Source organism: Vibrio sp. MED222, from assembly GCF_000153005.1.
GTDB lineage: Bacteria > Pseudomonadota > Gammaproteobacteria > Enterobacterales > Vibrionaceae > Vibrio > Vibrio tasmaniensis_A.
Genome location: NZ_CH902607.1, coordinates 323,477 through 381,147, shown reverse-complemented (window position 1 = coordinate 381,147; position 57,671 = coordinate 323,477). Strand labels below are relative to the sequence as shown.

The 57,671-nt window shown below is 42.8% G+C and carries 43 protein-coding genes (1 of these 43 cut by a window edge); 33 read left to right on the top strand and 10 right to left on the bottom strand.

Annotation, left to right across the window (positions count from 1 at the left end; all coding sequences use genetic code 11):
* Nucleotides 1-135 precede the first annotated feature (135 nt).
* The 4 genes from prpB to MED222_RS13200 form a co-directional block, all read right to left on the bottom strand.
* Complete coding sequence (prpB, locus tag MED222_RS13185; RefSeq protein ID WP_009846616.1) at nucleotides 136-1,032, bottom strand: methylisocitrate lyase; 897 nt, start codon at nucleotides 1,030-1,032, stop codon at nucleotides 136-138.
* Between the two features lie 96 nt (nucleotides 1,033-1,128).
* Nucleotides 1,129-1,848, bottom strand: coding sequence for a GntR family transcriptional regulator (locus MED222_RS13190; protein ID WP_032555235.1), 720 nt, complete (start codon nucleotides 1,846-1,848; stop codon nucleotides 1,129-1,131).
* A 427-nt stretch (nucleotides 1,849-2,275) separates the two neighbouring features.
* Nucleotides 2,276-5,449: an HD domain-containing phosphohydrolase gene (locus MED222_RS13195; protein ID WP_009846614.1), complete on the bottom strand. Its 3,174-nt coding sequence runs from the start codon at nucleotides 5,447-5,449 to the stop codon at nucleotides 2,276-2,278.
* Nucleotides 5,450-5,916: 467 nt separating this feature from the next.
* Entirely contained in the window at nucleotides 5,917-7,212 is a 1,296-nt protein-coding gene (locus MED222_RS13200) for a hypothetical protein (RefSeq protein WP_009846613.1), read from the bottom strand.
* Nucleotides 7,213-7,711: 499 nt separating this feature from the next.
* Here MED222_RS13200 and MED222_RS13205 point away from each other — a divergent pair, with 499 nt between their 5' ends.
* The 28 genes from MED222_RS13205 (at nucleotide 7,712) to MED222_RS13345 (ending at nucleotide 44,598) form a co-directional block, all read left to right on the top strand.
* Complete coding sequence (locus MED222_RS13205; RefSeq protein ID WP_009846612.1) at nucleotides 7,712-9,694, top strand: type VI secretion system Vgr family protein; 1,983 nt, start codon at nucleotides 7,712-7,714, stop codon at nucleotides 9,692-9,694.
* A 59-nt stretch (nucleotides 9,695-9,753) separates the two neighbouring features.
* Nucleotides 9,754-10,314 carry a DUF6931 family protein gene (locus tag MED222_RS13210; RefSeq protein ID WP_009846611.1) on the top strand — a complete coding sequence of 187 codons (561 nt, stop codon included), beginning with the start codon at nucleotides 9,754-9,756 and terminating at the stop codon, nucleotides 10,312-10,314.
* Between the two features lie 24 nt (nucleotides 10,315-10,338).
* A complete protein-coding gene (locus MED222_RS13215; protein ID WP_009846610.1) occupies nucleotides 10,339-10,638 on the top strand; it encodes a PAAR domain-containing protein in 300 nt (99 codons plus the stop codon).
* 218 nt (nucleotides 10,639-10,856) lie between these two features.
* Nucleotides 10,857-12,317, top strand: a complete 1,461-nt coding sequence (locus MED222_RS13220; RefSeq protein WP_009846609.1) for an ImpA family type VI secretion system protein — start codon at nucleotides 10,857-10,859, stop codon at nucleotides 12,315-12,317.
* Nucleotides 12,318-12,351: 34 nt separating this feature from the next.
* Nucleotides 12,352-12,873, top strand: coding sequence for a type VI secretion system tube protein Hcp (locus tag MED222_RS13225; protein WP_009846608.1), 522 nt, complete (start codon nucleotides 12,352-12,354; stop codon nucleotides 12,871-12,873).
* 19 nt (nucleotides 12,874-12,892) lie between these two features.
* Nucleotides 12,893-13,396 carry a type VI secretion system contractile sheath small subunit gene (tssB, locus tag MED222_RS13230; protein WP_009846607.1) on the top strand — a complete coding sequence of 168 codons (504 nt, stop codon included), beginning with the start codon at nucleotides 12,893-12,895 and terminating at the stop codon, nucleotides 13,394-13,396.
* A complete protein-coding gene (gene tssC, locus MED222_RS13235) occupies nucleotides 13,396-14,874 on the top strand; it encodes a type VI secretion system contractile sheath large subunit (RefSeq protein ID WP_009846606.1) in 1,479 nt (492 codons plus the stop codon). The genes tssB and tssC overlap by 1 nt, the downstream gene beginning before the upstream one ends.
* A 37-nt stretch (nucleotides 14,875-14,911) precedes the next feature.
* Entirely contained in the window at nucleotides 14,912-16,309 is a 1,398-nt protein-coding gene (locus MED222_RS13240) for a type VI secretion system contractile sheath large subunit (RefSeq protein ID WP_009846605.1), read from the top strand.
* A complete protein-coding gene (tssE, locus tag MED222_RS13245; RefSeq protein ID WP_009846604.1) occupies nucleotides 16,306-16,728 on the top strand; it encodes a type VI secretion system baseplate subunit TssE in 423 nt (140 codons plus the stop codon). Before MED222_RS13240 ends, tssE begins: the two co-directional genes overlap by 4 nt.
* Nucleotides 16,721-18,472, top strand: coding sequence for a type VI secretion system baseplate subunit TssF (tssF, locus tag MED222_RS13250; protein WP_009846603.1), 1,752 nt, complete (start codon nucleotides 16,721-16,723; stop codon nucleotides 18,470-18,472). The genes tssE and tssF overlap by 8 nt, the downstream gene beginning before the upstream one ends.
* Nucleotides 18,473-18,518: 46 nt before the next feature.
* A complete protein-coding gene (locus MED222_RS13255) occupies nucleotides 18,519-19,451 on the top strand; it encodes a type VI secretion system baseplate subunit TssG (RefSeq protein ID WP_009846602.1) in 933 nt (310 codons plus the stop codon).
* 46 nt (nucleotides 19,452-19,497) lie between these two features.
* Entirely contained in the window at nucleotides 19,498-22,110 is a 2,613-nt protein-coding gene (gene tssH, locus MED222_RS13260) for a type VI secretion system ATPase TssH (protein ID WP_009846601.1), read from the top strand.
* A 10-nt stretch (nucleotides 22,111-22,120) separates the two neighbouring features.
* A complete protein-coding gene (locus tag MED222_RS13265; RefSeq protein ID WP_032555196.1) occupies nucleotides 22,121-24,745 on the top strand; it encodes an MFS transporter in 2,625 nt (874 codons plus the stop codon).
* Nucleotides 24,742-25,740 (top strand): ABC transporter substrate-binding protein, encoded by a 999-nt coding sequence (locus MED222_RS13270; RefSeq protein ID WP_009846599.1) that lies wholly within the window; start codon nucleotides 24,742-24,744, stop codon nucleotides 25,738-25,740. Before MED222_RS13265 ends, MED222_RS13270 begins: the two co-directional genes overlap by 4 nt.
* Nucleotides 25,727-26,455, top strand: coding sequence for a transporter substrate-binding domain-containing protein (locus tag MED222_RS13275; RefSeq protein ID WP_009846598.1), 729 nt, complete (start codon nucleotides 25,727-25,729; stop codon nucleotides 26,453-26,455). Before MED222_RS13270 ends, MED222_RS13275 begins: the two co-directional genes overlap by 14 nt.
* 3 nt (nucleotides 26,456-26,458) lie before the next feature.
* Nucleotides 26,459-27,409, top strand: a complete 951-nt coding sequence (locus tag MED222_RS13280; protein ID WP_012603803.1) for an FHA domain-containing protein — start codon at nucleotides 26,459-26,461, stop codon at nucleotides 27,407-27,409.
* An 8-nt stretch (nucleotides 27,410-27,417) separates the two neighbouring features.
* A complete protein-coding gene (gene tssJ, locus MED222_RS13285) occupies nucleotides 27,418-27,885 on the top strand; it encodes a type VI secretion system lipoprotein TssJ (protein WP_009846596.1) in 468 nt (155 codons plus the stop codon).
* Between the two features lie 50 nt (nucleotides 27,886-27,935).
* Nucleotides 27,936-29,267 (top strand): type VI secretion system baseplate subunit TssK, encoded by a 1,332-nt coding sequence (tssK, locus tag MED222_RS13290; RefSeq protein WP_009846595.1) that lies wholly within the window; start codon nucleotides 27,936-27,938, stop codon nucleotides 29,265-29,267.
* The gene (gene icmH, locus MED222_RS13295; protein WP_009846594.1) at nucleotides 29,267-30,469 is read left to right on the top strand and encodes a type IVB secretion system protein IcmH/DotU; all 1,203 of its coding nucleotides are present in this window, start codon (nucleotides 29,267-29,269) and stop codon (nucleotides 30,467-30,469) included. The genes tssK and icmH overlap by 1 nt, the downstream gene beginning before the upstream one ends.
* A gap of 2 nt (nucleotides 30,470-30,471) precedes the next feature.
* On the top strand, nucleotides 30,472-33,864 hold the full coding sequence (gene tssM / locus MED222_RS13300) for a type VI secretion system membrane subunit TssM (RefSeq protein ID WP_009846593.1): 3,393 nt from the start codon (nucleotides 30,472-30,474) through the stop codon (nucleotides 33,862-33,864).
* A 114-nt stretch (nucleotides 33,865-33,978) separates the two neighbouring features.
* A complete protein-coding gene (locus MED222_RS13305; protein WP_009846592.1) occupies nucleotides 33,979-34,665 on the top strand; it encodes a protein kinase domain-containing protein in 687 nt (228 codons plus the stop codon).
* Nucleotides 34,666-34,884: 219 nt separating this feature from the next.
* Complete coding sequence (locus tag MED222_RS13310; RefSeq protein WP_009846591.1) at nucleotides 34,885-35,928, top strand: response regulator; 1,044 nt, start codon at nucleotides 34,885-34,887, stop codon at nucleotides 35,926-35,928.
* Nucleotides 35,929-35,960: 32 nt separating this feature from the next.
* Complete coding sequence (locus tag MED222_RS13315; RefSeq protein ID WP_009846590.1) at nucleotides 35,961-39,632, top strand: response regulator; 3,672 nt, start codon at nucleotides 35,961-35,963, stop codon at nucleotides 39,630-39,632.
* Nucleotides 39,633-39,925: 293 nt separating this feature from the next.
* On the top strand, nucleotides 39,926-40,897 hold the full coding sequence (locus MED222_RS13325; protein WP_009846588.1) for a tripartite tricarboxylate transporter substrate binding protein: 972 nt from the start codon (nucleotides 39,926-39,928) through the stop codon (nucleotides 40,895-40,897).
* Nucleotides 40,898-41,142: 245 nt separating this feature from the next.
* A complete protein-coding gene (locus MED222_RS13330; RefSeq protein ID WP_009846587.1) occupies nucleotides 41,143-41,643 on the top strand; it encodes a tripartite tricarboxylate transporter TctB family protein in 501 nt (166 codons plus the stop codon).
* 10 nt (nucleotides 41,644-41,653) lie between these two features.
* On the top strand, nucleotides 41,654-43,174 hold the full coding sequence (locus MED222_RS13335) for a tripartite tricarboxylate transporter permease (RefSeq protein ID WP_009846586.1): 1,521 nt from the start codon (nucleotides 41,654-41,656) through the stop codon (nucleotides 43,172-43,174).
* Nucleotides 43,175-43,369: 195 nt separating this feature from the next.
* A complete protein-coding gene (locus MED222_RS13340) occupies nucleotides 43,370-44,128 on the top strand; it encodes a sulfite exporter TauE/SafE family protein (protein WP_009846585.1) in 759 nt (252 codons plus the stop codon).
* Nucleotides 44,129-44,406: 278 nt separating this feature from the next.
* A complete protein-coding gene (locus MED222_RS13345) occupies nucleotides 44,407-44,598 on the top strand; it encodes a hypothetical protein (protein ID WP_009846584.1) in 192 nt (63 codons plus the stop codon).
* A gap of 118 nt (nucleotides 44,599-44,716) precedes the next feature.
* On the opposite strand, the gene MED222_RS13350 is transcribed toward MED222_RS13345, so the two are convergent.
* Complete coding sequence (locus MED222_RS13350) at nucleotides 44,717-45,130, bottom strand: VF530 family DNA-binding protein (RefSeq protein WP_009846583.1); 414 nt, start codon at nucleotides 45,128-45,130, stop codon at nucleotides 44,717-44,719.
* A 423-nt stretch (nucleotides 45,131-45,553) separates the two neighbouring features.
* On the opposite strand from MED222_RS13350, the gene MED222_RS13355 reads away from it, so the two are divergent.
* Complete coding sequence (locus MED222_RS13355; RefSeq protein WP_032555195.1) at nucleotides 45,554-46,714, top strand: HD-GYP domain-containing protein; 1,161 nt, start codon at nucleotides 45,554-45,556, stop codon at nucleotides 46,712-46,714.
* Between the two features lie 129 nt (nucleotides 46,715-46,843).
* Here the strand turns inward: MED222_RS13355 and gnd are convergent, their stop codons facing one another.
* The 5 genes from gnd to MED222_RS13380 form a co-directional block, all read right to left on the bottom strand.
* Complete coding sequence (gnd, locus tag MED222_RS13360; protein WP_004733587.1) at nucleotides 46,844-48,292, bottom strand: decarboxylating NADP(+)-dependent phosphogluconate dehydrogenase; 1,449 nt, start codon at nucleotides 48,290-48,292, stop codon at nucleotides 46,844-46,846.
* A 28-nt stretch (nucleotides 48,293-48,320) separates the two neighbouring features.
* A complete protein-coding gene (gene pgl, locus MED222_RS13365) occupies nucleotides 48,321-49,037 on the bottom strand; it encodes a 6-phosphogluconolactonase (protein WP_009846581.1) in 717 nt (238 codons plus the stop codon).
* Complete coding sequence (gene zwf / locus MED222_RS13370; protein WP_009846580.1) at nucleotides 49,034-50,536, bottom strand: glucose-6-phosphate dehydrogenase; 1,503 nt, start codon at nucleotides 50,534-50,536, stop codon at nucleotides 49,034-49,036. Before zwf ends, pgl begins: the two co-directional genes overlap by 4 nt.
* 437 nt (nucleotides 50,537-50,973) lie before the next feature.
* The gene (locus tag MED222_RS13375; protein WP_009846579.1) at nucleotides 50,974-51,669 is read right to left on the bottom strand and encodes a response regulator; all 696 of its coding nucleotides are present in this window, start codon (nucleotides 51,667-51,669) and stop codon (nucleotides 50,974-50,976) included.
* Between the two features lie 69 nt (nucleotides 51,670-51,738).
* The gene (locus MED222_RS13380) at nucleotides 51,739-53,394 is read right to left on the bottom strand and encodes a sensor histidine kinase (protein ID WP_009846578.1); all 1,656 of its coding nucleotides are present in this window, start codon (nucleotides 53,392-53,394) and stop codon (nucleotides 51,739-51,741) included.
* Nucleotides 53,395-54,010: 616 nt separating this feature from the next.
* On the opposite strand from MED222_RS13380, the gene MED222_RS13385 reads away from it, so the two are divergent.
* From MED222_RS13385 to MED222_RS13400, 4 genes are all read left to right on the top strand, one after another.
* On the top strand, nucleotides 54,011-54,238 hold the full coding sequence (locus tag MED222_RS13385; RefSeq protein WP_009846577.1) for a hypothetical protein: 228 nt from the start codon (nucleotides 54,011-54,013) through the stop codon (nucleotides 54,236-54,238).
* A 213-nt stretch (nucleotides 54,239-54,451) separates the two neighbouring features.
* Nucleotides 54,452-55,906 carry a TolC family protein gene (locus tag MED222_RS13390; RefSeq protein ID WP_032555194.1) on the top strand — a complete coding sequence of 485 codons (1,455 nt, stop codon included), beginning with the start codon at nucleotides 54,452-54,454 and terminating at the stop codon, nucleotides 55,904-55,906.
* A gap of 3 nt (nucleotides 55,907-55,909) precedes the next feature.
* Nucleotides 55,910-56,884 (top strand): HlyD family secretion protein, encoded by a 975-nt coding sequence (locus MED222_RS13395; protein ID WP_009846575.1) that lies wholly within the window; start codon nucleotides 55,910-55,912, stop codon nucleotides 56,882-56,884.
* A 7-nt stretch (nucleotides 56,885-56,891) separates the two neighbouring features.
* Nucleotides 56,892-57,671 carry the 5' portion of an ABC transporter permease gene (locus MED222_RS13400; protein ID WP_032555193.1) on the top strand. The gene runs 537 nt beyond the window's last position, so the window shows 780 of its 1,317 coding nt (coding positions 1-780); its start codon is at nucleotides 56,892-56,894; its stop codon lies off the right edge, out of view.

Here is a 57,671-nt window from a genome sequence, read left to right as displayed (position 1 = left end):
TTCTGTGTTAGCCGCCTGCACTCTTTGGTGCTGCCTGTTTATATGTCCGATGATCTTTATCATCGGTACTGGATATGGCGACTAACCATTTCACGTTATTGGATTAAGTTGATTTTTGATTATTTGAAACTGGTTTTACCCTTCGCTTGAAAACAACTGGTCAAGCTTGTTCTCGTAGTCGTGGTAATTAAGGTGCTCGTACAGCTCTTTACGGGTTTGCATTGAATCCAACAGGGCTTCTTGATTGCCTTCAACTAACAAATGCTTGTAAACATTCTCCGCCGCTTTGTTCATCGCACGGAACGCACTCAATGGGTAAAGCACCATATCGACACTTGATTGGGCCAACTCATTACAGTTGTAGAGTGGCGTTTGGCCAAACTCAGTGATGTTCGCAAGAATAGGCACGTGCTTACCCGTTGCCGATTTCAGCGCCGCCGAGAACTTCACGTATTGATCGAGTTGATTCATCGCCTCAGGGAAAATCATGTCTGCGCCCGCTTCAACACACGCAATTGCTCGTTCAATCGCGCTATCAATACCTTCAACCGCCAATGCATCGGTACGAGCCATAATCACAAAGCTTTCGTCGGTTCTGGCATCGGTTGCCGCTTTCACTCTATCGACCATCTCTTGCTGACTAACAATTGCTTTATTTGGTCGATGACCACAGCGTTTCTGAGCCACTTGGTCTTCCATGTGAATCGCAGCTGCGCCCGCCTTCTCCATCGCGCGAATCGTACGCGCAATATTGAACGCGCCGCCAAAACCTGTGTCGATATCCACCAGCAAAGGCAAATCACACGCATTGGTAATACGTTCAACATCGACCAATACATCGTTCAATGTCGTAATACCTAAATCAGGCAAGCCATAAGACGCATTGGCGATGCCTCCACCAGACAAATAAATGGCCTGATGACCCAAGTTCTTTGCCATCATCGCGCAATACGGATTCACCGTACCGACGATCTGCAATGGGTCGTTGTCTTGCACAGCTTGTCGGAACTTAGCTCCTGCTGATAACTTCATAATGACGCTCCCTGTTAATTGTTTATTTCTAATCTTTATGACTACTGATGTTTAGCTCTCGCCAGCGAAGAACCGCTGGCAAATACCAGTCGCCAGTTACTCAAGATCTTTGGATTGAATTTGTTGTTCTATAAGCAATCGGCTTCCCGAGATGTGTCGTCGCATTAGCATTTCTGCTAGCTCTTCATCGCGATTACCAATCGCTTGTAGGATGTATTTGTGTTCATCGAGCGCCTCTTTTGGTCGAGACTGAGCCCTAGGCGATTGATAGCGGTACATGCGTAATAGGTGATAAAGCTCGTCACACAACAACGAAATGAGTTTGCTGTTACGACTCGCTTTGATAATGCGGTAATGGAAATCAAAATCGCCATGTTGATGAAAATAAGAAGAGCCTTCGACTTCATCGATATGTTTAGAATGTGTCGACAATAAGCCTTCAAGCCCGATCAACTCTTCTTGTGTGATGTGTCTCGCCGCTAATCGAGCAGCCATGCCTTCTAATGCTTCACGCACCGCGTAAAGCTCAAGTAGTTTGTCTGCTGAGAATGTAATAACTCGCGCACCAACATGTGGAATACGTTCTATCAGGCCAAGTCCTTCAACACGCATTATCGCTTCACGTAATGGACCTCGACTTACCTCAAAGCGTTTAGCCAGTTCAGGTTCCGAGATCTTACTGCCCGGAGGTAATTCACCGTTAACAATTGCCTCAACGAGGTACTCAGTCAGATTTTCTGACTTGGTGTTTTCTTTATCGCTCACACGAGTTTTCGTGTTTGCATTTAAGGTGAGATCTTTTATCGCAGTATTCATATTCACGCTGCTCACTTCTGATTGTTGAGCCTTAATTGTCAACAATTCCATAACATGAACATAAAATACACGATCAAATTGTCGACAATCAAGTAGATTGTCGACAATTTAGACTAAGGTAGTATTTTCATTAATCGGCATAGAAATAGTAAAACGAAGCAACAAAAGACAACTAATACCTGTAATTCATAAGCTTAAATCATAAATAAGTATACAAAACCCTTGCCTACCACAAAGTTGGTCGAAAGCAATGTGTCGACAACTGACAGTCAACTTTTAAAACGCAGACCCATCCATCAATGATCTCAACCAAGATATAGGTATCAACACCCTTCCTCTCCGTTTAACTCCAAACCACAGATATAAAAAAGGCGCACTCATGTGCGCCTTTCATTCATAGAACTCGTTCTAACAAGCCAACCTTTGGTCAAGCAATCTGGCGAGTCACTTCGAGGTATTTATTGATATCAACAAAATCAATCTGTTCCGGTTTTAGATACTCTTCTGCATATTGGATATGCGTACCGCTGGTTAAAAACAGTCTAAACAGCTCGATATCTAGATGCTCGTCCAGCGCCATTTTGTACATAATGTCGACAGCAACACTGATTGGCTTCGCTTTCTTATAAGGTCTATCGGCAGCGGTTAACGCCTCAAAAATATCAGAGATCACCAGAATACGTTCTGGGATTGAAAGGTCGTCTGCTGTGAGCTTCCTTGGATAGCCAGTGCCTTTGAGTGTTTCATGGTGAGTCGACGCATAACGAGGCACACGGCTTAGCTCTTTCGGGAATGGCAGGTTTTCAAGCATCTTGATGGTACCAAGCATGTGCTCATTTATCTTAAACCTATCTTCAGCAGTTAAGGTGCCACGCGCAATACTCAGGTTATAGACTTCGCCCAGATTGTATAAGTGCTCAGGCACATCCATTTTTATTTGATATTTCGGGTCGAACTCTAACGGCCTATCTCTTTTCACTATATGTTCAGGCTTATCACATAACAGCGGCTCTACCGCTGGTAAGCTTGAGCTCGATTCTCGATTCAACGCCTCTATCGGTGACAAACCAAGTTGATCATCAAAGTTACGTGTCCAAGTAGTCTCAGCTATCAAGCGAATACGTGCGACTTTATCATCACTCATGAATTCACCACCAACGTTTGATGTCGCGATAAACTCAAAGTCCTCTTGTAACTGCTGTTTGGTTGACGCAAGTTCATCAGCTACCAGCTCAGCCGGTAGAGACCCTTCGAGTTGTTTTGTCAAAGCTGTAATTTCTGCATCACGCCAAAGCACTTCAAATCGAGTTCTCACCTCGTGAATTCGGTTGTAGTTAGCTTCTAGCTTCGTACCTTTATCGACGATGTGTTCAGGTGTCGTGATCTTGCCACAATCATGAAGCCAAGCCGCAATTCTAAACTCACGACGCTCATCATCATTTTCAAACTTAAAATCTTTGAAGTGCTCAGACTGTGATTTTTCAGCCACATCAGCCAGCATCAAACCCAGTTCTGGTACACGGTTACAATGCCCAGCCGTATAAGCGGACTTATCATCGATCGCCTGAGCAATCAGCTTAATAAAAGATTCAACAAAGGCCTCTTGATTCTGCTCATGCTGCTTTATCTCTGTTGCCATCTCTTTGACTGCAACAGATAACTCCCAAACTTCCTTTATTCGAGTGTCAAGTAAGGCTACGTTGTCATAATCACGCTGCTTAATCTTGCTAGTTTCAGCCTTTAATTGGCGTATCGGCCGAACAATTGGCGCACCAAATATCCAAGCTACAGGCAAAGTTAAGCTCATCAAAAGCACTGTCACACCAATAGACGTCACAAGTCGCTTGTTGACCGCGCTGTAGATTTCCTCCTCAGGTATCGCAACGGCAAAATATTCAGAGTAGTGCTCGCCCGTTTCAACCTTTTTCAGATAAAGACGCTTAGGTTCTCCATTGAGCAAAATCTTAGCCATTTCACCTTCGGTCGTAGCCGTTGCAGTTCGTTCATAAAGCTCAGCATAAGGAATGGTTGTACCGGAGTTAAGGGCATGATGATGAAACCATTTTTGAGATAAAAAAGCTTTCTGTTCATCTGTGAGTGTGCGAATCGCTTGATTTAGGATAGGTAAGAACTGCTGATGTTTGTTTTGCAACACAATGTGGAACTGGTTTGGGTAATTAGCTTTGAGGTCCAACAGCACTTCATTAACTTTCAATCTTGCATGGAAAAATTTATCCAAAGAAAATTCAAGCACTGGCTTAGCGTCGAGTACTGCAAAGCTCTCACCACGATCAACAGCGTCAAATGCCAATTCCATACTAGGAAATTCAACAAGCTCAATATTTGGAAAATCTTTTCTTAGTTGAGGAATAACCGACCATCCAGATAAAATCGCAACCTTTTTTCCGCTGAGATCTCCGTAGTTTGAGACGATTTGCGCGTTTTCTCGCGTAACAACAGAGAAAGGTAGCTCGTAAATCGCATCCGTATATAAGCCTTTTACTCCGTTGCTTTCGTAATTCTGAATAGAGTGCAAACCATCGATGCTTCCCTCATGAAACTTTCCCGTTAGCTCTGCCCACGAAAAGCCATTAACGAACTCGAACTTAACACCACTCATCTCGCTAATCATTTTCAGAAGATCAATCGCATAACCGTGTGGCTGTCCAGATACAGCGAAATCCATTGGTCCCCAATCGCTTTGATTAGAGAATAACAAAGGAGGCATGCTCTCAATTACGGCTTTTTGTTGAGCAGACCAATCGATTTCACTTATTTGAGGAAGTGCATTTTCCGTTTCAGCATCTCGATTTGACGCAATAATGTTACCTGACTTTGAGTATAAGAAAGATTCTGCCTGACTATCCTCCTCTAAACCTAATGCGCTTGCAGACAACTTACTCGCTAAAGAAGATAATACGATATCGATGCCTATCACGTGTTGTGTATCGCTAGCAGCTTTTGATTCAAAAGCTAGAGAATAGGTTTGGCCAGTTATCTGGAGATGCTGAAAAAGGTAAGGCTGCGTTTTTTCAACCGTCTCTGTATTAGCGGATTCATACCAAGGCCGTGTCGTCGGAAAATAATTACTCGGTTCTGTCTTTGACTCCCTGAGATTAAACTCAAGGTCGTAATACTTAGTCGTGCGGATACGACCTGCTTCCCTGTCGCTTATCTCGATCACCACCCAACGGTCTGAGCGATCGGCACCAATTTTTTCTCTAACAAAAGGAGAAGATTCCAGATTGATAATTTGGAAGAAGCGTTCGTTAGAAGAACCTATGTAAATACTATAAAAAAGAGGGTTATCTTTTATCGCTTCTGAGAGAATCCCACGCGACTCTTCGCGAGAAATTTGATAGCTAATAGAGCGATGTACGGAAGACAGTAATCGAGCGGTATTTATCGCGTCTGAGTCGACGTTACCGATATAGTCGCTCAAGTCCTGAGATACCATGGTCAACTTGGACAAGGTATGCTCTGTCGCCATTTTTTTACTGAAGTAATATTGAAGTGAAACCGCCACGATCGCCGTTAGCACCGTCGCAAGTAGAAACATCCCTCCAACGGTAAACCGCAACGAGATTTTTGTGTTTGCCATTATTCTATCCTTGAATAATCACTAGCTAAAAACGTAACACGCTAACAATACTTATATTATTACAACGCCCTACCGCCCCTAGCAACACATTATTCTATATATTATTCAAGTTCTCTTAACATTCTGTCCTGAATCTCAATAATCATGTCTTTAAATGATAATTAACTATATACGTCAGTAAACTAATACCATAATTAATTTAATGGTATTAGTTTTCATAAAATGGAAACACCTACGCCAATGACATCAAGGCAATAAGACCCGTCTTGAACTTTTCTAAGTCATTACGAATCCAGATTGAGTAGGCTGGCTATGTGTTTGATGATTGGATTGCTAGTATGAAAATGAGAGTTACCCCTTATTGTCTTTGATTACGGGATTAGCTCCTTTAATCAAAGTGGGTAACTCTCTACCCTTCACTATTACGACTTAAGCTTAGACAGCTACACAGAATTTAGGACAGCCTCTTACGCCCAGCGGTCAGAACGTATTAGGAGATCTAAACGTGCCGTTACGTGATGGGCTTTTCCTGCATGAATTTTGCTCAATTTACTTTTATGTAAAGCATGAGCGACTTTACTCGCATCCAAATCACTACCGGGAAGAAAGTTCATTTGGCTTCTCGCTGCTTTTAACACCTCAAGAACACCTGGAGTTTTACTCTCTAGAGATATCGGACATTCCTTAATAAACTCTCTTGACTCTTCTTTTAATAGTTCAAAAGACGAAAGAATGTTTTTTTGATGTGCCACTTTATCACTGTCAAGTGTTGTGCCTAATATCTTGGACTTTATCTTGCGTATTCCTCGGCTCAAGCTGATTCGTTTGTGTGCATTTGGCGGGGTAACATCAAGAATTTTCAAAAAATTATAAGGTGAACCATATCTAGGGATGCAAACTATATAGGCAGCTAAGATCGGGATTTTACGTATGTGTTCCGCGAAGAACTGTTCTAGCCTTTCATCACTCATTGATTGAACGTTAATTAAGTAAGTCGTACATTTTTTCTTGAATTCATTATATTCTTTTTCCATTTTCCATTTTTTGATTAGCGAGACAAAAAATTTGAAAATGGAAACAATAGCGTTAGCGATAGTTGTTACTGCTGCACCAACACCAGCACTCAGAGAATTCACTAATATCGTCCCGCCACTTTGCAGAGTTGCAATCGAACTTGATACTGCCGCACCTTTTATTTGCTCTCTGATAGATATAATTACGTAAGAACCAACTTTGTTGGTCGCGAGCATAGTCATACCGTCAGATTTTAGGTAGTGCATTGTTTTTGTAATGGTCTTGTATGCTGACTCTAATGCGGCTTTAATATTACCAGCATGCTGTAAAACTTCGCCTAGTGTTTTTGATACAACATCGGGTAATAGAGCAAATAGTTTTTGCTTTAAATCGTTTCCAAAGTCTGTAATCGACGATAAAAATTCAGTCAACTTTTGCTTTAAAGTAGACACGATTTTCATAAACCAGTTTTGATCGCTATTCATAGCAGCGCTGCTAGCAACTGATTTAACAGCGCCTGACGCTATTTTGTAGCCGGCACTTGAATTGATTGATGACAATCCGTGAGTTCCAGCGTAATTAAGAGCCTTACCAAGTCCGATACTCTTATCGACTACCCCTTTAACTTCCTTTAGTTGACCTGCAGTTTTGCCAACAACAACAAGTTTAGAAAAGAGAGAACCACCTTCAAGCTCCGCTTTAGAGAATACTCTCAACATATCAGCGTACATTGGATTTTGATTTTGCATGTATAAAACTCTTATTATTTAGCTGTATTAGTTCAGAAACGAAAGTGTTCTGCTTTTGCAAGAAAGGACAACACATTGAGCATTATTTTTTCAAAGTTAAATTAGGCTTAGACACCTAGAGTATTGAGCTTTATCGCCCGATTATAATTAAACTCTATGTACTCTATATAGTTTGCCATATCTGTTCTTTTGTCACAATCGGCTAATATAGCTCTGCCGCAAATATAATTAGATTCATAGAGACTGATGAAGCTCTTAAGGCAAGTTGTGGTGAGAATGAATCGGTAATTTTTGGTACTCAAGCCTGCACCTTCAAGTTGATTCGGTATACAGGCAACTTCTAAATTAAGAAGCAGCCTTCCAAAGAAAGCTAGAATACACCTTAATATATTATAGAATTTATGCTATAAATTTAGACTCATAATTCCAAATCAAGTCAGTTCATTAATATTGATACCACACAATATCAGAACATCTTCGAGCATTATCAGGCGAGCCTATGACGGATAATTTCTCCCCTTCTGCCAGTGCGATTGTGGCAAAAGATTCTAAAAGCAATGAGCATGCAGTCAGCGATTTTGCTATTTCTGAGTACCTGTCGAAGCCTTTTAAAATCGAACTAACACTCATCTCAAAAAACTTTTCAATTGATGACCAGCTTGGTCAAAAGCTTTCGATTACACGCTTTATTAACGACACTAACAACCAAGCAGCCACGCGTGTATTCAACGGCATTGTTACGCAAGTTCAGTTATTGGGCATGGACAGTAACCTGCAGTATTCTAGTTATCGCATCACTCTAAGGCCGTGGTTTTGGTTATTGATACACACTCATTCTTTCCGTGTTTATCAAAACCAATCGACTAAAGATATCGTTTCAGATGTGTTAACCCAAGCAGGTTTCAGTGGCTCATTTAAGGCTGGTACCATGCCCTCATCCAAACGAGAGTATTGCGTTCAATATGATGAAAGCGACTTTGATTTCGTAACTCGCCTGCTTGCTGAAGAAGGGGTTCATTACTTTTTCCAACACAGCGACTCAGATCACGTGATGATGCTACAGGACGCTCAGAGCCCTTATAAAAAGTCAGATATCGGTAAACTGGACATGATTGAAGTCCCTTCAGGCAACAATCCATTACTCGATAAATGGATGCCACAAGGTCAATTTCATGGTGCCAGCATCGAACTGACTAGTTATGATTACTCACAAACTAAGCTCGTGAGCAGTAAACAGAAAAAATCCAGTCATAAGATAGCTAACAACACCAAGTTAACGAAACAGTTTTACCCTAACCTTGGTATCACTGGTGGGATGGAAGACCTTGCCAGTAACCTAGTCAAAAGACGCATTGAACAGCTCGAGCAAAATTATCAAACCGTAAAAGCCGAAGCGCAACACGATTCATTTGAATTGGGTAAGTGGTTTTCACTATCATCCCATTTAGACAAAGATCAACTCGGTGACTATTTAGTCACAGAACTTCACACGAGTTATAGCACCGAAAACCATTGTCAAACACGTCTCACTCTTCTTGACACGTCGACTCCTAATTATCCTTCACCGACGGATAAGGCAAAAATACACGGACTACAAAGCGCCATCGTAGCCGGTAATACCGCAGGTGAGATTAATCAAGATGAACAAGGTCGAGTTCGCATTCAATTTCATTGGGATACACAAACATCCGGAGACAAAACGAGTTGCTACGTGCGCGTTGCTCAGATGATGGCTGGCAATGGTTATGGTGCTCAGTTTATTCCAAGAGTAGGACAGGAAGTACTGGTCAGTTTTATTGATGGTGACCCAGACCAACCGATTATCACAGGAAGCGTTTATAACAGTAAAAACCCACCACCTTACAAAGAAGCTAACTCAACGAAAACAGGCATTAGCACTAAGTTAAGCGGATTGGCTAACGAGCTCTATTTTGACGATAAGAAAGACAATGAGCTCTTGTACATGCATGCAACCAAAGACTTCACGAAAGAAATAGAGAACAACCTGACAGAGACCATCAAAGGTGAACTGATCCAGAAAACCACCAAACAAGTTAACGTCTCAACAGAAGATAATTACACCCTCAACTCAGACAAAGCTATCGCTGCCAAAGGTAAATCTATATCCCTAGAAGCGGATGACAAGATTGAGCTAAAGGTTGGGTCCAGCAAAATCACTATGTCTTCATCTTCTATTAGTATTGAAGCAAGTAACATTGATATCAAAGCGAGTAGCGCACTCAACCTTGAAGGCATGAACGTAACAAGTAAGGCGACATCCGCGAACAAGATATCAGGTGTAACAACGGCTCTCGAAGCGACAAGCTCCAACAGTATTAAAGGACTCAGTGTCGCGATTAAAGCGGATACCACACTCACAGCTGAGGGTTCTTTAAGTGCCGAGTTTAAATCAGGCCTAAAAGGTACTTTTAATGGCGGCGTACTTGGTGAATTAAAGGGTGCTATTGTAAAGGTGAATTAGTGAATTCAATAGCTAGCATTTAAACCACACTAAAGCACAAATTCAGGTAAGACAGAAACATGTATAAAAAAATTCCATATCAAACTGGCAGACAGTTGCTCGACAGATTCTCAAGCTCCGACGAAGCACAAGCACTGATTAATGACGAATTCAACATTGATGATTCTATTCAAGCTTTATTGGAAAGCGAGCTATATTTCGACTTAGTTCAGCTCCTTGCTCACGGATTGCCTGTTCGAGAGGCCATTTGGTGGGGCGCACATACGCTCGATGCGAGAAGTGATGTGTGGTCTACAATGCAAAAACAATGCATTTCAACAGCCAAAGATTGGGTCAAGTCACCTTCAGAAGAACAGAGAAGAAAGAGTGAACTCTTTGCGAATAAGCTCCAACTAAATTGTGGGCCATCTTGGCTAACTCAAGCCGTATTTTGGAACGGATCCGGCAGTATTGTTGCACCTGACTTACCCAACGTCCTCCCCGACCCTTTCTTATATTCCAAAGCGGTAGCGGGTGCAATCAACCATTCCGCAGCCTTACCCAATTGGGATAAAACCAACGAGTACTATAAGAAATCCATTGGTATTGCTCTCGAGCTTGCCAAAGGCAGCCAATCATAAAGTTACAGATGACAGGAGTGGCCGATGACGTTAGCCGCAAGATTAACTGACATGCATGTTTGCCCGATGCAGACACCCGCACTTCCACCAATCCCCCATGTCGGAGGCCCAATCGTTGGACCTGGTGTACCGACGGTTCTCATTGGCAATATGCCTGCAGCAACGCTTGGGGATATGTGTGTTTGTGTTGGTCCCCCAGATAGCATCATCAAAGGCAGTGCTACTGTACTTATCATGAATAAGCCTGCTGCGCGTATGGGAGATACAACTGCCCATGGGGGTACTATTGTCTTGGGTATGCCTACCGTAATGATTGGAGGATAAAATCCTTGCATTTCATAAGGTTTCGAAAAGTCGGCTTATTGGGTAATTTTCTTGGATAAAGTTCAAATTTTTGAGTAAATATCTATTTTACATAGGACTTTTTAAGAAAAAGCGATAGAATATATAAATGTTAAATATTTTATATGAAACATAAGTAATAACTATTAGAAATAACACTTTATGTGATCGAGATATCAAATAACTTTAACAGGACGTGTATGACAGAAATTGCTCATTTACTGACTCCAATCTCGGATAATGAACCCTCCGGCTCTTACCTGAAATTGGATAGAACCGCATACCGCAGTTTAAGAAACGTTTACAATAGCGCTCAATCTTCATTTCGTCAGTTAGTTGAAACACCTGATGCATCTTCTGACCCAGCAATTGTGGATGCAAATACTGAAAACTGGGCTGAGTTAAGAAAAATTTCTGAAGAGACACTCACCTCCCAGTCTAAAGATTTAGAAATATTAGGTTGGTACATTACTAGCCAGCTTTTTACTTCACAGCCATTTCATAACCTTGCTACAGCTATCCCAGCTTTAAACCTTTTCATCAACCAATTTTGGGATACGCTAAATCCAATGCTACCAGACGCTAAATTAAAAGCTTCTGATGATGCAGGAAAAGCAAAGGAAATCACTGAGTTCAGAGCTAAATCTCTACTTCAGCTAGTTGGTGAATCACTGGACTCCAGTTCTCTTTACATACCTTTTCAAATGCTTGATTTTTGCTCAGGTGTAACTTTTGGGGATTACCTCACAGCCGAACGAAAAGGTAACATCGCTGAACTGAAAGAATCAGCCTTGAACGCGTTTGATCAAAGCGTTGCAGAAACACTCTTCCATTTGGCCAGTATCTATAGTGATCTGGAAATGGCAGAGAAAAACCTGGCTGAAAAGTGCCAAGCTGTTAGCGCCTCGGTGATCAGTTTCAACTTTATCAAAACCAACGTACGTGACCTGATTAAAGCGATTCATTTCCTAGTAGGAGAAAAATTCGCTCCTTGGCCTTTGGACGACAACTTCCACGTCATCCAAAGCTCAACCGAAACGCGCGAACAAAGCGATTCAATACCTTCGGCATCGGAACAGACGGTTGCCGTCAAAAATGAATCTATTTCAGCAACAGGAACAGGCCATAATTCAGAGCCAGTGAATCAAGGTAACGGGAGCGTGGTAGATAACGGTCAGGTTCAATCATCAAATGGCCACCCCTATCAAATCCAAACTCAGACGATTGTTCAAAACGTGTCGAGTATTAACGGTATTGTTAATCGTGATCATGCGTTTCAGGAAATTAGAAAAATTGCTGAGTATTTTAAAGAGACTGAACCTCATAGCCCAATCGCCTTTTTATTGGAGCGTTCAATTCGTTGGGGTTACATGAGTTTCCCAGAACTACTCCAAGAAATGATAGGTAATGAGCAAAGTGTGATCGCTCAAATTAATCAAATGACCGGGATGGACAACCTAGACAAGTTGGACTTGTCAGGCAAGCCCGTCCCAGTAATAACTTCAGCACCAGAGTTCGCTCCGGTGTCGAAACCGACTATTGAGGAACCAACTAAAGTAACGCCAATTCCTATTAGTCCAAATAGCACAGCAGATACCAACCAAGCATCTGAATCTACTTCCAACTCATCATCAAGCAGCATGCAAGATTTTGAGTGGTAAAGCCCATTAATTGCATTAAGCAAGGAGAAACACTATGGCTTCTATTTTTATGAGAATTGAAGGTACGACACCAAAAGGTGCAGCAACGGTAGAAAAAATCGGGGGCAAAGATGGTTTCTTCGCACTCGATAGTATTTCTTGGAGCGCTGTCCGTGGTGTTGGCATCGATGTAGGTAACGCAAACAATGCTGACCAAGGCATGGTTGCTCTTGGCGAAGTTAACATTTCTCGTGGCTGTGATGGTGCGTCGCCACATCTAACTACTTTCTTGTACGCTCCGGGTCCAGAAGGTCGCACTGTTGAAATCGTTATGACAAAACCAAACCGTGAAGGTTCTGGTGCAGATCCATACCTAATTCTAACGATGAAAATGGCTCGTATGTCTAGCTACAATATGTCAGGTACAGACGGTTCACTTCCTAGCGAATCTTTCAGCCTAACCTACACTCAAATTTCTAAGGCTTACTACATTGAAGCTGACGGCGGTAAGATCGAGAAAGGCCCTGAAGTTGGCTTCGACGCGACTACAGCTAAAGTCACTTCAACTGCTAAGTAATTAATCAAGGAGAGTTAACGTGGCACTAAATTCCCAACATAAACGCGTAAGTAAGAACCGCGTAAGTATTACCTATGACGTTGAGACTAATGGCGCTGTAGAAACCAAAGAGCTCCCTTTTGTTGTTGGGGTTATTGGTGACTACTCAGGCCATAAGCAAGACAAAGAAGAAGTAGAAGACCGTACTTTCTACAACGTTGATAAAGACAACTTCGATACTGTAATGAAGCGCGTTGGCCCTGAGTTATCCCTAAAAGTAGACAACGTACTTGCAGGTGATGACAGCCAGTTTGAAGCAAGCCTTAAATTTGACTCGATGAAAGATTTCGAACCTGAAGCAATTATCGAGCAAGTTGAACCGCTAAAAAAACTAGTTGAAACCCGTAACCAACTGAAAGTGCTTCTTTCTAAAGCCGATCGTTCTCGCGACCTAGAAAAACTGCTTAAAGAAGTTCTACAAAGTGCAGACACGATTAATGCGCTTTCTGATGAGCTAGGTATAAAAGAAGAAGGAGCTGAGTAATGAGTACTGAAACAGAGAATCAAGCGCAAGCAGAAGCGACAGAAGGCTCACTCAGCTTTCTAGACCGAGCGATTGAAGCAACCACTCAAACTCCGGCAGATACAACGAAAGAACTGTTTTCTGTACTTACAGAGCAAGCACTTTCTGGAACAGTAACGTGGGATAAAAACGTTACTAAGACGATTGAGAATGCAATCTCTGAGATAGATAAGAAACTATCTCAACAGTTATCTGAAGTCATGCAGCAGAAAGACTTGCAGAAACTTGAAGGCTCTTGGCGTGGTCTACAAAAGCTTGTTAAAGAGAGTGAACTTGGCCGTGATCTAAAGATTAAAATGGTTGATTTCACACAAGAAGAGCTGCTTGACCAATTTGAAGACGCACCAGCAATTGACCGAAGCCCATTATTCAATGCGGTTTATCAAGGTGAGTTTGGTACTGCTGGTGGTCAGCCTTACGGTACTTTCATTGGTGATTACGAGTTTAGCGCAAAAGATGAAGACGTTGCTCTACTTCGCTACATGGGTGAAGTTGCTGCAGCATGTCATGCACCGTTCATTGCCGCTGCAAATGCTGAAATGTTCGAGTTCAACAGCTTCCAAACTTTCTCTGAAGGCAAACCTGTAGCAGCAGGCTTCGACTCTCCTGCATACGCAGCATGGAATTCATTCCGTGAAAGTGACGATGCACGTTACGTAACACTAACGCTGCCTCGCACTCTTGCTCGTCTACCGTATGGTGATAAAGGTCTAAGTACTGATGTATTCGCATACGAAGAGCTTGCAACCGATATGGATGGCAGTCCAAAGCCAACCAGCAATGACCAATTAGTTTGGTCGAATGCTGCATATGAACTGGGTCTTAAAATGACTCAAGCATATACTGCTTCGGGTTGGTGTACATCTATCCGTGGACTTGATAACGGTGGTAAAGTAGAAAACCTACCTAACTTAACCTACAAGTCTGAAGCTGGCGATCTACTTCAGCAGTGTCCAACAGAAGTGAATCTAACTGACGAGCGCGAGAAAGAGCTTTCAGACCTTGGTTTCCTTCCTTTGGTTCATTATAAAAGTTCTAACTACGCTGTGTTCATCGGTGGCCAAACAACTCAGAAACCTAAAACATTTACAGACCCAGACGCAACAGCGAATGCTGCTATCTCTGCTCGCCTACCTTACATTATGGCAAGTAGCCGTATCGCCCACTACCTGAAAGTAATGGGTCGAGACAAGCTAGGTTCAAACCTTGAAGCTCCTGATATCAAACGAGAGCTACAACTATGGATCGACCAATACACCAACGCCGGTGCTATTGGTAATGAGCAACGCGCAAAAACCCCTCTTTGTGAATCTCGCATCGAAGTGGTTGAGCAACCTGGTAAGCCAGGTGCCTACTCAGCTGTGGCTCACCTAAGACCTTGGTTACAACTTGAAGAGCTGACAACCTCAGTTCGAATGGTTGCTAAGATTCCTGGTTAATAGGGATTTGGCCGGAGTAATCCGGCCAAAATTTTTTATGAAGTTAGATACGGAATGGCAAAACAAATTTAACCAACTAGATAATACAGATAATACCTTTATAAAAGAGGCTTTATCTCTATTATCTGAGCTAGACCAACACTCTTTACGCTCTAAATCCTCATTGATTTCATTGATATCCACACTAATATCGAAGATTGATACTGCACTCAGTTTACAGCTCGATGCAATAATTCATGAGCCTGATTTTCAAAAGTTAGAACGCAACTGGTTAAGTCTTCAGCAACTTGTATCTTTGCCCATAAGCTACCAAAGAGCTCATGTAAAATTACTCGATATGAATTGGACTGAGATATCCAGCGATGTCAATCAAGCGTACTCAACAAAATCCAGCGATTTGTATAACAAGATAGGTAATAGCGAGCTAAATACTTTAGGGGGTCACCCCTTTGGATGCATCACATTTAGCCACCCTATCTCGATGGACATCGATTTTGATGCCAATTATGACGACCTATTTACCGTAGAACTGTTAGGTAAATTAGGAGAAGCGACGCTTTGCCCGATGCTTTTCTCTCCAGTACCAACGTTTTTTGGTGAAAATGGTGCAGACTGGCTCTCTGATATAACGCGAATCAATAAAATTCTATCCGGTCCTGATTTCAAAGCATGGCAAGACCTACGCAGTAAACCAAGTTCACGCTTTATTGGCATGGCGCTACCTCAGGTTCGTCTTCGTGATGCATACAAAAATCGACGAGTCGGCTTTGTTTATAATGAACAAGGCAAAGGCTCATGGGGCTTAGCCAATATGGTACTAGCTACTACAATCATGCGGGAATTTCATCGTGTGAACTGGTTCGGTTTTCTGAAGTCTCGCTGGAATGACAAGCTGCAAGGCTCTGTTATTAACCTCCCTGCGAGCCACTATTTTGACAGCCACCTGCAAAAGCCAGTAGCGGATGTTAGCTTATTCGGGCAACTGTCTAATTTTTACGCGCAAAGTGGCTTTATTCCATTAACCAAAAGCCCTTTAACCGATAAGTTTTACTTCAATGGCAATAACTCTATTTGGCAGTGTGGACAGAACGATAATGACAAAGTGTTAACTCAGATTCAGACTACGCTAATGTCTTGCAGAATTGCCCATTATCTAAAAGTGCAAGTGCGTGAGATGGTCGGCAGTTTCAACAGTGCCAACGAATGTGAGCTATTTTTAACAAACTGGATCGAAAAATTTTCCAGCAATGTCTCATTTGCAAATGAAGAAACCTTGTCCAAATATCCATTGAGCTTTGCCAAAGTTAGTGTCAGGGAATCTCATTCTCAAGCTGGCAGTTTTGCCTGCACTCTGCGTATCGTTCCTCAATACCAATTTGATTACTTTAGTGGCGAGGTTGTGCTGACTACCGATCTAAACGAGGTAGCATCATGAGTTTTTGGAAAACCTTTATCAGCGATGCAAAGCCCTATCAGGACGCCGAGATTGAAGATATTAAGTTCCACCTAACCAAGCTCTTAGAGGCAGAGGCTTCATTAACAGAAATTGATAATAGGCTCGTTGAAGTAAACCGCTCGAACTTTAAATTTGGTATCGAAGATGTTCATTTGCTCAGTGCAACTTTAGAAAACACTCAGATCACTTTACGTATCGAGGCTTGGATAAAAAGCTTCGAGCCACGATTACACGACATATCTGTTGAGCTCGAGCAGCGTAAAGAAGGTGACAATTCACTATCGTTCAACATCATAGCTAAAGTGAAGACCAATAATGGTGAACGAGACCTAATCTTTGATTCAAGAATCGCACTAAGCGATTTAACTACATCTATAGAAGAAGATAGCTATGACTGAACCCATTATGCGTTACTTCGAGCAAGAACTGGCCTTTGTGCGCCGTTCGTTAGGTCAGTTCGGTCAGGAATACCCTACTCATGCCGAAAACCTCAATATTCATCAAGGTAAGATCGAAGACCCTAGCATGGCTCGCTTACTCGACGGTGTAGCACTATTGAACGCAAAGGTAGAAAAAAAACTATCTGAACAGTTACCTGAAGTTATCGAAGGTATTTTGAGTGTGCTCTACCCTTCTTATATTCAAACTGTTCCAAGTGTTGCTTATCTTGAACTTCATACTGAAGACGGTCCTATTGAATCAAGCCGCTTGCCTAAAGGCTCACTTTTTTCGAGTACAAACACGAAAAACGAGTGTCTATTTAAGACCGTTGACGAACTCAATATAGCACCATTTAATTTAAGCAATGCCAGAGCATTGAGTGCGCCGTTTAGTTTCAACAGACCTTCAACAGCTAACCAAAGCTCCGCGGTTATTCAGATTTCTCTGAGTACTGGTGATCCGGATGTTTATTTCAGCCATTTAGAATTAGGTGATCTCGATTTCTTCGTCAAAGGCTTCGAAAACAATGCAGACTCTCTCGTCGATTTGCTTCTCAACAATACCTTGTCGATTTCCATTTCCGATTCCGAGTGTGCCCAACACTCGACCGTTGATAACCTTCAACTAAAAAATCGAATCAGTGATCTCGATTTTAAGTTCTTGCCTGAACACGGAAATCAATTCACCGGTTATCAACTGATCAATGAATTCTTCTTTTTCAAAGAGAAGCGACAGTTCTTTAGACTAAAAAACTTTGCTGAACACGCGAATAAATTTGACGAGTCTGAAATCGTGATTAATTTGTTTATGTCATCATTGCCATCGGAGTTCATTCGTCTATTTAATAGAGACGTATTCAAGCTCAATGTCGTGCCTGCGATTAATTTATTTGAGCAAACTGGCGAACCGATCCCATATGACCACCGGACTCTATCCGTTCCAGTTAATGCCGATGCTCATAGTGACAACAATATAGAAATTATTGAAATTCAAAACGTCTATGAAATCACTCCGAACGGAGAGGTCCCTTTAATTCCACTTTTTAAAGAAAAGTATTCACATAACCAAAGTTACGACTACTGGCAAAGTAAACACGATCACTTTGGTGAAGTAAGCATAGCGATTTCGTTATCGGACACGACAAATACAGAATTTAGCAAGCTACTTGGTACCAAGTTACTGTGTACTAATGGGAAGCAAGCTTGTGGTGTAATCGGCACTTTGGAATGCTTAGAGAGTATTGATTTACCCGGTGATTTCTCACCTATTTACCCGCCGTCTGCGCCGATTAAAAAAGAAATCGACCAAAACATCCACTGGGAATTTATTAGCTTATTGAACACAAACTTCACATCATTGGTGCAATCTAGCAACCCGGTAGCTGAACTCAAACATATGTTGAGTTTGTGCAGTCGCGACCAGGTATCAAGCACAGAAATTCAGATGATTCACTCAATTACATTCAATTCGCAAGTTTCTGCAATTCGTGTGTTGGGTAAGAACGTGTTCTCGCCCGGAACCGAGATTGAACTTACGCTTGATGCCACCTCACCTTACCTAGCATTTGCCGATGTGTTGAATCGCTTCTTCCAGCAGTTTTGCAGTTTTGATAGATACATTCAACTTAAGATTCGTCTCTATGGGCGAGATGGTTTCATAAAAACATACCCTAAGATTCACGGTAGTCAATTGTGCCTGTAACTCCACAAAATAAGCACAATTGGATCGATCGTTATAGGAAGCCGATATGAAGCATTTCATCGAAGATCTAACGACTCAACCCGAAAAGTACGACTTCTCGCAAGCAATGAGACTATTGGAACGACTCCAGTCTCACAGCTCTACTCAGGTACAGATCCAATTGAAGTCTGAGGCAATGCCAACCGGGAACCCTCAAGAAATTCAGTACTTTTCGCTAAAGGGAAACAAGGCAAAGCTGAGATTGGCAAAAGAAGCGCTTTCTGGTGTAAAAGGGGTAATTCCCAATTATATTTATGAAGAGTTGTTAAGCGCGATACACAACGACGATCATTCACTTCAAGACTTTCTGGATGTGTTTAATCAACGCCACTTTGAAATCACCTATCGAACTAATGTGCAACGATGGTTACTCGTTGAAAACGAGCAGAATTCCAAAAAAGCGGCGTTATTGAATCATTTTTCAGCACTTGGGAAAGAACACAAAGAATACCTGCAATACTCACTATTACTTAGCCAACAAAGCCGTAGCCTTACAACGCTAAAAAAGATACTCAATGATTTTTTTCCTTACTCAATCGATGTCGAATGTAAGGCATTTGAACGTCGCCTATTGCCTACAGATTCATTGACACGACTAGGTACAAATCGGGATTTCAATAGCCGTTTAGGCCAAGGTTTCTTAGTAGGAAGAACCTGCCTCGTTAATTTCAACAACTTGAGTATTTTTGTTACTCCAAAAAGCAGAAGTGAATTCCTAGAAATTCAGCAAGATGACCAATTAGCGAAATCCATGTGGTCTTTGACTCAGCATTACTTAAAAGACAACACGCCTGTTGCCATTTATCTGAACGTTAAGCGTTCATATTTAACCAAACCCCGTTTATCAAGCAACGTTTCTATTGCAGCTCGCCTAGGGGAGATCGATTATCTTGCCCCTCAGCATAGTCCTGATAAAAGTGTAAACATTTTGCTTTTATAGTTCGCAATATGGTTCGTGTAGATTATAGAAATATAAGGAATAAACAATGACACAAGTAACGCTCACTAACTTAGTAGGCAAGCTAGCACCTGCCCTAAAGCAGGCGCTCGAAACATCTGCTGGTTCAGCAATGAACCAAGGTGTTGGAGCTATAGAGGTTGAACACTGGATTCTTCAACTTATCTCCCAGAAAGACCCAATGCTCATGACATTGTGTGAATCTCAGAAACTTTCAATAGATGCCTTAGTCAGTGAATTGACAAAGAAAATTTCTATGCTCCCAAAAGGTAATGAAGGTCAACCGACGTTAAGCCACGGCTTAACGGAATTAATCAAAGACGCTTGGATGATTGCTTCAGTTAACTACGGGCATGGAGAGATCGTCAGCCTACACCTTATTCAAGCTCTAATGCAGCAAAATGTATTAGGAGTGACGACCTTACAACTTGAATCATTAAGCAATGTTTCACTTGAGTCTCTGCAAGGTCTTATCAAGAAAACTCCTATTGCACGTAACTCTTCAGCACCTTCAGCTAATGGCGCTGTCGATAGTACCCCCGCGGGTAACGACGCTCTAAGCAAATACACGGTAAACCTTACGCAGCAGGCTATTGATGGCAACATCGACCCAATTTCAGGCCGTAATGCAGAAGTAAGAAAAGCGATTGACATCTTGTGTCGTAAGCGCCAAAACAACCCGATTATGGTCGGTGAACCAGGCGTAGGTAAAACTGCTGTTGTTGAAGGATTAGCGTTAAGAATTGCAGCCGATGAAGTCCCTAGTGCTCTACAAGGCGTACAGATCCACTCTTTAGACCTTGGCTTGCTGCAAGCCGGCGCGAGCGTTAAAGGTGAGTTTGAGAACCGCTTAAAAGACGTCATCAATGAAGTAAAAAGCTCAGAAGTACCCATCATTGTATTTATCGATGAAGCCCACACCCTTATTGGTGCAGGCGGCGCTGCTGGACAAAACGACGCGGCAAACCTTCTAAAACCTGCCCTGGCGCGGGGTGAGTTCAAAACCATCGCTGCGACAACATGGGCGGAATACAAAAAGTACTTCGAAAAAGATCCGGCTCTGACACGCCGATTCCAAGTTGTAACCATTGAAGAGCCTAACGCAGAAGATGCGATGCAAATGCTTCGTGGTGTGGCTGCTTCATTGCAAGCTCACCATGGCGCTTTTATTGCTGAATCCGCGATTGAAGCAGCGGTCAACTTATCGATCCGTTACCTTCCAAGTCGCCAACTGCCAGACAAAGCCATTAGCCTACTTGATACTGCCAGTGCACGAATCGCACTGACACAAGGCGCGAAGCCAGAAGTATTGGAAACACTAGAGCAGACGATTCGTTATCAAGAAAACGAAAAATCAGCATTAGAAAAAGAAGAGGCTCTGTTCTCCAACAGCGCTGAGTTGATTAAAGAGCTCACACTATCGATAGAAGAGAACCAACAAACGTTGGCTGCGTATTACACGCGTTGGGAAAAAGAGATTGAATTAGTAGACCAAATTAAAGTGATTCAGCAAGAGATAACTGAAGCACAAGAGCTAAATGCGGTTGACTCCAACAAGCAGCAACAACTCGACGGCCTACGTATCGAGTTAGCAAACGTACAAGGTGAGGAGCCCCTCGTCTATGCCATGGTCGACGATAACACTATTGCTCAGGTGATTGCGAATTGGACTGGTATCCCGGTTGGTAACATGATGAGCGATGAAATCGCTAAGCTGCTGACCTTGGAAGATGAACTTAATACTCGAGTAATAGGACAGGATGTCGCAAAGAACGAACTAGCAAAAGCAATTCGTATTTCCCGAGCGGGTTTAACGGATAATCGTAAACCGATTGGTGTGTTCCTAATGTGTGGTCCAAGTGGTGTCGGTAAAACTGAAACTGCCATGGCACTTGCGGAGCAACTGTACGGAGGAAGCAACGATCTTACCGTTATTAACATGACCGAGTTTAAAGAGGAGCATAAAATTTCCATGCTACTCGGCTCACCAGCAGGTTACGTGGGCTTTGGCGAAGGTGGTGTATTGACGGAAGCGATTCGACGCAACCCTTATTCTGTATTGCTATTGGATGAGATGGAGAAGGCTCACCCTGGCGTACATGATCTGTTCTATCAAATCTTCGATAAAGGTCATATCAAAGACAGCGAAGGTCGAACCGTCGATTTCAAGAACACCATCATTATTATGACGTCGAACGCTGCCGACCAAGCTATCTGTGACGTGTGTGCTCAGACTACCGATCGCATCGATAATGACAAGCTACTCGAATCAATACGTCCGGATCTGCAACAATACTTTAAACCTGCATTTTTAGGCCGAACTACCATTGTTCCCTACTACCCACTTAACGATGAAGAATTAGCGAAAATCACAGAAATATCGCTAAATCGAATCAAAAAGAAACTTGCAGAGCAATATAAGGCATCATTCACTTGGGATACGAATTTCATTCAGTTCGTGGTCGACCGTAATACCGATCCAACCACTGGCGGTCGCGCTGTAGAACAAATTATTAACCGTTCACTGATGCCAAGATTAGCCGAAGAATGTATCGGGCGATTAAGCCGCAGCGAACCCATTACTCAAGTAACAGTTAGTGCAACGAACAACAGTGCTGACTTCGATTTATCTATTAAGTAGGCCTTAACCAATGAACAGCAAGACCAGCCAAACCTCCACCAATCCGACATCATTTAGCCTGTCACTTAGGGTCAAATTGATGTTTGCCATCATGGCGGTTTTGCTGTTTTCCATCACGTTAAATGCAACACTGAACTATTTCAATTTCGAGAAAAGGCTAACGGAAACCTCCGATTCTACCTATCGAATCGTTTTAGAAGAAACACATAATGATATCAATCAAGCAATCAGTTTAGGTCTGCCTCTTTCAGCTATATCGAACATACAAGGTATCCTAGATCGTAGGCTAAAGTTTGTTGATGGCATTACTGCATTAATGGTGGTGTCTACCTCTGGTGAACAACTATTTGGCACAGGTGTACACAACCAAGCAAACGATCGTCAGCTATCACTTGATATAACCAATTCTTTCGGTTTAGTTGAAGGCCAAATAAAGCTCTACTACTCTACGTCACTATTAGACCAACAAAAAGCGTCCTTGCTAAAGGATCAATTCTTGTATTCAGTCATATGGATAGTGCTGTCTTGCGCATTTGCCTTTATAGCATTGAAATATCTATTAGAAGGGATTGTAGACCGTGTTAAAGGTGCAACTGCGATAATCGAAACTTCTGATGGAGCTAGAGATTTACTTCCTACGTTAGCTCAAGCACATAAGGCACTGCAATCTCCCTATTCAATGTCCAAGTTCGAGAAATTGAAAACAAAACACTTTCCCGTGTTTATCATTTCTCTTGCTATCCTGTTAACGATTATTGCTAATTTAGGTGTTTCTTATCAATCTCTGGACAAGTTTTCGCAGATTTATGAAGTTAAACTTGAGCAGAAATCAACCCTGATTGGTGACTCACTAAATCAGATGATTAAAGGGTTACTCAATAAAGACGTTCCTGACAACAGACTGCATGGCTTAGAAGACGAATTTGCTTTCTTCGTTGATAACCACAGTGAGATTCTATCTATTACTTTTAACGGGGAGTCTGGTAGCTCTTATCACTATCCAGAGGAAAATGTAAAACACGCGTCTATACGCGTATCAACGTTTAATAGCGACAACCTCGATAATAGCAACGACCACAACAATATAGACAACCACAATAACAGTAATAGCCAAAGTCACACAATGCAGCTGAAGGTGACTACCGACAACAACTTGATCATGAATATGCTGAAAGAAAGCGTCATGGATATGATCACCGTTTTGGTCGCATCTTGCCTTGTCGTCGCCGAAATAATTCTATTCATGTGTAACTTCATGATTATTTCGCCTTGGAACCAATTAAAGAAAGTATTCATGCTTGTGAACCGAGATATCGTCAATCACTTGGCAAAAACTTCTTCTCGCGACGAGTTTGGCAAATTGCTTCATCTAGCTAACCAAGCAATTATTAAGCTAAAGCCTGCTCAGCCTTCACAAGATATTGATAAACAAGACTTTCGATTCATTCGCTTACCACTATTTTTATTGGTCCTCTCGGAAGCGTCTTCACTAGCCTTTTTTCCTAGGTTCGTGTCTTCACTGGACAACATAACGGGTTGGATTCCTGACAACCTAGTGACTAGTCTACCAATTTCACTGTTCATGTTGTGTTGGGCGATCTCACTACCATTTGCGGGATACTGGTCAGACAAAGTAGGCAGAAGACATTCGTTGATGACAGGAGGGCTGATCACGAGCATAGGCTTAATCGCTACTGCTTTCGTTCAATCCCTCGAATTCTTATTAGTAGCGCGTGCATTCACGGCGGTTGGTTATGGTATCGTTTTTATTTCCGCACAGGGTTATGTGTCAGATACCACCAACGATTCTAATCGTACTAAAGGAATGGCGACTTTCTTGTCATCATTTTTCTCTGGCTCTCTATGTGGAGCCGCGATTGGTGGGATCCTTGCGGAGAAGCTTGGATACTCAGAGACGTTTATGCTCGCTGGATTGATCGCAACGCTCAGTGTCTTACTTGTCTATGTGTTTTTTGAGAAATCGAGCACAACTAACTCAAGTAAACCTCTCAATTTAAAAGATTTCAAACAACTGTTAAGTAACAAATATTTTGCATTAATCACGATATTCAGTGCGATACCAGCGAAGATCGTACTTACTGGTTTCCTTTACTATATTTGCCCGGTTTATCTACAATTCTTGGGCGAAAGTAGCTCTGTTTCTGGCCGAGTAATTATGGCTTACGGTCTTGCAATCATCGTCATTTCACCGTTGAGCGCAATTCTAGTCGACAAACTCAAAAACAAAATGGCTTTCATTTTTATCGGTGGGCTACTTTCTTCTCTTGCATTACTCAACTTCTACTTCTTCCAAGGTACATTGGGAGTGTTACTGATCGTCATCATTATCGGCATTGCGCATGGCATTTGTGTTTCGCCTCAAATACCACTGGTCATCGAACTACTCTCCGGCCAAGGAATTGAAAAAGGGAAAATTATCGGTATCTTCAGGCTCACCGAGCGCATCGGTAATATTGCAGGGCCTATGCTAGCAGGCGTATGTTTGAGCATTTTTGGTTACGATAATACCATCCTTATATTTGGGGTTTCATTACTCGTGAGTTCATTCAGTCTAATTCTGTTCTTTTCATTATTTCTAGAATCCGATAAACAGAAATTAGGGGTTCAATCATGAGATTTTTAGTTTTCGTTATCACCTTTATTTTAATGACTCCCTTCACCTTTGCCAAAAGTGATGAAAAACACGTTGTCCTTTTATTGTGGCGTGGAGTAACTGATGCAGAGCAAGGTTTTATGGACTATTTATCACAACACGTTGATGTGCGATTCACGGTTCTCGATGCAAGCAGCGATAAGGCTCAACTTAAACAAAATATTAGAGATTTAAAATATAAGAAAGCTGATCTTATTTATTCATTCGGTACCACTATCACCCTTGAGTTACTAGGTACTTATAATGAACCAAGCGAATTTAGAAAGACTAACTCTACACCCGTGGTGTTCAGTATTGTCACCGACCCTGTGGGTTCTAAATTGGTAACTGATTTATCTTCTAAAGAAAGAAACTTTACCGGGGTATCCCATATCGTACCTCATGAAATACAATTTAAAGCGATTGAAAAGCTGACTAACGTTTCAAGTATTGGGGTGATATATAACGCCGAAGAAAATAATTCGATTATCACAGCAAATAAGATGCTTGAGTTATCGGAAATTCATAACAAGCGTGTTATCTTGTACCCACTAAATATTGATAAAATCAGGTCAAACAGCAACCTAATTAGCCTCACAATTGATAATATGAAACAAGAAGGCATTGATATGGCATATTTGCCGCCTGATTCATACATCATTGCGCAAGGAGGCGAGGTAGTATCAAGGCTACATTCAAAAGGTATTCCCACATTCTCAGCAACCGAAAGCCCAATAAGAAGCCATAAAGCCCTATTTGGCATTGTTAGCCGTTACTACAATGTTGGCCAATTCGCCGGATACAAAGCGAAAAACATATTAAAAGGAACCCAAAAAGCTTCGGACATTCCAATAGAATCACTAAGCCAATATTCATATATTGTTAATATCGAGGCTGCACATAAGCTCGATTATTACCCGCCAGTATCTATCTTGAAAATCTCTGAGCTAATAGGACACTCTAATGATGTTAACTAGAGCCTCTGCAAGTAAATTACCATTGGCAACTCTGCTCATTGCTACCTTTTGGTCAATGAATACTTTTGCTAAAGTTCAAATTGGACCATCTCGATTAATGCTCACGACGCAAGATTGGCCTCCATACCAAACCTATGAAAATTCCGAGATGCAAGGAATTGCTTTAGACAAAGTTAAGTGTGCATTAGGTGTAATGGGCCAACCTTATCAGTTAACCATGACAACTTGGTCTGACGCACAACTACGTGTTCATGGAGGCGGACAACACGGTTTCTTCGTTGCGACCCAAACCTCTGAACGTGACGAGTATGCAACACTCTCAGAACCAATCGCGCAACAGACTTTAAATTGGTATTTTGGCCCAGGCGTAAAGCCTGACATTAATGAACTATCAAAATTAAATCTGAATTTTTCTGCAAAATTTGGCTCTAGTAAATGGTTTTGGCTCAAACGAAATGGATTTAACGTCGTAATGCAGCCACGAGATGCTAAAGTACTACTAAAGCTTTTAAAGCAAAGGGAAATTGATGTTGTTCTAGAAGATGGTTTAGTCTTTGAAAGAGAACTTGAGAAGGCCTCATTACCACTCGATTACTTCAACTCGATGAACTTAGATACCAAAAATATGGGGGTCTACTTTTCAAATCGATTCCTTAAAACCTATTCCGGGTTTTTAGATAGTTTTAACTCAGCTATATCCAAGTGCAAGGAGTAACCATTGTCTATCAGTGTCCACATGATTTCTATACCTGCTGAAGAGGTCGTTACCTCTAGAGTCGTTTACCTGCCTGAAAATGGCGGAAGCTTAGGTCGTTCGCCATCATGTGATATTGCGCTACCTGACCAAACCAAATGGGTCTCAAGAACTCACTGCCAGATCTACCCCACTGAACGCGGGTACGCCATCAAAGACGTTAGTAACAATGGTGCTACGTTAAACGATAAATCATTGATAAGAGAGAAAGAATACATACTTTCCGATGGCGATATTATAAAATTAGGTCACTACACACTGTTAGTTAGCCTGTTAAGCGCACCTAAAGTGGATGCTACGAATAACACCAATCAGGATGATCTTTTTATAGAACCTTTCAACTTAAAGCTTGACGACAATGACACAGACTTTTTGGATACTACGCCTGAAGTGACGATAGTTAAGAAAGCCTCAAACTTTTCTTCAACGAATGTTCTGAGTGACGACCCGTTCTCGTCAGACCCCTTTGAAGATTTAGATAGCGATAAAGTCGTTCCCAACATTGAAGTAGACGAAGTCGTTCACAACAGAGGAGGCTCCCTGCCCTCTGCTGAGTTGGAATATTTTCCTGTCAATGCCGAGAACAACACTCGAATTGAAGAGTCGATAGACAAGCTCATCACACTGACGGAAAAAAACCAACAATACTTACAGAACCCACAGCTACAACAAAAAGCTCTTTTTGAGGCATTGGAACAAACGGTAGACCAGTTTCTAAACGAATTTGCACCAAAGCAACTTGAAAACCAGTTTAGCGAATACGTGAGTGACGGCATTTTTTCCAACAAGGATAAAAAATATTGGAAGATCTATCGAAAGCACTTCCAACACCGTCAAGACAATGGGGACTTCAGACGTCAGTTCAAAGCATTATTTATGGAAAATATGCAAAAGCAAAGTGAGAGGCAAGAGTGAAACGTTTAATGCTATTGTCTCTTTGTTTAATGATAACGGCGTGCTCATCATCAGACCCCGCCCCTGTTGTCACCCAATACTCACTGACAGTTAAAGCGGATACGACGGTCAACCAATACAATGATGCTCAAGCCAACCCTGTTGTCGTTAGGCTTTACCAACTCACAGATCAGCAACTGTTTAAACAATTGCCTTTTATTGATTTGTACAATAATGACCTACAGTTGTTGGCTGCAAACTTAGTATCAAAACAAGTATTGCCAATTGTGCTGCCCAACTCAGAACAACAACTGACGTTAGATATTAACAAGAACACTCAATATATTGCCGCATTGATTGAATTCGCCGATTACCAGAACAGTACAGCGAAAACTGTTTTAATGATGCCAGGAGATCCAGAGCAAACTTTAGAGTTAACGATTACTGGTAAGAAAGCGGAGTTAGCCTCAATACAGCCCGACTCCAGCTGGTGGTAAATCTTTAAATGCACAAGCCAATATATAAAAATAATAGAAAAGGACATTACGTGGACGCTTTCAAAAAAGTAGTGTGGCAAGAAGGAATGTTTATAGCACCTCAGCACTTTCAGCAACAAGATCGCTATGTGCAGAACTACATTCGTCAGAATATAGAGACATTAGCTGGTTTCTCTCCTTTTTATGGCATCACCGAATTAGTACTTAATCACGATCTATTGAAGATTGGTAAACTGTCTATACCGAGCTGCTCCGGTGTATTTCCCGATGGAACTCAGTTCAACCTTAAGCAAGAAATCGTTGTCGATATACCTCAAGGCACCATAGAAACCATCGTTTACCTCGCATTACCGATTTCTTTACAAGGTAACAAAGATTATTGTGAAGATGGGCAGGAACAAAGTCGCTATATCACCCAATCAATCAATGTATTTGACACATCAACATCAGAAAACTCTACCGTTGAAGTCGATGTCGCACAGCTAAATATTGGGCTAAAATTCGCCGGTGAAGACACATCTGGTTTTACTCTGATTCCTGTTGCTAAGATATTAGAAATCAGTGATTCAGATGAAGTGATCTATGACAGATCTTTTATTCCCGCATGTCTACATTACGGAGCTTCTACTCTGCTTGTCGAGCGAGTTAAAGAGATTCACGCACTCGTCAGTAACCGAGCTCAAAACCTTCTGAAACGTCTTGAAGCAGGACAAGATCAAAAAAGTCCTCAATCTATGATGCAAGACTTTTTATGGCTTCAAACTCTGAGCTCATGGTTACCGTGGTTCGAATTAACCATCAGCAACACCAAATACCCGACTCACGAATTATATTCTAAATTGAAGCAGTTTGAGGCTCAGGTCATGGCACTAACACCTGCTATTCCTGATGCATGTCCGCCCTTAAAGTATGACAAATTATACGATAACTTTAATCCGCTGTTTTCTAGTCTTAGAAACTTGCTAACATTGGTTCAACAAGACTCTGTTATTGAATTCAAATGGGATATATCACTGTTTGAAAAGCGTAGGTTACTGCGTACGTTGATCAAAGATCCTAGTAGCATCTATAACCGACGTTTCGTTCTAAGCGTTAAATCCGATATCAGTAGCACAGAGCTCAATGAGCTATTTCCTATTTCCGCGAAGCTAAGCAGTAATAATAAAATTGTCGAATTAGTAAGAAGCTCTCTGTCGGGTATCTCTTTGAAACCCTTACCAATTGCGCCAAGTGAACTCAAGCCAATGCAAGGTGTGGCCTATTTTGAAGTCGATACCAAAGATAGAAATTGGTTGGATATGCTCGACACTCGTGATGCCATCGCGTTGCATGTCGATGCTCGTATACCAACCCTTGAAGTCGTTTTATATGCGTTGAGATAATGGTTATGGATTATTTAGATGAAGAAACTCTCATCATCGACAAAGCGCCAAAGGGCTCTAAGGATAACGAAACTGATCAGGTAGCCTCTAAATTGGTCGCTGTACATTCTACCAGCGCCCAAGAAGAGTTTTTGCGACACTTTGATAAGGCAGAGAATCAATTATTCAATATCAGTAGCGATTTACTAACCAAAACACTCAAGCTCTCAACCTTATCTGAACCTGAAGATTTAGCGATTTTTAGAGAACAGTTGATACAGGGTATAAACGACATAAAAGCTCAAGCAACCGAGCTTACTTACCCTATTGCTGTTATCGATAAACTCTGCTTTTTGTATGCAGTGGTCATTGATGAATTCATCATCTACTCCGAGTGGGGAGAAAAAAACGGTTGGGAAAACAAAACGCTGCTTAGCGAGCTCTTCGGCATGCGAAATGGTGGTGAGTTGTTTTTCTCTGTTGCAGAGAAAGCAGCACGACAGCCTCACAAACTGATTGACCTTCTAGAGATAGTTTACCTCTTCATAAATATTGGATTCAAAGGCCAATATCGTGAAGGTAATGCTGACCAATTGAAAGCATTCACCTATCAGTTAGAGCAAACCATCAGCCAATATCGCAATACTAGCGGCGTTTACTGCCGCATCAAAGTGAAGCTCCCAGAAGTAAGGAAGCCAACAAGGCGTAAACGTTACTTAATCACTAGCCTTTTCTTCTTTTGTTTAATCGCAACGAGCATTGGCTTAACGGATTTCTGGTATACCAACACCCACGCTCAACGAGCTCGTGACTTCACGTATTTGCCTAATTTCAGTCAGCGTTACATCGTCTCCGGCGAAGTAAAAGATATTGTCTTTATAAGCGAAGATAAAGACTTAGCGACTCTTCCTCGTTACGCAAGTAAAGTTGATGCTGTAGAAGTATTGCAAAGCAACAAGTTAACACCAAGTTCATCACATTGGTTGGTGCAACTTGCGACTTTCTCTAGCAAGCAAAGCGCTGACGATTTTATTGATAACCTGTCACCGTCAGTTTATCAGCCTATTTCTTCTCCTTATGAAAAATATTACCGAGTGATATTAAGAGCAAACACAAAAGAAGAAGCAAGAAGTACCAAAGAATGGTACGTAGAAAACGACCAAATAAACGCCATTATTGTTCGGACTTCTGCGCCTGACTTAAACAAGGAAGAATCAAACTGATTATGCCGAAAACTAAATCAAACAAATCGGGCAATACAAAAAAAACAGTAGGTATCTCGATCCTAGTATCTTTTGCCCTTTTTACCGTCGTCTCTAGCATAATTCTACTAACACCTCTCAACGCATATTTGACGTGGGCTTTAGCTACTACCGCAATTATATCTACACTTGTAGGCTTAGTATGTTACTGGGTTCTTATCAACCGCAGTGAACCATCACAAAAAGAGTCATTCGACAAATCGCTGATTCAGAAAAGACAAAAGCAACTGGCATACCATTTCAAACGCATGGTCAGCAAGCAACGACCAAAAGCTCACTTAATGAGTCGCTACGACCTGCCAATCTACCTACTATTGAGTCAAAATCCGAATAAAGACAAAAGTATCATCACTCAAATGGGTTATGAGTCATATAAGCTCGACGATTTTGGCAGTGATATTGAATTCCCAATTCTATTTTGGGTCAGCGAGCATTCCATTTTAGTTTCGGTAAGCACTGGCGAAGACCAACACCCAGAATACCTAAAAACACTCTGTCAGTCCCTAACAGCATGGCGCCCGAGGCAGGCCGCGAATGGTTTATTGCTCACGACTGACGTAGCTTCATTGTTGGAAAATAATGAACAAATAACACAAAAAGCTGATGAACTAAAATCGACAATAAAAACGTTTAATCAGGCTTTTGGGGTCAGCTTACCTATTTATAACGTTATCTCTAATATGGGTAGCATCAGCGATTTTTGTCAGTTTTTCTCAGCATTTGACGAATCAAAAAGAGACGACGTATTCGGTGCCACGGCTCCTTATTCTAAACACGGTGGTATCGACGCAGACTGGTTTAATGATGAATACGACCATTTAATCAGTGAGTTGATAGCCAACATGAGCAACGCGCTTGCAGGTCAACTCAACCAGGATTATCGAAACTCAATTGCTAGCGCCCCTTTCCAGTTTGGATTATTGAAACAAAACCTTTGGTTGTTCCTCAACCGCTTGTACCGTGGAGAGCAGCTTAGTGACGCTCTTCAATTCCGCGGATTTTACTTTACTCATGATGGTCAAAGCTCAGCTCAGTCTGACTTGTTGGCGAGCACTGTATCTTATTCGGTAGGTCATGAGCATTATCAACACAATGAGCAGATCCCGGTTAACCAGACCCTTTTTGCTCAATACCTTATGACACACGTGATTTTATCCGAACACGAACTGGTTGGGGTAAACAAGCGTAAAGAAAACGCATTGTTAGTTAACCAAGTGATTTTCACACTATCTTGGGCTAGCTTACTAACCGTCGTATTACTTGTGATTAAGTTTGACTTTGATTTCCAGAATCAACGAGAAGCTGAAGCCGATGTAATGCTTGAGCGCTATAAAGAAGCGATATCAGCATCTCCTTACGACATCGAAAACATGGCTGAAAACATACCTAATCTGTTTTCATTACAGCGAATTTATAACCTCTACAATGAGCCTGAGCCATGGTATACGCTGCCATTTATGCCTAACTCTAGTATCAAAGGAGAGATCGAAAAAGCATATTTTGCAGCGTTACAGAAAGTACTGATTCCTTCTATGGAAAATACCCTAGAGAAAGACCTATTTGTGTACGTCAATCTCGAAGATCAATCTCAGACTCTAGCTTTGCTGAATAACTACCGTTTATTGTTCAGTAAAAATAGGACTAACCTTCATGAGCTTAAAAACTACTACATGCGTACATTCCAAGACCAAGGTGAAGCAGATAGTGTCAATATTGCTCAACTAGAGGTACTACTGAATGACATCTTCGCGCGTAACCTAACACCAATGAAATCAAATCACGATTTAGAGAACCTAGCGAAGAAAGTCATTACTCAAACAGGTATCGGAACTCTATTGTATGAACACATTCAAAGCTCAGAAACCTACTCAAAGCGCGTCGATATTCGAAGTGATTTAGGCGATAATTGGGGTTCAGTTCTGCAATTCCCAACAAGTTATGTGGGCTACATGGTTCCATATATCTATACACCAACGGGGTTTAATGAGCTCGATTTATCCGTCAACTCACCTACTCTAAAAGCAGCCTTACAATCATATGAAGGGGTTGCAGGGGCCTATCCGAGTGCACTCGAAATGCACAGAATCAGCCGTGAACTAAAGCAAACTTATCAAAATGACTACATAAATTATTGGCGAGATCTCATTAGCAATGTAAAAGTCAATGAAATAGCGGATCCTGCACAACTAAAAAAAGCATTCGCTAGCCTATCAAGTGCAAACGGTAACCCACTGGTCAGCCTGTACTCAACCGTCGCTAAGTACACCTATGTGGAACTCGAAATACCAGACAACGAGGGTAAATCGCAAGATCCTGCGACCATACCAATTCAAGACCAAGATAAAAAAGAATCTGCACGCCAGATAACTTTAAGCTTTCAAGCATACAAAAAACAGGTCTCTGCCAACGATCAAGGGAAGAAGCCAATAGACAATCTGCTGAGTGCGATTATTAATGCAAATAAATGGGCAGACAAGTTTTATGAAACCAAAGAACCTCAAAAAGTAGCCTTCGATACTTTATCTGTGACTTTGCAAGCTGGTAACCCTATTGCATCATTATCGAACTTATCAAACGATCATTTAGCTGTAGCAGAAGAAGTGATAAGTAAAATTGTGCATCAAAGTAATGAAATGGTGATGTCGCTGGCTCATGACCACCTTAATACAGCATGGTCAAACGAAGTTTATCAACCATACCAACAACGATTAGCGTCTTTTTATCCATTCAACCGACAGTCCAAACTGGATGCGAGCGTTGCTGATCTCAAGGCCTTCTTCGTTACAAACGGTATAGTTGATAAGTTCTCTCAAAATCGCCTCAATGGATTCGTTAAAAACAATGACGAAGCACCTTACTTACCAGGGCTGTTGCCTGGTACTGCGCTATCTATCACGCCAGATGTATGGACAATGATGGACAAAGCTTCTGATATCAAAAACGCTCTTTTCCTAGCTGATCCATCAAACATTCAAATCGATTTCCAAGTAAAAGCTGTTGATATGACACCAAACATTACCGAGTTTTCAATCATTTCGGACAAACCGATCTTCACTTACCGTCACGGGCCGACCTTATGGAGTCAGCAATCATGGCAAGGAGACTCCGAGTTTATCGAGAAACTAGGAGTCCAGTTGAACACACAAGACTCCACAATTGGCCAAAGTACAGTCAAAGGTACATGGAGTTGGTTCCGCTTATTCGGTCCTAATGTGAGTTTTTCATCCGCTCAAGATACACAAGTTGAGTTTGTGTATGGTGACAGTAAAGTAAAACTGACCATCAAAACTCAGGGTCAGTCGAACCCGTTTGTCCCCGGCTTCTTCTCTGGATTCTCGTTACCAAGTGATATCTAGTAAAGCCCCCTTAAGTAGCTCGCTTTGTACATCAAAGCGAGCTCCATCTTATGACAATAATTCTCTGTCAATAAGTTGCTCTTCCTTTGGGTTTAACACTCTGGCAAAGTTGCTTTGAAGGGAGAATTTTCGGACGACGCAAAGCTCAAGCAGGAGCTAACTAACCGTGGCTACACTAATCTCTCTCGATTAGGTAGACGTGTACTTCAAGCCCAGCACCCTAACTGGGGCGTCGTTACTATAAAGTATGCTCAAGCAGTAAAGCACCGTCACTTTCTCAAACAAGAGGCTGAGTTTCTCTATTCCAACTCCAATTATAACTGGCCAGAATATTGCGATTATTTCTCTAACCAGCAGAGTGACTATCTAGTCCTTTCCCACATTTGTGGAATAACACTATTACAAATCCAAACCGAGCCTTCTAAGTCAAACAACTTCCCTACCAACTGGATTACCTTGCTAGAGCGCTCGATTCATCAAGTCCACAAACTTGGTTTCGTTCATGGTGACATTAAACCATCTAACATCGTATTGACTCCTCAAGGGCAAGTACATTTAATTGACTTCGGCTCTGTCATAAAGAACAGAACTCTGCGTTCCGAGCTACGTTTTGAAAGCTATACACCAAGGTATTCAACACCTGGTTCAGTCTTAGGCAAATTCGATGACTGGTTCGCTCTTGCAGTGATACTAGAAGAGTACTTTGACCAATTTGATTACAAAAGTAGCTCAAAACAGTCCTTCCAATACATAAGTCTACCTAGCAGGTATCACATGCTGTTAAGGAAATGTAGGAGCTAGAATAGTATGAGCCCTAGACTACACCATAGATAAAGTTATTCTTTGTTATGCAATGGTTAATCATGTAAAATGACCATTCACATCGCATATAGAATTACGCTTTACATTCTATATTTCAATACCAAAAGTTCCTCCCTCAGAACCATGCATTTCCAATAAAACCCACTACGCTTTAACTATGTGGTATCGCCGTTGGCTTAACTTTTTTAGGGACGAAAAATGAATCAAATTACGACAGATAAACCCATTATTCTGGTTGTTGATGATATCCCAGACAACATCCACACCCTGTCAGGTATCCTCAATGAAGACTTTAAAATTAAAGCTGCGACATCAGGTCAAAAAGCATTAAAGATTGCCTCTTCACATCCAAAACCACACCTGATCCTGCTCGATATAATGATGCCAGAAATGGATGGGTATGAAGTGTGTCGCCGACTTAAAAATGATCCAGTCACCGCCAATATCCCTGTAATTTTTGTTACCGCGAAAACCGATATGGTCGATGAACAAATGGGCTTTGAGCTAGGCGCTGTTGATTACATCACTAAACCAGTTAGCCCACCTATTGTGAAAGCTCGTGTTGTCACGCAAATCTCCCTCTACGACCAAAACTTGGCACTTTCTCGCAAAGTAAGGCAGAGAACGGAAGCTCTGGCAATGAGTCGATTGGAGATTATTCGCAAACTCGGTCGTGCAGCAGAGTACAAAGACAATGAAACGGGAATGCACGTTGTAAGAATGAGTTGCTACTCGAAAATTCTGGCTCAGCAGTTAGACGTGCACGAAGAGTGGGTTGAGCTACTATTCCAAGCCGCACCAATGCATGACATAGGGAAAATTGGTATCCCTGATTCCATATTAGGCAAACCAGGAAAGCTGGATGCTGAAGAGTGGGCAATCATGCAAACACACGTCACCATTGGTGGGGACATCATTGGTGATAACGATTCCAAACTACTAAAACTCGCCCAAGAAATTGCGCTATATCATCATGAAAAATGGGATGGTAGCGGCTACCCTCACAAGCTATCCGGTGAAGATATCCCTCTCAGCGCGCGAATTGTAGCGATTGCCGACGTATTCGACGCATTGACTAGCGAACGCCCATACAAAAAAGCTTGGCCTATTCAAAAAGCGATTGAGCTGATTCAAGAACAAGCTGGCCATCATTTTGACCCTAACTTAGTGCCTATCTTCATAAATAAGCTCGACGAGATGTTAGCGATCAAAGACTCTTTTTCTGATGAACCAGAACACTAAGTTCGCTGGTACTTTATCAATACAGGTACTTTATGAATACTGTTTCAAGATTTGCTACTGATTCCAAAATAATCTTAATCTCTTTTCTCGTTGCGGCTGTCGTTGTGTTTTCCGTCGCAGTGGGCGCTTGGATCAATCTCAACGATCGCTTCATCGGTGTCGAACAGTACGCTTCTAGTACTCGACTATTGACCTCCCTCGATAAACTGCGTGTTTACGAGTTGTCTTTCAGTAACGACTATAACGAAAAAGTCATTGCCAACTTTAATCAAGAAGCAAAGCAAACTATAAGTTTAGCCGACGATTATGCCAATCAATATGCGGAATCACTTCCGAGCAATCTACTCACGGAATATTTGATTCAATTCAAGCAATATGTCGGGCTTATTGAGTTGAATCAATCTACCCGAGCGCTAATGGATGAACGATCTAATGCCGCGACCGAGCTATTGCGAGAGATGAGAGATTTGCACAATCAAGCCATTAATCAAAACAGTCAAAATATTCGAGGGTTGCGATTAACTAGCGAAGAATTGACTAACGATGCCTTAAAAACAAGTCAACTCGCGACTCTCGCCGTTAATATACAAAACCTTGAAAAAGAATATTTGCTCGACGGAAACCTAAAGACCTACTCACAGGTCAAGGTTGAGATGCAAAAGGCTTCACAGTTGATTACCGAATTACACGCTCAAATTTTAGATGACAAAGGACAACAACGTTTAGAGATTGTTGAAAAGGCAAAAAATCGCTATTACACCAACTTAGTTCAACTTCAAGGCGTACCGGTCTCTTCTAAAAAGTTAACAGCCTCGCTCATCAATCAAGTCACTTTGAGCGGCTCTGAATTTTCGCGTTCGGTTGGATTACTCTATCAAGCTAAACAGATCCAAGTCGCAGAACTGAATCATCTCATTTCTCAATCTCAAGCAGAACTATCTTCCCAACTGCTCATAGGTCAAGACCTATTGGCGATTCGCACACTACTGAGTCGTTCAAATAGATTCAACCGAGATTTTCTGCTCGCAAATTCAAAGGAACAGAAGCTCATCGCCGACAAAGTGTCACATGTAATCAATGAGATGCAATCTAAATCAAGCAACGCACAACGACTGATTGCCTTGTACGCACCAGAGGTAAAAATTACTGCCTTTGACGACCATATCAGCGTCTATGAATCGCAATTCACTGAGTTAGTCAGTTCACAAATTCGAGGCCATCAATTACTCAAAGCAATGGATAAAAGCTTCTTAGCACTGCGAGATTTTATTTCTCAGCGCCACTTAGCAGAAAGCGTCAATGTCAAAGATTCATCTAGTGTAACCTCCCATTTGGCCGTAGGAGGTTTGATTTTCTTCGTCATTATTTTGTTGATGGGTTTGCTCGCCAACAAAGCGCATTCAGCTTTAGAAACCTTCACGCACAGCCTAGCTGCTGCACGGGATGAAGCCGATGCAGCGAACCATGCAAAATCCGATTTCTTAGCTAATATGAGCCATGAAATTCGTACACCAATGAACGCCATCATTGGTATGAGTTACCTCGCATTGAAAACCGATTTGACCAAGGCTCAGCGTAACTATATCCACAAAGTTAAGCTCTCTTCTGACACCCTACTCGGGCTAATCAATGACATTCTCGACTTCTCGAAAATTGAAGCTGGAAAGCTCGACATTGAGAAAGTTGACTTCCAACTTGAGAATGTACTCGACAATATTACTAACTTGGTTGGCTTACGAGCTTCAGATCGAGGTTTAGAGCTGCTCATTCAAGTAGATAGAGACGTGCCAACCAACCTTATTGGTGACCCTTTGAGACTTGGGCAAATACTGATTAACCTAAGTAACAATGCCGTCAAATTCACCGAAAAAGGCGAAGTGAAGATCTCAATCTCAGTAGCAGAAAGACAAGGCGATGACATCAAATTGAACTTTGCAGTCTCTGACAGTGGTATCGGCATGAAGCAAGAGCAAGCCAGTAAGCTGTTCACCAAATTTACTCAAGCTGACAGCTCAACCACTCGGAAATATGGCGGTACAGGCTTAGGCCTTGCCATCAGTAAAGAGCTCAGCCAACTGATGGGAGGGGATATTCATGTCTCAACGGAGCTTGGCAAAGGCTCGACCTTTTCGTTTACTATTGCTACTCGCGTTAGTCATTCTATTCAGCAACACCGTGTTGTCGTACCTGCATCAATTAACAATTTGAAAGTGTTAGTCGTCGATGACAACTCCAGCGCCCGCTTGATCGTAGGCGATATCCTAGAATCACTAAAGCTGACACCAACACTGAGCTCATCCGTTGATGAAGCTCTTATTGAGTTACATACCGCTGACGCTCAGAACAAGCCATTTGATTTGGTAATCTCCGACTGGAAGATGCCTAAGCGAGATGGCGTAGACTTACTAGCAGAGCTCAAAAATGGGCAGCAGCTCACAATGCCTAAAATCATGATGCTGACCGCATACGACCGAGAAGAGCTTGCTGAACTCATAGAACAAAGAGGCTTTGAAGTACCGAGTATTCTAGACAAGCCAATCACCTCATCTCATCTCTATGACTCTATTGTTTCACTCTATGGACTCGACTCAGACCGCGTATCTCGCAGCGAATTAGAACAACAAAATCAACTCGCTAACGTCCAACAACTGGCCGGAGCTAACATCTTGCTGGTCGAAGACAATGAGATAAACCAAGAGCTCGCAACAGAGCTTTTAGAGGGGCAACAAATTAAAGTCACCATTGCCGAGAATGGTCAGCAGGCGATAGATCTTTATCAACAAGCCATAACTGACGACGTACCTTTCGATGGTATTTTGATGGATTGCCAAATGCCAGTGATGGACGGTTACGAAGCAACCCTGCATATTCGTAACAAGATAAAAGACACACAAACCCCAATCATTGCGATGACAGCAAACGTGATGGAGCGGGATAAAGAAAAAGCACTCAACTGTGGGATGACTGACATTATCGCTAAACCGATTGATGTCGGCTCGATGTTCGCGACCTTAGCCAATTGGGTGTCACCGTCTAACCCTGTGCAATTTAATGTTTCGTTGCAAGAGTCCACCAAGATTCTACAAGAAGAAAACAACGCAGAAAAAGCACCCGAGGCGTTACCTGTCATTGACGGTCTTGATACCAACATGGGATTAATGAGAGCGAGCAACAATCACACCTTATACACGAAGCTATTGAAACGATTTGTTGAAGCCTACTCTGACAAAAGCACCTTAACTGTCGAACTATCAAATAGTGCTCAACAACGTTACTTGCACACTCTCAAAGGTGTGGCTGGTAACCTCGGGGCTAACAACTTGCGTAGTCTATGTGAAAACCTAGAATCCGAAATCACCGATGACGACCTAAAAGAAAAGGTCATCAAAACCACGATTGAACTCAGCCAAGAGATCGCTAACTCGATCTTCCACACAACAGTCGCCACCGAGAATACACGTGGCCAGCAAGCAAAACCGGAGACATCGCCTAATCAGCCAAGTACTGAACTATACGGCCAATTATTAGAAGCGGTATCCAATGATGACACCGAAGCTCTCAACATCGTTCTTAACATTGAGGACGGTTCTGTGGTTGGGCTAACACCTTCGGAGTTTAAAAGGTTGGAAAGCACACTCGAGGAGTTCGACTTCGATAGCGCGACTGAACTTCTAAAAGGCTCAACGCTGGCTAGTTCATCATGATCGAGAAACACTAAATATGTCATAAGTTACAAACTGTTAAAGAGAGCCCAAGCGGCTCTCTTTTTTCATCTGTCTCCAACAGTTAAGACATCCTCACCTCCCCATGAACTTTATGAACTTTATTCACCCAATGTTCTTTATCCTCAATATCGCCGCATTGAAGACAATTCGTTAACACATCGTTAACTTTAACGTCATCTACTAAGCAACACCCTATTCGTGTATTTAGTAGCTGGATATAAAACATAAGTTTCTCTCCATTGAAGAGATCCCCTACATAAGGAACGTGAACCATGTTCAAGGCACTGAAACCTACTCTTGCGGCTTCTATCATCGCAGCAACCTTTTCTTTTAACACTTTTGCTGCTGACGTAGAAAAAATCCACTTCCTAATCCCTGGCGGCGCTGGCGGCGGTTGGGATATGACAGCTCGTGGTACGGGTGATGTATTAGTGAAATCCGACATCGTAGAAAATGTCTCTTTCCAAAACCTATCTGGTGGTGGCGGCGGTAAAGCCATTGCACACCTAATCGAGACGGCTCAACGTCAAGAAGACACGCTGATGGTGAACTCAACGCCTATCGTTGTTCGTTCACTAACGGGGATCTTCCCACAATCTTTCCGCGACCTAACACCAGTTGCAGCAACTATTGCCGACTATGGCGCAATCGTTGCGTCTGCGGATTCGAAGTACAACACTTGGGAAGATGTAGTAAAAGAATTCGAAAGCAACCCACGTAAAGTGAAAATTGCAGGCGGCTCGGCTCGAGGCAGCATGGATCACCTTGTTGTGGCGGCAGCGTTCAAAGGCGAAGGTTTTGATGCGAAGAAAGTACGTTACATTGCCTACGATGCTGGCGGTAAAGCGATGGCGGCACTGCTTTCTGGCGAAACACAACTGCTTTCGACAGGCCTTGGTGAAGTGCTAGAAATGTCTAAATCAGGCCAAGTAAAAGTATTGGCAGTAACGGCACCAAAACGTCTTGATGCGGCACCAAACATCCCAACACTAACTGAGTACGGCAACGAAACAGTATTTGCTAACTGGCGTGGCTTCTTCGCGGCACCTGGCACTAGCCAAGCGAAAATCGACGAGTGGAATGTAGCTCTAGGCAAGATGTACAAGACCGATGAATGGCAAGTGGTTCGTGACCGTAACGGTTGGATTGACAACTACAAAGCTGACAAAGATTTTTACGCCTTCCTAGAAGACCAAGAAAAACAGATGGGCGACCTAATGCGTGAGCTTGGTTTCTTGAAATAACCAACAACCATAGAGGGTCTATGTGCCCTCTTACTCTTTCCTTGTTTCGCCGTACATGAGTTAACTTCAAACTCCTTTGTTTATTCGTAGACGTATTACTAACGCTTGCCGATTCGTTGTAAACGCAAGTGGCTGATAAACCAGTACCGTAATTCGCTTACCTTTGGTTAGTGATCCCAGACATTTCATTGACTCGCTCATGTACGGCTTTTTTACTATTTATACCACCCCAAATGGAGTTGGATATGTCGGACTTACCAACCAAATTTCTGAGTAAGGAATCTTTGCTTTCAAAGGATCGCATCGGAGCCATGATCTTTATGCTGGCGTGCTTGTGCTATGGCTACCAAACCACGCTAATTCCTTTGTTCCCCGGTGACGAGTACGAACCCTTCACTGCAAGAACTTTACCTACCCTATTAACGTTTATCGGCATCGGCCTGTCGTTGATCCTACTAGTTACAGGACAACCGGACCAGAAGGTTTCATGCGACACCACGCCGTTGAACTGGAAGCTGCTCATTGGTTTTTTAGTGTTAATGGCTTTGTACGGTGTTGGACTGACTTATCTTGGCTTTGTTTTAGCAACCAGCTTCTTCTTGCTTGCTGGCTTTTACCTATTGGGTGAGCGCCGTAAATCTATTTTATTTGGCGCGTCATTTCCTTTCGTTATCGCGTTCTTTTTATTATTAACTCAAGGCTTAGATATCTACCTAGAGCCTGGCTTAATCTTCACTCTTTGGTAGGGATAACATTATGTTAGACGGAATTTTACAAGGACTTTCGACCGCTGTGATGCCAATGAACATCATGATGGTAATTGTGGGCTGCTTCGTGGGTACCTTTATCGGTATGCTTCCGGGGCTAGGTCCAATTTCAGCAATCGCGTTGATGATCCCGATTACATACGGCCTAGATCCTTCTTCTGGCTTAATCTTAATGGCAGGTGTGTACTACGGCGCAGTATTTGGGGGCTCAACGTCATCAATCTTAATCAATGCTCCAGGTTGTTCTTCAACGGTAGTAACCGCATTCGACGGCTACCCAATGGCACAAAAAGGCCAAGCAGGTAAAGCGTTGGCACTAGCAGCCTACTCTTCTTTCACTGGCGGTACGCTGTCAGCAATCATGCTTTTGATTGCAGCACCGGCTCTAGCAAGTGTCTCATTGAGCTTCCAGTCGTCAGACTACTTTGCATTGATGTTGTTAGGTCTATCGGCTGTAGCGGCTTTTGCAGGCCCAGGTCAGGTAATAAAGGCATGGATGATGACCATTCTTGGTTTGATGTTATCTACTGTTGGTATCGACAAAGGCGTTGGTGTTGAGCGTTTCACGTTTGGCCTAACAGACCTAATGGATGGCTTTAGTTTCCTACTTCTTGCTATGGCAACATTCGCTTTAGGTGAGACTTTAATGGGTATTTTGAAACCAGAGAAAGACACCAGCGGCGAAGAAAGCCAAAAGATGGCCGATATTGGCAGCATGAAAGTGACCAAAGAAGAGTTCAAAGAAGTCGCGCCCGTTTCGATTCGTTCTTCAATTCTTGGCTTCTTCACTGGCGTGCTTCCGGGTGCTGGCGCGACTATCGCAGCTTTCTTAAGCTACGGCATGGAACGCAGCCTAGCACCAAAAGACAAGCAGAAAGAGTTTGGTAAAGGCAGTATTCGTGGTCTTGTGGCTCCTGAATCAGCAAATAATGCAGCTTCGAGTGGTTCATTCGTTCCGCTACTGACACTCGGTATTCCGGGCTCTGGTACTACAGCAATTATGCTTGGTGCACTCATCGCTTATGGCATCCAACCCGGTCCTCGCTTGTTCGTTGAGCACCCAGATGTATTCTGGTCGGTGATTATCTCGATGTACTTTGGCAACATCGTGCTGGTTATCTTGAATCTGCCTTTAATCCCTTACATCTCTAAACTGCTAGCGGTACCAAGAACGGTACTACTGCCAATGATTATTTTCTTCTCAATCACAGGCGTGTACTTGGTGTCTTTCAACACGATGGATGTGTTTGTGATGCTAATTGTGGCAATGGCGGCGATAGCGTTAAGGCTGGCCAACTTCCCACTTGCCCCATTACTACTAGGTTTTATCCTTGGTGGATTAATGGAAGAGAACCTACGACGTGCATTGATGATCAGTGATGGTGAACTCAGCTTCCTTTGGGAACGCCCTATCACAATGACCTTCACCATTTTAGCGGTATTGGTTCTATCTAGTCCTATTCTGGTTAAGCTGTTCAAGAGCTTTAGAGCAAAGCCTGTTGAAGTATAAACTTGGCTTAGCCTAGAAAACAAAACGAAATAAAGGGAGCCTCAGGCTCCTTTTTTCGTATCAGTCATTTCAAAAAACCACAGCTCTAAGATGGTAGCAAACTCACAATCCGACTCCTGAAAAACACATATCCCTGATATTAATAACAAAATCAAGTAAGGTGATTCATCATTTAACGCATTGGATTCTAAAACTATGGATTGGTTGATTCTATTCTTGTCAGGTGTGATTGGTGGCGTGTTGAATTCCATTGCAGGAGGAGGCAGCTTCATCACCTTCCCCGCTTTGTTATTCGCAGGCGTCCCTCCGATTGCGGCCAACGCGACCAATACCTTTGCTTCATGCGCTGGTTACATCAGTGGTGCTTACGCACTGCGCCATGAAATCCAATCTGGCACCAAACAACTCAAACTCGTTGTCGGGCTATGTATAATTGGCGGCGGCATTGGTGCATTTTTACTACTACACACGCCAGAAGCGCTATTTACCCAATCCGTCCCTTGGTTATTACTGTTCGCCGCTCTACTTTTTACCTTTGGTGGCACACTCAACAAATGGCTCAAAAAAGTAACAGCTAAACATAAGCACGCCACCAGCGCAGGCGCGTTCTTTTCAGCTGTATTGCTTTTGATCGTGTGTGTTTATGGTGGTTATTTTAATGCAGGCTTAGGCATTGTGACATTGAGCTACTTGGCACTGGCAGGGTATACCAATATCAACGTGATGAATGGCATCAAATTGTTGGTATCGGCATGCGCATCACTCGCGGCAATCGTGTTCTTTGTTGTGAATGGTTCGATTGATTGGCCGTCAGGCATGGCCGTTTTGTTTGGGACATTAGTCGGTGGTTACTATTCAGCAAAAGTTTCTCGTCGTATCCCACAACAATATGTTCGCACCACAGTGATCATTGCGAGCTTTTTGATCACCGCTTACTTCTTCTATGCTAACTAGGTTCTATACCAACTAGCTTTTACTCGAACTACTTCGTGCTGCAATCACGGTTTTCGTTAGCAAAACACAACGTAAATCGTTAAGCATTGAAGAGGTGTCAAAGAAACCTTAAATCCATCATGGGTTATTTTATGAACCATAAAATAACCAAGCCAAAATGTGTGAGACGAGCCCTTTAATTAGCAAATTTGATAACAATTTAGACTGTTTTTTAGCCTTTATTTTGCCAAAGGTGGGATAATTCTCCTGTCGAAAGTGAGACTTCATTAGGAGGCGTTATGAACATTAAACTCGGTCATGTCATGTCATCAAGTCGACTCATTTGCTTTGTCGCTTTTCTTGCTGCCACATTCGCGTGGATTCTAAAAATGCCCGCTCTGTTTTCTGTGTCAGCGCTATTCTTATTGATCAGCGCTATTGTCTATGGCGTTGACCTTTGGAAGAATCAAAGAAAGAACCGCGAAGCTTAAGGCGAACGACTAAAGCGACACGCATTAAAAAAGGAGCACTTAGGCTCCTTTTGTATTTTATGCTTATCGCTTTAGCTGATTAGGCTATTTCGACGGCTTATCTAGCGACGCATTTCTATTAACGACGAAAGTTACGACCGTTGCCGCCACGACGCTCTTTAAATGCTGACGCTGCTTTAGCTTGTGATGCTAGAATCGATTCAACCGTTAATTCCATTGGCTCACGAGGTTGTAACCCGTGACGGAATGTACGTGAACGCGGAGGCATCTGGTATTCGATATCAGAAGCTTTAGGCATGCGCTTGAAACGGTAAAGGTAGAAATTCTCTACTTTCTCACGAGCCCACTCTGTTTTCTTCAAGTATTTAACGGCACTTGCTACTGTCGGCTTAGTGTTAAAGCAGTTCATGCGCATTGCTGCATCCAAAATTTCCCAACCGTAATGATCCACTAATTCGTTGATCATAGTTTCAAGCTTTAAGCCATGCAGTGGGTTGTTTTGTTGCAGTTCGATTCTTTCTTCTTCAGTCATAACATTACCTTTTCCAAGGCAACTAAAGGCCTTGAATTTACTCTAGAACACCGTCATCACTGACCGCTTCTAGCTCAATCATTTGGGCATATCATCCATTGCCCTTATCTATGCCTTTATGATGGCATAAAGCATGCTCGTTATCCTATTTATCTTTCAATTTAATTTTAATATGGTCACTTACCATCCTGATGTTGCGTGTAATACAGCCGCCCCTACTAAAAAGGGTCTGTCTTAAAGATCCACCAAACTAGCTCAAGTTAACAAAAACCATGATAGAAGAATGAAATATCCCTACTTTATCAATGGAATTTAAACTTATTAGAACGCAGTGTTGCTAATTAACAGCGAGGTGCTATGTTAGAAGTGGTATAGAAACCTACTAATAATGATATTAAACAATGATATAACTATAAATAAAGGTTGGCTTTGACCATGTTTGACTACTCCCAAATCAGCAGAGTAGCCGCCCAAGATAAAGACATTATCGCCATCGTTGATGATCTCTTTCGGCTAGCTCGCGAACATTACCCCATTCTGTCTAGGCTTTCGGTCGTGCTATGCAATGAAAATAGAGCATCGAACTATTTTGTTTCGGATACTCTGTGCCAAGAAGCCGAGCATCGCTACATCGAACAAGAACTTAAGCCAGAATCAGCGTTATCTAGAATGGCTGAGTCTTTAGATACTCGAATCATCCACGACCTCACCACCATTAGCCCAACCAAACAAATATCTCACCTGCTCGATATCGGTCATCAAAGCAGTTACACAACACCTATTCATCACCAAGAAAGTAATCTTGGGTTTGTGTTTATCAATGCTTCATCAGCGGGGTTCTTTGCTAACCAAACCATCCAGTGTGATATCGCTTATCTCACTCAAGTGATCTCTAGCCTTTTCGTTCAATGGTTTGAGCGCCAACGTCACTTTCAATCCTCTTTAGCGATTGCTTTAAACATGGGTCATGCTCGAGATCCAGAAACCAAAGAGCACCTCATTCGCATGGGTAAATACAGTGAACACATTGCTCGTACTCTGTCGCACAGCAAGGAAGAAATTACACACCAATTCATTCATCGAATTCGGCTGTATGCACCTTTTCACGACATAGGTAAATATCGAATTCCAGATAAAGTGCTATTCAGTAGCGCACGCTTTAATGAAGAAGAACGAGCCGTCATGGACAACCACACCTTGTACGGTGAAGAAATGATTAACAATGTGGTTACCCTATCATGCCATAGCGCTATGTGTTCTGAGGAAATCCAATTCATTAAAAATATCGTACGTCATCATCATGAAAGGTTTGATGGCACAGGGTTGCCCGATGCTTTGAGTAACACAGCGATACCGCTCGAAGCACGCATCGTGACATTAGCCGATGTATTCGATGCGCTGATGAGCAAAAGAGCCTATAAGCACGCGTGGACACTCGATGAAGTCATGGATTACATTGAGGCTCACTCGGGTTCGATGTTCGACCCTGAGTGTGTTGTGGCTCTTAAACAGAACCTAGATGGCTTTATGGCAATTAGGGAACAATACAGTGATGATGTTCGACCGCACGTCATGACAGCTTGAACTGTAACGCCTTGGTTGTGTAGACCAAAGAAAACGCGAACCAACAAAAAAGGATGCCAATTGGCATCCTTTTGTTTTCTAGTTTCAGCTCAAAGAACGAACGTGTTCTTTACTGATTCTAACTAATGATTATACGTCGTAAGTTGTAGAAGCAGTGTCGCCGCCTGTACCAGTCCAGTTTGTGTGGAAGAATTCACCACGTGGACGGTCAGTACGCTCATAAGTGTGAGCACCGAAGTAGTCACGTTGAGCTTGTAGAAGGTTCGCTGGAAGACGAGCTGTAGTGTAGCCGTCTAGGAACGTTAGTGCAGAAGTCATACATGGCATTGGGATGCCTGATTCCATAGACTTAGCTGCAACTTTACGCCAAGCGCCCATGCAGTTGTCTAGGATGCCTTTGAAGTATGCATCTGAACCTAGGAATGCGATCTCTGGGTTCGCTTCGTAAGCATCACGAATGTTGCCTAGGAATGCAGAACGGATGATACAACCGCCACGCCACATAAGAGCAACGTTACCGTAGTTTAGATCCCAACCGTTTTCGTTCGACGCTTCACGCATTAGCATGAAACCTTGAGCGTAAGAGATGATCTTAGAAGCAAGTAGAGCCTGACGGATTGCATCAACCCACTCTTGCTTGTCGCCTTCAACTGGAGCAACAGTCTTACCGAACAGTTTCTCAGCTTCAACACGTTGATCTTTAAGTGCAGACAGGCAACGAGAGAATACAGACTCAGTGATTAGAGTCAGTGGGATACCCATGTCTAGTGCGTTAATACCTGTCCATTTGCCCGTACCTTTTTGGCCAGCAGTGTCTAGGATCTTCTCAACTAGCGCTTCACCGTCTTCATCTTTGTAACCAAGGATATCAGCAGTGATTTCAACTAGGTAGCTGTCTAGCTCAGTTTTGTTCCAGTCAGCAAATACAGCCTGCATTTCGTCGTGGTTCATACCTAGGCCATCTTTCATGAACTGGTATGCTTCAGTGATAAGCTGCATGTCACCGTATTCGATGCCATTGTGAACCATCTTAACGAAGTGACCAGCACCGTCGTTACCAACCCAATCACAACAAGGCTCACCCGCGTCAGTTTTCGCAGAGATACCTTGGAAGATAGGCTTAACCGCTTCCCAAGCTTCAGGAGAACCGCCTGGCATGATAGAAGGACCGAAACGAGCGCCTTCTTCACCACCAGAAACACCCGTACCGATGAAGTGGATGCCTTTCTCGCGAAGAGCGGCAACACGACGGTTAGTGTCTGGGAAGTTAGTGTTACCACCATCAATGATGATGTCGCCTTTGTCTAGAAGTGGTACAAGCTTGTCGATGAACGTATCTACAACGTCACCAGCACGAACCATAAGCATCACTTTACGTGGCGCTTCTAGTTTCTCAACTAGCTCTTCTAGAGAGTAAGCACCAACAATGTTAGTACCCTTAGCTGGGCCTTCTAGGAACTCGTCTACTTTAGCAGCAGTACGGTTGTGAGCCACAACTTTGAAGCCGTGGTCGTTCATGTTTAGGATAAGGTTCTGACCCATTACTGCTAGGCCAATTACACCGATATCACCTTTCATTATTTTATCTCCTTGCGGCTATTCGCACTTATGCGATAGCACTTGCTGCATTTGAATCTAGGAACCACTCTGTTTCGCCAGTTTTAGACTGGATTTTCGCTGCCGGGTAAGGCAGTTCTGAAGCAGGAGTTGTATGAATTTCTTTAACGATCTCAACTTTACCTGCACCCAGTACTAGGTAGCTGATTCGTTTTGCTGCTTCTAAAACTTTCGCTGTTTTAGAAACACGGATTTGACCAGACTCAGGGTGAGAAGCCAGTACAGATAGGTTCTCATCTTGGTAGTTGGTTGCACCCGGGAATAGTGAAGCTGTGTGACCGTCTGCGCCAACACCAAGCAGAATCCAATCGAATACAGGCGTGCCGTTTTCTGTTGGGATTACGTCTGCCATCTCTTTTGCGAAACGCTCTGCTTCTGCTTTTGGTTCATCTTCACCACGGATGCGGTGGATGTTTTCAGCAGGAAGGTTTACTTGAGTAAACAACAGTGCGTTTGCTTCACCGAAATTGCTTTCAGCGTCGTCTGGTGCAACGCAACGTTCGTCGCCCCACCAGAAGTGAAGGTTATTCCATTGAATACCTTCCGCGTAAGGCGCCTGTGCTAAAAGCTTGAAAAGCATTTTTGGCGTGCTGCCACCAGACAATGAAATGTGAACAGGTTTGCCCTGCTCGCTGTATGCTTTCATTTCATTTGCTAGGTTTTCAACAACCAGTTCAGGCGTTGCAAAGATCTTGTGATTGATCATAGTTCGCAGTAATCCGTGTCTGTTAAGTTTTTGCATGGGAAACGCCATGCGCGGCCATCACGTTGCAGAAGTTCATCGGCTTCCTGTGGGCCCCAAGTACCACAAGCATAGCCAAACAGTGCTTGAGGGTCTTGCTTGAAGTCTAAGATTGGCTGAACGTACTTCCAACATGCTTCTACGGCATCAGTACGAGCAAACAGAGTCGCATCACCGTTCAGTGCATCAAGAAGAAGACGCTCATAAGCCGTCAGCATCTGAGTTTCAGGCAAGTCAGAGTAAGAGAAGTTCATTTTCACTTCTTTTGCTTTGAAGCCTGCACCTGGCTCTTTCAAACCAAAGCTCATCTGAATACCTTCATCCGGTTGGATACGGATAATCAGTTTGTTCTCTGGTGCATCTTGACCAAATACTGGGTGTGGCGTGTTCTTAAAGTGAATCACGATTTCAGTCACACGTGTTGGTAAGCGTTTACCTGTACGTACGTAGAAAGGAACACCATTCCAACGCCAGTTATTGATGTGAGCTTTCAAGCCGATGTAAGTCTCGGTACGAGAATCATCCGCTACACCATGCTCTTCGCGGTAACCTAGTAGGTGCTGACCACGAACATCTGATGCTGTGTACTGACCTAATACTAAGTCTTTACGCAGATCATCTTCTTCTAATGGTTTCAGACACTGAAGCACTTTAACCACTTCATCACGAATAGAATCAGCGTTAATTTGCGCAGGCGGCTCCATACCTACCATCGCTAGCACTTGCAGCAGGTGGTTTTGGAACATGTCGCGAACTGCGCCAGAACCGTCGTAGTATCCGCCACGCTCTTCAACGCCAAGGAACTCAGCACCTGTGATTTCAACGTAATCAATGAAGTTACGGTTCCACAGTGGTTCAAACATCGCGTTTGAGAAACGAAGCACTAGAAGGTTTTGTACCGTTTCTTTACCAAGGTAATGGTCGATACGGTAGATCTGGTGTTCTTGGAAGTGATGATGGATCTCTTCATCCAGCGCTTGAGCTGATGCTAGATCGTAACCAAATGGCTTCTCAATAATCAGACGACGCCAGCCGTTCTTCTCATCGTTTAGGCCATGTGCAGCAAGGTTTGCTGGAATCACACCGTAAAGGCTTGGCGGGGTTGCCAAGTAGAACAATGTGTTATGGTTTTCGAATTGGTAGTCTTGCTCAAGCTTATCCAGACGTTGTGCTAGACGAGCGTAATCGTCTACATCTGAAGTGTTGATCGCTTGATAATGCAGATGTTCAATAAATGCATTCAGCGTCTCTGGCTCAGTTTTTTCCATTTCCTGAAGAGACTTCTTCAGCTTCTCACGGTAAGACTCGTCGCTGTACTCAGTACGGCTCACTCCAAGAATCGCAAAGGATTCTGGAAGTTGATTGCTAGCATACAGGTGGTACAAAGCAGGAATTAACTTGCGGTAAGTTAGATCTCCCGACGCACCAAAAATAACGATGCTGCTGTTTTCAGGTATTACCATCATCTTTCCTATAAAAACAAGGTTTTTAGTATTCGCCAAAGGTATCAGCGACATACGAAAATAGATAATAGGTCTTGGCTATTACATCAATAGCGAGTGCCTATTACACTTGAGAATGCGTTTGGTAAACGAGGGTGAAAGCTATCACCTCTATTCGGGACAGTATTGTCTATGAGTATTTGATTTACATCAACCACTGTGAAAGCAATCGATTAAATATTGACTGATTTCGAACAAATTATAATCGATAAGTCAGCTGTTCTATCTGGAAGAAGAAGCAAATCGGCATTCTCAAACATTGTAGTCAAGAAAGAACGGTATCTGGTCGGTGGAGTGAGCAATAAGAAAGGGAGAAAAAACCAAAACCAGCTTACTCAACTGGCTTTATATTTATTTGATAGCATCGCGTTTATCTTTGTGACTTGTTGTCGCTAAATCTATCTTCTAGCTTTGTTGTAGCAGCGTTCTGGGCGACCTACTGACCCGTAATTTAAGTCAGCCACTAACTCGCCAGTCGTGATAAGGAATTCCAAATAGCGTCGAGCGGTGGTTCGACTAGCTCCAATACGTTCACCTGCCTCATCAGCTGTAATATCAGCAATGTCGGCTTGTTGGAAAATAGCTCTAATTTTATCAAGCGTTACACCATCGATCCCTTTAGGTAACGTAGAAACCTTTCGAGAGTCTGCCTTGGCATTGGCTTGAAGCATCTTGTCGACCAAGCCTTGGTTCAAATCAGACACACTTTCAAATTCTTGTTGTTGCGATTGGTACTTTTTCAGTGCCGCTTCCAAACGAGGAAACATCACAGGTTTCAGTAAGTAGTCGACGACTCCACCACGCATCGCCTGTTGCAGCGTATCCACATCTCGAGCAGCAGTAATCAAGATAACGTCGCAGCCTTGATTGCTCCCTCTTACGTGATTAAGAATATCGAGCCCACACCCGTCCGGCAGATACACATCCAATAACACCAAATCCGGTTTTAGGATGTCCAGTTGCATCAGCGCTTCAGACTGTGTTGTGGCAATGCCGACCACATCAAAGCCTCCCATCTGTTCTAAATAACGATGGTGAAGCTCTGCAATCGCAATATCATCTTCAATGACCATGACTCTCGTGATTGCGTTCATTTATGTTCTTCCTTTAACCATGCTTTTTCCGTCACGATGATCTTCGCAAGATCGCTTCGTGCTTAATTATTATTGTTGTTCTTCTTTCGGTAAATACACCGTCATGCGTGACCCAAAATCAGGGTTATCAACCATTTCTAATTGCCCTTGATAACGATCTGCAAGTTGCTTAATGAGATACAAACCAACACCTCGGTTCTGCTTCGCTTTGCTCGATACGCCTTTTTCGGTGAGTGCTTTGGTCGCCAAGTCTTTCGGCAAACCACAGCCCTTGTCTTCGACTTCCACTATGATTTCATTGCCAAAATCACTGATCGACACATCGATTACGCGACGAGCTGGTGCTATTGGCCCTTCTTGTTTAATTGCCATCATGGTGGCATCAAACGCGTTATCAATCAGGTTGCCAAGAATCGTCACGACATCCTCTGCGTTTAACCAAGCGGGTAATGCCTCAAGCCTTGATCCCTCTTCAACTTTAAGCTCCAAACCAATCTCTCGAGCTCGCTCTGTTTTGCCTAAAAGCATGCCTGCAATCAATGGATCTTTCACCGTCTCTCTTAAGAACTCAATTAAGCTCTGGTAATGAGCGGTTTCTTGACCAATCAATTGTTGAACAGAGTCCAGCTCGCCCATTTGAATCAAGCCACTAATGGTGTTTAGCTTATTTTGATGCTCATGGGTTTGCGAACGCAGTAGATCAGCATACTCTTTGGTTTGTGAGAGCTGGTCTGTTAAATCGTTGATTTCATCTCGCAATCGGAAGCTGGATACCGCCCCAACCACCTCACCAGCCACTATAATTGGGCTGCGATTAGCAATGATTCGCTTATTGTTCAGGTACAGCTCAACATCATGATCAGTGTCACCCGTTGATAACAGCTGCTCTAAATCACTGCCTGGCAATACATCAGAAAGGCGCTGTTGATTAAGTGCTTTATCTCGGTCTATCGATAAAATATCGCAGGCACTCTTATTAATTGAACGCAAAATACCGCTCTTATCGATACTTAAAATGCCCTCTTTCACAGTACTCATGGTCACATCAAGTTCTACGTATAAACGGCCAATCTCTTCAGGCTCAAAACCCAAAATAGCGCGTTGAAAACGACGAGATACATAGCTTGAAATCACCGCATTAACCGCAACCACCAGCAAGGCCATCACAATCAAAAAGGCTAAGTAAGGTTCAATTCGATCTTGTAAAGAATCTAAGAGGTAGCCAACCGACACCACGCCAATGACAGTGCCTTGTGGGTCTTTAACCGCGGATTTCCCACGGACAGAGAAGCCAAGTGAACCTTTAGCCGTCGACACATAAGACTCGCCCAATACCAACGCTTTTTGGTTATCGCCACCACGCATTGGTTTACCGAGCCTGTCATCATAAGGGTGAATAAGGCGGATACCTTTGTCATCTCCCACAACGATAAACGCCGCGCCAATGAGCTGGGTAAGGTTTCGAAATTTAACTTGAGTTTCTTCAGGCAGAACGTAGGGAACGCCATTAGGATCCAACGTTCCATTTTCTTGAATAATGCTGGTGACAAGTGGCGATTCAGATAGAAATTCAGCAACACCTAACGCTTTCAAACCCATCTCTTGCTCTTGAGATTGTTTGATGTAGTAAAAACCAGCACCTGAGAGTATCAAAAGCTCAACAAGGCCAGTGACCGTCATGATAATCAGTAACCTTTTACGGAAACTGATACTGCTCCATTCCATATTCCACCGTCCCTAGTGTTAGACGAATGATGTTAACACCAAGTTAATCGCATGACCTTTCTAGGTACGTGAATTTGTGACTGCTACTCAACTAAATAATTGAGCAGGTTGTTAATTGATAACCCTTTACGTTATTCACTTCGATTAATCGTTCACTTTTAGAACGAATTAGCTTGAAAAGCAAAATAAACGAATAAATATTGAGCTAGATCACTAAGCTTTTAGGTGTTTTTTAGGTTGTTTAAAATAAATACAATTATAATAGTTGCATATGAAGAAGTTCGTTGTTGCCAAGCCATAAGTCATGATTTTCAGACCGCGCTTTAAATCGAAATTTAGATTAACAAAAAGGCAACAACCCTTCGCTCACTGGACGTATCTATAACTAAAAGTTGCACGCTCGTCGTTACGATTGTTGAACAAACAGGTTACCTACCTAACCTCATTCATACATCTCTATTTACGCGACAGACAGGTAGACAACTCAGAGGTGACTGATAAATCAGCGCCCAATAATAAAACATTGATGAGCAGGAAGTATCGATCAGTGGCAACGTCCGATAGAAACAGGATAAAAAACATAACGTATAAACATTGTTGAAAAGGAAACCAGGCAATGAAACGCGATAACTTTGGAATTTGTCTTACTAAGACTATGCTGTTCAAACACTTACAATCGACTTTTACTCATGTAAGAGCCTATGAGAAAGACGGAACCTCTCCTCTTGATCTCAAGGTATTGTTAGCGTTCCCGCAAATGTCAGGTAGAGATTTATTACAAACAATGCAAGGTTCAAGACAATTGGTGTGGCGCGCCGATCACCATTGTCCTAGCTTTAAATAAGCCACTTCATTTTGTAAGAACACTTCTATACTGAACTTAAAGAGCGCGCTTTGTCGTGCTCTTTTCGTTTCAGTGATCTTTGTTGCTCGCATCACGTACTTTATTACATTAACTTAACGAGTTATGAGGGTTTATAATCCTGTGAGACAATCATCTCAAGACAAATGACTATCACCCTGTTAGCATTAGAGCCAATACTCTAAATGGTATTTAATGCAGATGACCAAACCAAAATTCCGATACCTTGCGATCGCCAGTATGCTTCTCGGCACATTTGCTTCGCCAGTTTTCTCTGCCCCGCTCACTTTTTCTGAAGCGTGGCAAATATTGCAAGAGAACAACAACTCACTTGCCGCTCAACAAGCCAACGTTGAACGTTATCAACACCTTCAGAATTCAACCAGCAGCCTTAATCTACCTTCGATCACCTTGGGGGCTAACTACACGCACCTTGATAGTGATGTGACGATTAATGGTGAACAGTTCAAAAATAGCTTAAGCGGCGTGCCAAATTTAGGTGCAGTTGGAGGTATTCTACAGCCTATATTAAGTGGGCTTGGCGGTGTTACCTCAACCATCACCGAACAAGACATCTTCAGCTCTTCCATCCGTGCTATTTGGCCTATCTTTACAGGCGGACGAATTACCGCTGCGCAAACTGCTGCCGAAGGTAAAAGCGAAGAAGCGCAAAGCCAACTTCTGATGGAGAAACAGGCTCGCTACGAAGACTTAAGTAAATATTACTTCTCGGTGATCTTAGCGGAAGACGTCGTGAGAACGCGTCAAGCCGTTGAAGCTGGCTTAACTCAGCATCGTGATTTCGCCATCAAGCTTGAACAGCAAGGACAAATTGCTCGAGTAGAACGTCTGCAGGCGGATGCTTCTTTAGATAAAGCCGTTGTTGAACGTACCAAAGCGCAGAACGACCTCAAAATTGCTCAGTTAGCGCTGACACAGATCCTTGGTCAGAGCCAAAGTGTCGAACCTTCAGAACAACTCTTTATCAACAAAAACCTGCCTCATATGGACGTATTTGTTGATCAAACCCTCATGACCTACCCAGGCCTTAAAATCCTTGATGCAAAAGAGAAACAAGCGAGTAGCTTGATCAAGGCTGAAAAAGGCAAATACTACCCAGAAGTTTACCTTTACGGTGATTACAGCCTGTACGAAGATGACTCGCTAGCCAGTGAAATGAAACCCGATTGGTTAGTCGGTATTGGTGTGAATGTACCGCTACTTGACACGTCAGGTCGTTCCGACAAAGTCGCAGCCGCTCATAGCGCCGTGTCTCAAGTCCAGTTTCTTAAGTCACAAGCCAAGCAAGACTTAACCGTTTTGGTACAAAAGACCTATCTTGAAGCGAACCAAGCAATTGAAGAAGTTCAAGGCCTCAACTCAAGCCTGTCTTTAGCTCAAGAAAACCTTTCACTTCGTAAAAAAGCCTTCACTCAAGGGTTATCCAATTCGTTAGAAGTGGTTGATGCTGAGCTTTATCTTGCAAGCATTAAAACACAGCAATCTGCTGCTCGATTCAAATACCTAATTTCTCTTAATAAGCTGTTAGCACTCACCAGTGAAATGAATGCTTATTCAAGTTACTTAACGTCTTCAGTCCCGTCTGACTTCGATTCAAAAGCAGACACCGCTAGCCAGTCAAAAGGATAATTCATGAAACCTATTAAGCCATTTATTCTCTCTCTGGTTGGTATCGGCATTATTGGCTGGGTTGGATACAGCTTTTACCAAGCGTACCAACCACAGCCTGTTAAGCTTCAAGGTCAAATAGATGCGCAGCAATACAGCATCTCATCGAAAGTACCCGGCAGAATTGATGAAATATTCGTGCGTAAAGGCGATTCGGTTGAAAAAGGCGAATTGATCTTCTCCCTACTTAGCCCAGAAATTGACGCTAAATTAGAGCAAGCAAAAGCCGGTCAAAAAGCCGCTGGTGCATTAGCAAAACAAGCAGAGAATGGCGCGCGTACTCAGCAAATCCAAGCCGCTAAAGACCAATGGTTGAAAGCCAAAGCAGCTGCCGATCTCATGGATAAAACTTACCAACGTGTAAACAACCTTTATAACGATGGCGTGGTTGCCGAGCAAAAACGTGATGAAGCCAAAACACAGTGGCAAGCGGCGAAGTACACTGAAAGCGCTGCGTTCCAAATGTATCAATTAGCACAAGAAGGTGCTCGTGACGAAACCAAAGTGGCAGCCGCTCAAAAAGCGTTAATGGCAGCTGGCGCAGTAGCGGAAGTTGAAGCTTACGCAAAAGACACACAGATCCACAGCTGGTTTAGTGGTGAAGTGGCTCAAGTACTATTAAGTAGCGGTGAGTTAGCTCCTCAAGGTTTCCCTGTTGTGACCGTGATTGACACTAAAGATGCATGGGCGGTGCTCAATGTGCGTGAAGATATGTTGAAACATTTTGAGAAAGGCAACCAATTTGAAGCGTACCTTCCAGCTCTGGATAAGTCGTTAACCTTTCAGGTTACTCATATTGCCGTAATGGGTGATTTCGCGACTTGGCGTTCAACAGACGCAGCACAAGGCTTCGACTTACGCACTTTTGAAGTAGAAGCGCACCCTGTCGATACCAACGAAACACTGCGTATGGGCATGAGCCTAGTGGTTGAGCTTTAGGTGACGTATGTCTGCTAACTTTCGCTCTATAAGTTCGCCATCTACAGAATCGCAATCTAGAAGCTCTCAATCTATGTGCTCGCAATCCCCTGAGCATCATAGATCGAAGAATACCTTGCTTAGGCAGTGGGCGATTGTCCGCAAAGACAAATGGCTGTTGTCTTGCCTAACTTGGATTCCGTTGCTTCTTGCTGCCAGTATCTGGCTGATTTTTTCACAAGGGATCGCTCGCGACTTACCGGTTGCGGTTGTCGACCTTGAACACAGTCAAATCTCGCAACAGTTCACGCGCCTTGTTGATGCATCACCTACCCTACAAGTGACTCAGAAATACAGCTCGGCGAGTGAAGCGGCTAAAGCGATGATTGAACGCGATATCTATGGTTATGTCGTGATACCAAGACACTTTGACCGAGACCTTTTCCTAGGCTTGAACCCGCAAGTGTCCGTTTTCTATAACAGTCAATTTATCTTGATCGGCAAACTGGTGAACTCGGCTCTGTTGCAGGCTCAAGGAACATTCAACGCGCAACTCGAAGTGGTTAAACAGCTTTCACACGGTGATACCACGGTACAATCTGCATTGGGGCAAGCGGTAACGGTACAAAGCCAGATTACGCCACTGTTTAACAAGAACACCAGCTATGCTCAGTTCTTAGTGTCTGCGGTTATTCCGGCTCTATGGCAGATCATGATTGTGGTGGGCACGATATTGGTTTTGACGGCGAACGTTAGAGCTCGTGGTCTTCATGCTTGGTTATCCAACGTCCCGATGAAATCACTAACA

Bases quoted from the DNA above. Each gene is read 5' to 3' on its own strand.
- prpB (WP_009846616.1), bottom strand. From the start codon at position 1,032: ATGAAGTTATCAGCAGGAGCTAAGTTCCGACAAGCTGTGCAAGACAAC.
- MED222_RS13190 (WP_032555235.1), bottom strand. From the start codon at position 1,848: ATGAATACTGCGATAAAAGATCTCACCTTAAATGCAAACACGAAAACT.
- MED222_RS13195 (WP_009846614.1), bottom strand. From the start codon at position 5,449: ATGGCAAACACAAAAATCTCGTTGCGGTTTACCGTTGGAGGGATGTTT.
- MED222_RS13200 (WP_009846613.1), bottom strand. From the start codon at position 7,212: ATGCAAAATCAAAATCCAATGTACGCTGATATGTTGAGAGTATTCTCT.
- MED222_RS13205 (WP_009846612.1), top strand. From the start codon at position 7,712: ATGACGGATAATTTCTCCCCTTCTGCCAGTGCGATTGTGGCAAAAGAT.
- MED222_RS13210 (WP_009846611.1), top strand. From the start codon at position 9,754: ATGTATAAAAAAATTCCATATCAAACTGGCAGACAGTTGCTCGACAGA.
- MED222_RS13215 (WP_009846610.1), top strand. From the start codon at position 10,339: ATGACGTTAGCCGCAAGATTAACTGACATGCATGTTTGCCCGATGCAG.
- MED222_RS13220 (WP_009846609.1), top strand. From the start codon at position 10,857: ATGACAGAAATTGCTCATTTACTGACTCCAATCTCGGATAATGAACCC.
- MED222_RS13225 (WP_009846608.1), top strand. From the start codon at position 12,352: ATGGCTTCTATTTTTATGAGAATTGAAGGTACGACACCAAAAGGTGCA.
- tssC (WP_009846606.1), top strand. From the start codon at position 13,396: ATGAGTACTGAAACAGAGAATCAAGCGCAAGCAGAAGCGACAGAAGGC.
- MED222_RS13240 (WP_009846605.1), top strand. From the start codon at position 14,912: ATGAAGTTAGATACGGAATGGCAAAACAAATTTAACCAACTAGATAAT.
- tssE (WP_009846604.1), top strand. From the start codon at position 16,306: ATGAGTTTTTGGAAAACCTTTATCAGCGATGCAAAGCCCTATCAGGAC.
- tssF (WP_009846603.1), top strand. From the start codon at position 16,721: ATGACTGAACCCATTATGCGTTACTTCGAGCAAGAACTGGCCTTTGTG.
- MED222_RS13255 (WP_009846602.1), top strand. From the start codon at position 18,519: ATGAAGCATTTCATCGAAGATCTAACGACTCAACCCGAAAAGTACGAC.
- tssH (WP_009846601.1), top strand. From the start codon at position 19,498: ATGACACAAGTAACGCTCACTAACTTAGTAGGCAAGCTAGCACCTGCC.
- MED222_RS13265 (WP_032555196.1), top strand. From the start codon at position 22,121: ATGAACAGCAAGACCAGCCAAACCTCCACCAATCCGACATCATTTAGC.
- MED222_RS13270 (WP_009846599.1), top strand. From the start codon at position 24,742: ATGAGATTTTTAGTTTTCGTTATCACCTTTATTTTAATGACTCCCTTC.
- MED222_RS13275 (WP_009846598.1), top strand. From the start codon at position 25,727: ATGATGTTAACTAGAGCCTCTGCAAGTAAATTACCATTGGCAACTCTG.
- tssJ (WP_009846596.1), top strand. From the start codon at position 27,418: ATGCTATTGTCTCTTTGTTTAATGATAACGGCGTGCTCATCATCAGAC.
- icmH (WP_009846594.1), top strand. From the start codon at position 29,267: ATGGTTATGGATTATTTAGATGAAGAAACTCTCATCATCGACAAAGCG.
- tssM (WP_009846593.1), top strand. From the start codon at position 30,472: ATGCCGAAAACTAAATCAAACAAATCGGGCAATACAAAAAAAACAGTA.
- MED222_RS13310 (WP_009846591.1), top strand. From the start codon at position 34,885: ATGAATCAAATTACGACAGATAAACCCATTATTCTGGTTGTTGATGAT.
- MED222_RS13315 (WP_009846590.1), top strand. From the start codon at position 35,961: ATGAATACTGTTTCAAGATTTGCTACTGATTCCAAAATAATCTTAATC.
- MED222_RS13325 (WP_009846588.1), top strand. From the start codon at position 39,926: ATGTTCAAGGCACTGAAACCTACTCTTGCGGCTTCTATCATCGCAGCA.
- MED222_RS13330 (WP_009846587.1), top strand. From the start codon at position 41,143: ATGTCGGACTTACCAACCAAATTTCTGAGTAAGGAATCTTTGCTTTCA.
- MED222_RS13335 (WP_009846586.1), top strand. From the start codon at position 41,654: ATGTTAGACGGAATTTTACAAGGACTTTCGACCGCTGTGATGCCAATG.
- MED222_RS13340 (WP_009846585.1), top strand. From the start codon at position 43,370: ATGGATTGGTTGATTCTATTCTTGTCAGGTGTGATTGGTGGCGTGTTG.
- MED222_RS13345 (WP_009846584.1), top strand. From the start codon at position 44,407: ATGAACATTAAACTCGGTCATGTCATGTCATCAAGTCGACTCATTTGC.
- MED222_RS13350 (WP_009846583.1), bottom strand. From the start codon at position 45,130: ATGACTGAAGAAGAAAGAATCGAACTGCAACAAAACAACCCACTGCAT.
- gnd (WP_004733587.1), bottom strand. From the start codon at position 48,292: ATGAAAGGTGATATCGGTGTAATTGGCCTAGCAGTAATGGGTCAGAAC.
- pgl (WP_009846581.1), bottom strand. From the start codon at position 49,037: ATGATCAATCACAAGATCTTTGCAACGCCTGAACTGGTTGTTGAAAAC.
- zwf (WP_009846580.1), bottom strand. From the start codon at position 50,536: ATGGTAATACCTGAAAACAGCAGCATCGTTATTTTTGGTGCGTCGGGA.
- MED222_RS13375 (WP_009846579.1), bottom strand. From the start codon at position 51,669: ATGAACGCAATCACGAGAGTCATGGTCATTGAAGATGATATTGCGATT.
- MED222_RS13380 (WP_009846578.1), bottom strand. From the start codon at position 53,394: ATGGAATGGAGCAGTATCAGTTTCCGTAAAAGGTTACTGATTATCATG.
- MED222_RS13385 (WP_009846577.1), top strand. From the start codon at position 54,011: ATGAAACGCGATAACTTTGGAATTTGTCTTACTAAGACTATGCTGTTC.
- MED222_RS13390 (WP_032555194.1), top strand. From the start codon at position 54,452: ATGCAGATGACCAAACCAAAATTCCGATACCTTGCGATCGCCAGTATG.
- MED222_RS13395 (WP_009846575.1), top strand. From the start codon at position 55,910: ATGAAACCTATTAAGCCATTTATTCTCTCTCTGGTTGGTATCGGCATT.